Annotated in this window: 46 protein-coding genes; 45 read left to right on the top strand and 1 reads right to left on the bottom strand. The window is 34.3% G+C overall.

From position 1 onward, the window contains the following. The first annotated feature begins 66 nt into the window (after nucleotides 1-66). From LS71_RS08435 to LS71_RS08225, 45 genes are all read left to right on the top strand, one after another. A complete protein-coding gene (locus tag LS71_RS08435; RefSeq protein WP_034353994.1) occupies nucleotides 67-831 on the top strand; it encodes a hypothetical protein in 765 nt (254 codons plus the stop codon). After that, the gene (locus LS71_RS08430) at nucleotides 809-1,099 is read left to right on the top strand and encodes a TrbC/VirB2 family protein (protein ID WP_034353997.1); all 291 of its coding nucleotides are present in this window, start codon (nucleotides 809-811) and stop codon (nucleotides 1,097-1,099) included. The genes LS71_RS08435 and LS71_RS08430 overlap by 23 nt, the downstream gene beginning before the upstream one ends. Nucleotides 1,100-1,217: 118 nt before the next feature. Further along, nucleotides 1,218-1,373 (top strand): hypothetical protein, encoded by a 156-nt coding sequence (locus LS71_RS09725; protein ID WP_238700389.1) that lies wholly within the window; start codon nucleotides 1,218-1,220, stop codon nucleotides 1,371-1,373. Nucleotides 1,374-1,384: 11 nt separating this feature from the next. Further along, entirely contained in the window at nucleotides 1,385-3,733 is a 2,349-nt protein-coding gene (locus tag LS71_RS08420) for a VirB4 family type IV secretion/conjugal transfer ATPase (protein WP_034354002.1), read from the top strand. Beyond that, nucleotides 3,726-5,243 (top strand): type IV secretion system protein, encoded by a 1,518-nt coding sequence (locus LS71_RS08415; protein ID WP_034354005.1) that lies wholly within the window; start codon nucleotides 3,726-3,728, stop codon nucleotides 5,241-5,243. The genes LS71_RS08420 and LS71_RS08415 overlap by 8 nt, the downstream gene beginning before the upstream one ends. Before the next feature lie 16 nt (nucleotides 5,244-5,259). Next, entirely contained in the window at nucleotides 5,260-5,427 is a 168-nt protein-coding gene (locus tag LS71_RS09495) for a hypothetical protein (protein ID WP_194145687.1), read from the top strand. Nucleotides 5,428-5,437: 10 nt separating this feature from the next. After that, nucleotides 5,438-6,610, top strand: coding sequence for a VirB8/TrbF family protein (locus LS71_RS08410; protein WP_238700388.1), 1,173 nt, complete (start codon nucleotides 5,438-5,440; stop codon nucleotides 6,608-6,610). Nucleotides 6,611-6,619: 9 nt separating this feature from the next. Continuing rightward, nucleotides 6,620-7,024 carry a hypothetical protein gene (locus tag LS71_RS08405; protein WP_034354007.1) on the top strand — a complete coding sequence of 135 codons (405 nt, stop codon included), beginning with the start codon at nucleotides 6,620-6,622 and terminating at the stop codon, nucleotides 7,022-7,024. After that, complete coding sequence (locus LS71_RS08400) at nucleotides 7,024-7,410, top strand: hypothetical protein (RefSeq protein ID WP_034354010.1); 387 nt, start codon at nucleotides 7,024-7,026, stop codon at nucleotides 7,408-7,410. Before LS71_RS08405 ends, LS71_RS08400 begins: the two co-directional genes overlap by 1 nt. Before the next feature lie 3 nt (nucleotides 7,411-7,413). After that, the gene (locus LS71_RS08395) at nucleotides 7,414-9,003 is read left to right on the top strand and encodes a TrbG/VirB9 family P-type conjugative transfer protein (protein ID WP_052057944.1); all 1,590 of its coding nucleotides are present in this window, start codon (nucleotides 7,414-7,416) and stop codon (nucleotides 9,001-9,003) included. A gap of 89 nt (nucleotides 9,004-9,092) precedes the next feature. Further along, a complete protein-coding gene (locus LS71_RS08390; RefSeq protein ID WP_238700387.1) occupies nucleotides 9,093-10,655 on the top strand; it encodes a DNA type IV secretion system protein ComB10 in 1,563 nt (520 codons plus the stop codon). 28 nt (nucleotides 10,656-10,683) lie between these two features. After that, on the top strand, nucleotides 10,684-12,456 hold the full coding sequence (locus tag LS71_RS08385; protein WP_034354018.1) for a hypothetical protein: 1,773 nt from the start codon (nucleotides 10,684-10,686) through the stop codon (nucleotides 12,454-12,456). A gap of 32 nt (nucleotides 12,457-12,488) precedes the next feature. Beyond that, on the top strand, nucleotides 12,489-12,686 hold the full coding sequence (locus tag LS71_RS08380) for a hypothetical protein (protein ID WP_034354020.1): 198 nt from the start codon (nucleotides 12,489-12,491) through the stop codon (nucleotides 12,684-12,686). Between the two features lie 9 nt (nucleotides 12,687-12,695). After that, nucleotides 12,696-13,637, top strand: coding sequence for an ATPase, T2SS/T4P/T4SS family (locus tag LS71_RS08375; protein WP_034354023.1), 942 nt, complete (start codon nucleotides 12,696-12,698; stop codon nucleotides 13,635-13,637). A gap of 118 nt (nucleotides 13,638-13,755) precedes the next feature. Continuing rightward, complete coding sequence (locus tag LS71_RS08370) at nucleotides 13,756-14,091, top strand: hypothetical protein (protein ID WP_034354025.1); 336 nt, start codon at nucleotides 13,756-13,758, stop codon at nucleotides 14,089-14,091. After that, nucleotides 14,091-16,583 (top strand): type IV secretory system conjugative DNA transfer family protein, encoded by a 2,493-nt coding sequence (locus LS71_RS08365; RefSeq protein ID WP_034354026.1) that lies wholly within the window; start codon nucleotides 14,091-14,093, stop codon nucleotides 16,581-16,583. The genes LS71_RS08370 and LS71_RS08365 overlap by 1 nt, the downstream gene beginning before the upstream one ends. A gap of 11 nt (nucleotides 16,584-16,594) precedes the next feature. Continuing rightward, nucleotides 16,595-16,816 (top strand): hypothetical protein, encoded by a 222-nt coding sequence (locus LS71_RS08360; RefSeq protein ID WP_034354028.1) that lies wholly within the window; start codon nucleotides 16,595-16,597, stop codon nucleotides 16,814-16,816. Nucleotides 16,817-16,852: 36 nt separating this feature from the next. After that, the gene (locus LS71_RS08355) at nucleotides 16,853-18,706 is read left to right on the top strand and encodes a type IA DNA topoisomerase (protein ID WP_034354030.1); all 1,854 of its coding nucleotides are present in this window, start codon (nucleotides 16,853-16,855) and stop codon (nucleotides 18,704-18,706) included. Between the two features lie 128 nt (nucleotides 18,707-18,834). After that, nucleotides 18,835-19,179 carry a hypothetical protein gene (locus LS71_RS08350; protein ID WP_034354032.1) on the top strand — a complete coding sequence of 115 codons (345 nt, stop codon included), beginning with the start codon at nucleotides 18,835-18,837 and terminating at the stop codon, nucleotides 19,177-19,179. Between the two features lie 141 nt (nucleotides 19,180-19,320). Next, entirely contained in the window at nucleotides 19,321-19,704 is a 384-nt protein-coding gene (locus tag LS71_RS08345; RefSeq protein WP_034354033.1) for a hypothetical protein, read from the top strand. A 308-nt stretch (nucleotides 19,705-20,012) separates the two neighbouring features. After that, nucleotides 20,013-20,162, top strand: a complete 150-nt coding sequence (locus LS71_RS09490) for a hypothetical protein (RefSeq protein WP_194145686.1) — start codon at nucleotides 20,013-20,015, stop codon at nucleotides 20,160-20,162. A 103-nt stretch (nucleotides 20,163-20,265) separates the two neighbouring features. After that, the gene (locus LS71_RS08340) at nucleotides 20,266-21,195 is read left to right on the top strand and encodes an outer membrane beta-barrel protein (protein WP_034354035.1); all 930 of its coding nucleotides are present in this window, start codon (nucleotides 20,266-20,268) and stop codon (nucleotides 21,193-21,195) included. 27 nt (nucleotides 21,196-21,222) lie between these two features. Further along, the gene (locus LS71_RS08335) at nucleotides 21,223-21,546 is read left to right on the top strand and encodes a hypothetical protein (RefSeq protein ID WP_034354037.1); all 324 of its coding nucleotides are present in this window, start codon (nucleotides 21,223-21,225) and stop codon (nucleotides 21,544-21,546) included. Between the two features lie 284 nt (nucleotides 21,547-21,830). Next, nucleotides 21,831-23,087: a hypothetical protein gene (locus tag LS71_RS08330; protein WP_052057945.1), complete on the top strand. Its 1,257-nt coding sequence runs from the start codon at nucleotides 21,831-21,833 to the stop codon at nucleotides 23,085-23,087. A 171-nt stretch (nucleotides 23,088-23,258) separates the two neighbouring features. Continuing rightward, the gene (locus LS71_RS08325) at nucleotides 23,259-23,573 is read left to right on the top strand and encodes a hypothetical protein (RefSeq protein WP_034354039.1); all 315 of its coding nucleotides are present in this window, start codon (nucleotides 23,259-23,261) and stop codon (nucleotides 23,571-23,573) included. Then, the gene (locus LS71_RS08320; RefSeq protein ID WP_052057947.1) at nucleotides 23,545-23,817 is read left to right on the top strand and encodes a type II toxin-antitoxin system RelE family toxin; all 273 of its coding nucleotides are present in this window, start codon (nucleotides 23,545-23,547) and stop codon (nucleotides 23,815-23,817) included. Before LS71_RS08325 ends, LS71_RS08320 begins: the two co-directional genes overlap by 29 nt. Before the next feature lie 364 nt (nucleotides 23,818-24,181). Next, a complete protein-coding gene (locus LS71_RS08315; protein WP_034354041.1) occupies nucleotides 24,182-24,535 on the top strand; it encodes a hypothetical protein in 354 nt (117 codons plus the stop codon). Between the two features lie 50 nt (nucleotides 24,536-24,585). After that, nucleotides 24,586-24,783 carry a hypothetical protein gene (locus LS71_RS08310; RefSeq protein ID WP_034354044.1) on the top strand — a complete coding sequence of 66 codons (198 nt, stop codon included), beginning with the start codon at nucleotides 24,586-24,588 and terminating at the stop codon, nucleotides 24,781-24,783. A gap of 141 nt (nucleotides 24,784-24,924) precedes the next feature. Beyond that, on the top strand, nucleotides 24,925-26,154 hold the full coding sequence (locus LS71_RS08305) for a hypothetical protein (protein WP_138109915.1): 1,230 nt from the start codon (nucleotides 24,925-24,927) through the stop codon (nucleotides 26,152-26,154). A 10-nt stretch (nucleotides 26,155-26,164) separates the two neighbouring features. After that, nucleotides 26,165-26,683 (top strand): thermonuclease family protein, encoded by a 519-nt coding sequence (locus LS71_RS08300; protein WP_052057952.1) that lies wholly within the window; start codon nucleotides 26,165-26,167, stop codon nucleotides 26,681-26,683. Continuing rightward, entirely contained in the window at nucleotides 26,680-27,912 is a 1,233-nt protein-coding gene (locus LS71_RS08295; RefSeq protein ID WP_052057954.1) for a toprim domain-containing protein, read from the top strand. The genes LS71_RS08300 and LS71_RS08295 overlap by 4 nt, the downstream gene beginning before the upstream one ends. After that, a complete protein-coding gene (locus LS71_RS08290) occupies nucleotides 27,912-28,763 on the top strand; it encodes a hypothetical protein (protein ID WP_034354046.1) in 852 nt (283 codons plus the stop codon). Before LS71_RS08295 ends, LS71_RS08290 begins: the two co-directional genes overlap by 1 nt. Before the next feature lie 208 nt (nucleotides 28,764-28,971). Continuing rightward, nucleotides 28,972-29,166, top strand: coding sequence for a hypothetical protein (locus tag LS71_RS08285; RefSeq protein ID WP_034354049.1), 195 nt, complete (start codon nucleotides 28,972-28,974; stop codon nucleotides 29,164-29,166). A gap of 87 nt (nucleotides 29,167-29,253) precedes the next feature. Next, the gene (locus tag LS71_RS08280) at nucleotides 29,254-29,517 is read left to right on the top strand and encodes a hypothetical protein (protein ID WP_138109914.1); all 264 of its coding nucleotides are present in this window, start codon (nucleotides 29,254-29,256) and stop codon (nucleotides 29,515-29,517) included. Between the two features lie 11 nt (nucleotides 29,518-29,528). After that, the gene (locus LS71_RS08275) at nucleotides 29,529-29,735 is read left to right on the top strand and encodes a hypothetical protein (protein WP_034354054.1); all 207 of its coding nucleotides are present in this window, start codon (nucleotides 29,529-29,531) and stop codon (nucleotides 29,733-29,735) included. Between the two features lie 167 nt (nucleotides 29,736-29,902). Beyond that, entirely contained in the window at nucleotides 29,903-31,003 is a 1,101-nt protein-coding gene (locus tag LS71_RS08270) for an ArdC-like ssDNA-binding domain-containing protein (protein ID WP_034354057.1), read from the top strand. A 44-nt stretch (nucleotides 31,004-31,047) separates the two neighbouring features. Then, nucleotides 31,048-31,611: a hypothetical protein gene (locus LS71_RS08265; protein WP_034354059.1), complete on the top strand. Its 564-nt coding sequence runs from the start codon at nucleotides 31,048-31,050 to the stop codon at nucleotides 31,609-31,611. Nucleotides 31,612-31,621: 10 nt separating this feature from the next. Continuing rightward, nucleotides 31,622-32,488, top strand: a complete 867-nt coding sequence (locus tag LS71_RS08260) for a hypothetical protein (RefSeq protein ID WP_034354062.1) — start codon at nucleotides 31,622-31,624, stop codon at nucleotides 32,486-32,488. An 8-nt stretch (nucleotides 32,489-32,496) separates the two neighbouring features. Further along, nucleotides 32,497-33,459, top strand: a complete 963-nt coding sequence (locus tag LS71_RS08255) for a hypothetical protein (RefSeq protein WP_138109913.1) — start codon at nucleotides 32,497-32,499, stop codon at nucleotides 33,457-33,459. A gap of 20 nt (nucleotides 33,460-33,479) precedes the next feature. Further along, nucleotides 33,480-33,908: a single-stranded DNA-binding protein gene (locus LS71_RS08250; protein WP_052057956.1), complete on the top strand. Its 429-nt coding sequence runs from the start codon at nucleotides 33,480-33,482 to the stop codon at nucleotides 33,906-33,908. Nucleotides 33,909-34,008: 100 nt separating this feature from the next. After that, a complete protein-coding gene (locus LS71_RS08245) occupies nucleotides 34,009-35,043 on the top strand; it encodes a tyrosine-type recombinase/integrase (RefSeq protein WP_052057958.1) in 1,035 nt (344 codons plus the stop codon). A gap of 145 nt (nucleotides 35,044-35,188) precedes the next feature. Next, nucleotides 35,189-35,410: a hypothetical protein gene (locus LS71_RS08240; protein ID WP_034354069.1), complete on the top strand. Its 222-nt coding sequence runs from the start codon at nucleotides 35,189-35,191 to the stop codon at nucleotides 35,408-35,410. Nucleotides 35,411-35,419: 9 nt separating this feature from the next. After that, nucleotides 35,420-36,112: a ParA family protein gene (locus LS71_RS08235; protein ID WP_034354071.1), complete on the top strand. Its 693-nt coding sequence runs from the start codon at nucleotides 35,420-35,422 to the stop codon at nucleotides 36,110-36,112. A gap of 17 nt (nucleotides 36,113-36,129) precedes the next feature. Then, nucleotides 36,130-37,398, top strand: coding sequence for a type II toxin-antitoxin system HipA family toxin (locus LS71_RS08230; RefSeq protein ID WP_052057959.1), 1,269 nt, complete (start codon nucleotides 36,130-36,132; stop codon nucleotides 37,396-37,398). Continuing rightward, on the top strand, nucleotides 37,395-37,715 hold the full coding sequence (locus LS71_RS08225) for a hypothetical protein (RefSeq protein ID WP_052057960.1): 321 nt from the start codon (nucleotides 37,395-37,397) through the stop codon (nucleotides 37,713-37,715). The genes LS71_RS08230 and LS71_RS08225 overlap by 4 nt, the downstream gene beginning before the upstream one ends. Before the next feature lie 452 nt (nucleotides 37,716-38,167). On the opposite strand, the gene LS71_RS08220 is transcribed toward LS71_RS08225, so the two are convergent. Then, nucleotides 38,168-40,036, bottom strand: a complete 1,869-nt coding sequence (locus tag LS71_RS08220; protein WP_034354073.1) for a relaxase/mobilization nuclease domain-containing protein — start codon at nucleotides 40,034-40,036, stop codon at nucleotides 38,168-38,170. Between the last annotated feature and the right edge of the window lie 800 nt (nucleotides 40,037-40,836).

The raw sequence follows: 40,836 nt of genomic DNA, 5'->3' as shown, positions 1-40,836 counted from the left end.
TCTAGAATCTTGGATTTTTAAGCTAACTCCAAGTTTTTGTTTCTTCAGTAGGAATGGAGAAACAAAATGTCTCATCTGCCTACTAATGACAAAGACCTAGTTGCCCTTCTTAATAATCTCTCACAAGAAGAGGTAGAAGAAGAAGCTCTAATTATTCTCAAAGAATATCAAATACAGCGCGCAATACTTCCGTTCTTTGAAGCTTATAAAAATCCTAAAATCTTTCTTTTTTATATGTTCCTAGTAGGAATATATTTGCAAAAGAATAATAGCAAAATTTATTTTGAATACAAGGAAGTTTGCTATCGTTATGATGTTTGTGAAAGAACTATAAAACTATGGCTCAAAGAACTCACAGCACTCCAGCTCATTAAATATAACTTTAAAGACAAGGAATATATGTTCCTTGAGATTCTTGATTATAAAAAATCTTTAATATTTACCCAAAAGACTCATCAAAAATCTATCCACGATGTTCAACTTACACAAGATTTTCAGCAATTCCCAAATAGATTCTTTAAAGATATGCAAAGCATTGTTAATAAAATCGTTAAGCGCAATGAAAGTGTGATTTACAATATAGACAATGCACTATGGAAATTAACAAAGAGCCACCACAAATACTTTCACATCAAAGATGTGATGATTGAGTTTCAAAGTCTAGATTGTCCCAACATAAGCATTACAATTAACTATGAAGCTTTGGTTAAAGAATCGCCACCACCAATAGAACACCCATTCCACCAACAAATTATGCGCTCAAAAATCAAAAAAGCACTTCAAAAACTTACTTTTAAGGGGGATTGCAATGAAAATAGCAAAGTCGCATAATATTTTATTTGTAGTTATAGGAATATTGTTTTTATTCCCTGATTTTGCTTGTGCTGCTGATTTGCAAACAATGGTGAGCAAAATTACAAATTGGCTTTCAACAGGACTTAAAGCCATAGGCACAATCATCATCATTGCAGTTGGCATTTACTTTATGAAGAATCTTGATAGATGGAAAGAGATATTCCTCACTTGTATAGGTATTATTGCAGCAACTCTTATCATTATGAATGCTGATACCATCGCAAATACCTTCTTTAGCAATTAGGTTTAAAATTATGCTAAATGTATATCAAGTAACGACAGAAAATATCCGCGAATTAACGAAAAAAGAGAAATTTTTAAGACTCAATATCAAGTCGTGGGCTATATCAGCTATAGGAAGTTTGGCACTCAACTCTTTTTTAGGGCTATATACATTGGTGCTATTTATTGTTGCCATCACATTTTTTTACATTATCGAATTTTTTGATGACGACATTGTAGATATTGCGCTCAATACACTGCAGTTAAAAACAGGTATTGGCACTTACTATGCTTGAAAGAATAGCTGATGAATCTCACTGAAACATTCAAGCAATATATAAGCAATTTTATCTTTAGCGCAGTTCCAAATAGCTATTCAATGTGCGAAGAAAATAATATACTAGGGCTTTATGATGAAAGGTTTCTTATTACAAAAACTGAAAATTTTGTGGCAGGAATAACATTAGAAGGCATTAATTACAACACTTTTAGAGAGCAAGAAGGGCTAGATACGATGTTATCTCGCATTAATGCTCTCAATGCACTAAGTGATAGTGTAGAAGCACGTATTATTGCTAAGCGCAGACAGCTTATTTATAATCAAGAATATCATATTGACAATCCCTATGCAAAAGAGATTATCAATGCGTGGGAAAGGCGTGAGCGCGTTTATGTCAATGAATATTTCATTATCTTAGAGACTAAGAATAAGGGTGCAAAAGGTTTTTTTGAGAAGAAGAAGCTTGAGATGACCACTTCTATAAAAGAAGATGGTGCAAATAATATCACTTATACCAATAAATTAAGTGTGCTTAAGGCTACACTTGAGCGCGTAACAAAAACACTTAGCCAATATGAAGTCAAAGAAATGACTTCAGTGGAGCTTTTGCGATTCTATGCAGAATATATTAATGGCATCTATATTCCAATAAAGCCAACAGATGGGCTATTAAGCGATTCTTACATAGCTAGTGATGTAAGCTTTCATAAAGACTACTTTATCCAAAACTATAATGGCACTCAAACCTTTAATCGTTTCATCGGCATAAAAGCTTATGATTGTGAAAATATCACTAGCTTACTTACCTCAAATATTTTGCATAGCCCTATTGAGTTTGATATTTATCTTAGCATAGATTCTGTCTCAAAGGAAAAAGCCCAAAGTCTCATCAAATCAAAAATTAAGCTTGCGCCAAATATTGCTAAGGCTCAATTATATGAACTAAAGGAGCTTATAGATTCAGATAGGCTTTTTGCTCAAAACTTCTCATTTGCTATCCTTGTGAAGGCTAAGAGTAAAGAGGAGTTAAATAGCAACTCTATGGATATACTCAATCTTTTCAAAAACTATGGACTTGTAGCAGTTACAGAAACTCTTAATTTACAGCCTACATTTTTCTCAATGTTTCCAAACAAATCTTATCTTAATGCTAGAAAGCGTGTTCATACAAGTTCTACGATTAGCTCAATGATTCTGTTTGAAAAAGAATATATTGGCAAAACGCGTAATTCGTGGGGAGAAACGCCTGTAACTATTTTTAAAAATCAATCACAATCACCATTTTTGTTTAATTTTCACGCAAATGATGATGACTATGTAGTTGGGCATACAATGATTATAGGTGGGACTGGTGCAGGGAAAACAACACTGCTCTCCTTTATTATTGCCAATCTATTCAAATACAATATTGATATTCTCGCACTTGATAGACTAAATGGATTATATGCCATTACAGAGTTTCTTAATGGTGAATACAATGTCGGTGAAGATTTTTCAATGAATCCTTTTACCCTTCCTAACGACAAAGAAAATATTACCTTTTTATCATCGTGGATTTGTCAAATGGTGGGCTTAGATGTCAATGCTACAAATGAGCTAGAGGCTCAAAAAATTAAAGCCATTGAAAAAGGCGTAGAAGACCTCTATCATAATGTAATTGCCGCACAAGGATATGAAGCAAACCTAAAGGATTTTAAAGAAGGTGTGATTAAAACTAATGATGAACAAATTAGAATCCAACTTGAAAAATATCAAAATAATTCTCTTTTTAACTCCACCAAAGATTCCTTAGAGTTTGACAAAAAGCTCACCACTCTTAATATGGATTTTATTGTCAATAACGAAAAAGATGCCGCACTTGTAGCTCAATATCTATTCCAAAAGCTTACATACCGCGCTAAGAACAATGATAAAGGCACTTTTATTTTTATTGATGAATTTAAAAGCTATCTTGGCAATGAGGCTTTTAACGATAGGATTAATATTACCTTAACACAAATGCGAAAGCTTAATTCTGTGATGGCAATGGCTTTGCAAGACTTACATCAGCTTAATGGTGTCAAAAATGCTGATTCATTTTTAAGAAATTTAGCCCATATCATTATTTTTCCCACTAAAGATATTGAGGTGTTTGAAAAATATAATATCCACCTTTCTGATAATGAAATGGCTTTTTTGCTCAATACTGGACAAAATGAGCGAAAAGTGCTGCTTAAAAACCTTATTACAAATCAAAGTAATATCTTAGATGTTAATCTTGCAAAGCTTGGCAAATATCTTAAGGTCTTATCTTCAGATTCTAAAGTTGTGCAAAAAGTGAAGAAAATTAAATCTACAAACAATGCCAATTGGAGAGAGGAGTTTCTCAATGAATAAGAGCAGAATCCTCCTCATACTTATCGCCCTAAGTTTTATATGCCTACCACAAGAAATCTGGGCTGATAGTGGCTACAAAACAGGCGGAGCAGGCTTTTATAGTATTGTAATGAGCAGATTTCAGCAAATTCTTAATACTTTTATCAATGATGTTGCCACGCAGCTGTTTCAATTAATGAAAGTAAGGCAAATTACAAATTTCATAGGTGTTTTTGGCATTTCACTATGGGTAGTCAAAAAAGTGCAAGAGGGAGATTTTATCACTTGGAAAAATCTCACATCAATGATATGTTTTCTTACATTCTTATATATTATGAATAGAATTATTCAAAATCCTATGGATTTTAAGCAAGCATTTGATTCTTTTATTGACTACCCTAGCAGCATTATTATGGATTTACTTGCAAAAGGCACAGCAGGTATCTCAAGTGTAGCTGGAACAACAATGCAAAGCGGCACAGATTCTATAGATAAGGTAGTAGAGGGAACTTATATAGCCGCAAAGGATATTATGAGTTCGGCTATAAGCTCTACCAAAATAGGCTGGACAGGAAGCAACTTGGGCATATTCTTTGTTGTCGCTGCCGTCTCTATAGTCTTATTTGTCGTATGTATGATTTTTATCTGCATAGTTATCTTAGTTATCATTGTAACATACATTCAAATTGTCTTTTTGCAATCCTTATTTCCCATAATGCTTATTTGTCTCTATTTACCGCAAACGCGGGGAATGGCATTTAAGTGGCTCTCGATGATTTTTGCCCTCACAATGTATAAACCACTGCTTATGCTCGTGGCACTCTTTAACATCTCTATTATGAATGCTTTGAAAAATGAAATTCTTGCACTAACCTCCAACAATAGCGATGCGTGGAGCAATATCTTAGGAGATGTCGCACAAAACGCAGACATTATGTCAAAAGTGGTAACAGGTATCTTGGGAGTATTGATTTCAACCTATCTTGTCAAGCAGGTTCCGAACATCATACAACAAATTATGGGTGCAGGCGGCGGCATTGGTGAGGGCATAGCAGGAATGGGACAAAAAGCTATGATGGGCGTAATGGGAGCTGCTGCAGGAATGATGGGAGGTGGTGCAGCAGGATTGGCAAAAACAGCTTCACAAGCAGGGGGTGGAGGTGTAGGAGGTGCGCTTAATGCAGCTGCTGCTGTGGCTACAGGAGGAGCAACTCACGCTGCAGGCAAAGGGCTTGCAGGACTAGCCAAAGCCGCAGGAAACGAAAAAGCGGCTGCAGGAGGTGTAGCAAGAAGTATTAATGCAGGCATTAATAAAGCCACAAGTGCCGCAAGTGGTGCAATGCACAACAATCCTGCATTATCCAAAATTGCCTCGATAGGTTCAGGAGCAATTCAAGGCATAGGAGGTCTAGCAAAAGATGTTGGCACAAATGCTCTGCAGGGAGCTTCAAAGGGAGCAAAAACAGGGCTAAAAGGAAGCAATGAGATTACCAATCAAAGCTTCAAAAATAACGATAGTAGCCCCAAGTAATTTAAAGGAGTGAGCAATGAAAATGACACAAATTATCTACATAGGATTACTTTTAGCCCTCATAGCTATTAGCATTTATTTAAGTGGTTGTGCAGCTATGAAAGACGCAAAACGCTATGAGATGAAGCCATCTCCTTGTGCGTGTGACAAAAGTCTATTTATTGCTATAGATAATCTAGCCTAAAGAAGTGTGTATGGAAGAAAAGTATTTTGAAATGCCAAATCAAAAGCCCAAAGAGACTCAAGATAATGCGCAGCATACTACAATAAGTGAGAAACTCAAAAGCGGCATTAAACGCATGAATGAAGCAAAGCATATCAAGATAGATACTATTTTTCAAACCATACAAGACGCTAATGTGTTGTTACGCACAGAACAAAAAACACACGAGTTTGTTGTAAATCTCAATAAAGGACTTATTGCGCTTGCCATTGTGCAGCTTATCCTTATTATCTGCCTTTTTCCCCTAAAAGAAAAAGAGCCTTATCTTGTGGGGTTTTCTAATGCTACACAGAATTTTGTGCATATTGAAAAAGCTAATGAAAAAATCACTGCCAATCAAGCTCTAGTGCGTAGCCTAATTAGTGCCTATGTGCTAAATAGAGAAACTATTAATCGCTTTGATGATACAGAAAGATATGAGGTTGTGAGATTACAAAGCTCACAAAAGGTATGGCAGACTTTTGAAAATATCGTAGCCCAAGAAGATTCTATTTATGGTAATTCTAATCTAGAGCGTGGTGTGCGCATTGTCAATGTGGCTATCATTAAAGATGGTTATGCTCAAGTAGAGGCACAAATTGGGTTATTTGCAGTAGGAGTGCTACAAAGTCAAAAAAGATACAGAATCTCCCTCATATATCACTTTAATGAGCTTGATATTGATTTTAAATCAATTCCTAAAAATCCAACAGGTTTTGAGGTGAAAGAATATTCTGTTACTGAAATTGCCACCATCAAAGAGCTTGATGAAGCAAATAAGGTCAATCCTGATTTGGTGAAGTCAAAAATTAAGAAAAAAGAAATCAACAAGAATGATAGCAACGAGTTTTTAAGAGATGACTACCAATACAAACATAAAGATACCATAGAAGGCGATGTGCCAAAAGATGAGAGCGATAAAGAGACAAAAATAGAATTTGACTTTGAGAAAGAAGCTCAAAAATCTCCTTCACAAAAAAGAAAAGAACTCAATGATGAGATTAAAAAAATGCGCAAAGAGCAGGAGGAGAAAGAAAAAATCCTAGCTGCCCAAAGAAAACAACAAGAAGCTCTAGAGCTTGAGGAGCAAAAAGAGCGTGAATCTAAGATGAAGCAACAATCCCAACAACAAGGAGAACGCAATGAACCAAATCCATTTGAATAAGGAGTTATTATGCTAACCATTGCCATTGCAGTTATTTTTAGTGGTTTTTATCTCACCTATAAGCCATTCTTTAAAACATTAAAAGAATCAAAGTTTAAATACAAGGCATTTATAGAGCTTATTGCCCAAGATGAGAGAAAAAAAGAGTTTAAGACATTCTCTACGCACCAAATAGAAAAGATAGGCAAACTATTCGCAAAACTTTCTAGTTTTTTAGATTCTAAGATGAACAAACATAAAGAGGTAAAAAAAGAAAAGGAGAATCTTGAAACATTAGATAATGCGCAAGTGCCACAAAAAGTAGAGGCAGCACCTCAATCCACGCAAATTCAAACTGCTAACACAAACGCAGAACACACGCAGCAAGTAGCAGATTCTGCTACGCAAAATCAAATTGAACAAAAGGAGAAATAATGCACTTCGCAACCATCATAGCCGTTATTTTAAGTCTTATCGCTGGTATATCAAGCTTTTATGCGCTCAAGGAGATAAGAGAATTTGCCCAATTAGAAAAAAATTTAAAAAATACACAAGTAAAAGAAGAACAAATAAAACAGCAAAGCCAAAATATTCATACAATGATTGAAAATCAGTGGCAATGTCAATGCACACCGCCCAAGATAGAGATTGCGCCACAAGATGATATTTCTAACTATACAGATTCTGAAAATACAGAATCTGCTGCAGATAAGCAACAAGATATTCAAGAGTATGAAGAGCAAGAGACACAAGAAAGTATAAAAGAGCAGCTTGATAAAGCATTTGAGCAAAGACAAACTCAAGTAGAGCAAAAGGAATAAGCAATGAATATGCGCGGCATTTTATCTATCACACTCGTTTTTGGATTATTCTCCATAAACTATGCCCAAACACTAGAAGAGCAAGCATTTACCGATGAAGATGGCTCTGTATTTAGTGATTCTGATTTTGGCGATGAGGCTAAGAATGCGCCAAAAAATGAGCATACTGATAAAATGATATTTCTAGATGCCGTGCAAAAACACTTTTGGAATCCTAATAGAAAACTCAAAGATAATACTTTAAATATTTTACATAGAGATGGAGAAACGCATAAAATCCGCACTCGCTTTGCAATGGTAACCACCATTGTGCTTGATAATGACACCATAGCAGATGTCATTGTGGGAGACCCTAATGGATTTGAAGTCAAAGAATTAAGTAAAACTAACAATAGATGGAATCTAAATAATGTAGTAACTATAAAGCCAAAGCTTATTGGTATTGATAGCAATCTCATTATCATTGGAGAAAGCGGCACAATCTACACATTCTATCTATTTTCTACTCACTTTACAAATCGTAGAGACCCTGCATTTATGGTATTTGTAAGCAAGAATAGAAATGTTGGGCGCATTCCCATTAAAGAGCATAAGAGCGGATTATATGCCAGAGGCAATGTAGGAGCAAATGAAAATAATGGATATATTAGTGGTGGTTGGAATGAAGATGGCGATGAGCGAAAAATACCATTTGCCACCATTGAACAAGATGACGGAGAATTTATCACTATTGGCGATAAAGTCAATACACTCTATATCGATAAAACTAAGATTAAAAGAGGGTATGCGCAAAAACCACGAAGTGTGCGCAGTTGGAGAAGCTTATGGCTCAATCCACAACAAACTGAAGCTTCCATTGCAATGATGGCGGTAGATATTTTTAATGACAATGATTACACATATTTCAAATTTGATAGAGAAAATGCTCATTCTAAATTTCCTGTTATTTTCAAAGTCGTTGATGGCTATGATAATCCTGTCAATACTCGTGTGGTGGGTAATTATATTATTGCAGAAGATGTAAATGAAAAATGGACATTAAAGATAGGCGATGAATATGTGTGCGTGCAGCGCATTCAAAGACCACTTGTCATTAAAGAAAAAGAATATATCCAAATGCCAGCTGTGCAAGATTCTAGTAAAACAAATGGCGGCAATGATATGCAACCCCGAGAGCTTGAAGAGCTAATTAGAGCTAAAGAACAAAAATTAAAAGAGCTACAAAATAAGTCAAAGGAAACAAAAAAAGCAAAAAAGACAGCGCAAAATACTAAAGAGAATAAAAAAGAAGAATCTAATGTAGCAGACATATTTAAAAATATTCCCACTTCCTCACCACAAGCCCAAACAAATGCAGCACCATCTAAGCCTATACAAAATACACTTATTGCACCACAATCACAAAATGCGATACAAGAAACGACTACTGCTAATAGTGCTAATGATACACAAAAATCTAGTCCTAAAAACACCAATCAAATGCAAAACATAAAAGATATTCCAAAAGAAAAGCAAAATATTTTAATTCTACCTAAATGGTATGCGCCAAATGCGCAAACTACACCTACAAAGAATAGCACCAATGGAAAATAATGATGATAGATTTAATCAAAAGCAGAAAGTTCATTATAGCTGCATTTATTATTTTCCTTCTTTTGTTTGCGCTAATGATAGCAGCTTCTTTGATAGACGAAGATGAGGAGTGGGCAGAGATGAATACAAAATTTCCACTCGAAGATTATCTATTTTCAGAATCTAGAAAGAAACTTGAGCAGTATGAGCAAAAAATAAAAGAGCAGCAACAAGAAGCCCAAAAAATGCGCCAAATGCAAGAGGAGCTGCAAAAAATGCAAGAAGAGATGAAAAAACAGCAAGAGGAAATTAAGCGCAAAAATAAAAGAGTATTTAGGGATAAGGAAGGAAATGTTATTGAACTAGATGAAAATGGCAACCCCATTCTCTATGATAAAGATAGCAAGCGCATATATTTTGATGAGAGTGGAAAGCCCTACACACTTGATGAAAAAGAACAAAAGAACTACTTAAGCGCAGAAGATAAAATTTTTAGTAAAGCAGGTGTGGAGATTGAAAGAAACCAAGCGGGAGAATTAGTGCTTTATGAAGATGAAAAAGATAAAAATGAGCAGGAAGCCTATAAAGATGAGAATAGCCCAAAAATTGCAATAACTACTATTCCTGCTCAAAACCAAAAAGGAGATAGCTCTAGTTGGCAAGGCAATAATAAAGATTCTACAAATACCAAAAATCCTAACAAATTTAAAAATCCCAACAAAACATACAGCACAAGCACAGACCCCTCAAAACCTGTGCCACCAGAGGAGCAAAATCCTGATTTTCTTTATGATGAAAATGGATACTACATAGGAGATTCTGTAGCAAAAGAAAATCAAAAATTTATCTATGAGAATGCAGATGAAAGCCAGCGCAAAATTAATGATATTCTCGCTTCAAGATTTAACCAAGATGAACCACCCAAAAAAGACACTGAATATGGAGTTGATGAATTTAGTAATTTTGATGAAAAAGATGAAGCAAGTAACGAGCATAAACTTTTGCGCACCATTACTGCTGATAGAATGATACCAGCATTTCTTGTGCGCCCTATTTCTAGCCAAATTGCAGGTAATGTAGTAGCTCAAGTAGAAACAAATATTTATGGAGCTATGGGGAGAGCTGTGCTTATTCCTAAAGGCTCAAGAGTTATAGGATTTTATGAATCTAATAACAAAATAGGAGAATACCGACTACAAGTTGTATGGACAAGAATTATTACGCCTCACGGTGTTAATATTCTCTTAACCGAAGCAAAAAGTGCTGATGTTAAAGGATACAATGGACTTGTAGGCGAAGTTCATAGCCGTAATTTTGAACGATATGGCATACCACTCACACTCTCTACTCTTTCAAATGGACTTTTACTCTATGTAAATTCAAAAAGCTCTCAGCTTAACAATGCTCAAAGCAGTGGCAATGCCAATGCAGATTTAATGGGACTTTATGCTCAAAGTCAAATTATGAGTGGTATGCGACAAGATATAAGCGGCATTATCCAACGCATTATTCAAGAGCAAATCAAAATCCAGCCCATCATCACTATAAGAGAAGGTTCAAGGATTTTTATTGCTCCAAGCCAGGATATTTTTATCCCAGTGCCTAAAAAAGGCGAAGCAGTCGCACGCTTTTTTAGGCAGAAAAAACAACAAGAGGAGGACAGCGATGAATAAATTTCAATTTTATTTCAAAGGAGGACTGATGAAAAGGCTTTTTGCAGCTCTTATCATACTTTGTCTAGGGTTAGAACATAGTTCTGCTGCTATTTCATTGATTACTGATGATGACATAATGTTTAGAAGCAAAGAGGGTGTGCTAAATGGAAAAATTGCCTATGATAATTTTTCATTTCAAGCCATAGGCACTTACAAGGTAGATTCTAAAAAGAATGTAACCTTTGAGATTGATAGACTTATGAACAATGGTAAAATCTATACGCTTATGAGTAAGCCTAAGCTTACAAGAAAGCTTAAAGATTCTAATACAAAACTTCCTAAAGGGCAGAATCTATCTCTATCGGGTGAAAATCAAAAAGAGTTTCAAGAATTTGCCCAAATTGTTGCCAATGCCCCTAGCACAGAAGAAAAAAATGCTAAAAAAACCAATCAAAGTAAAAGTGGCACTAATGCTAGTGCCGGACAAGGCTCAAGTGTGGGCAATATTAGCGTAGGTAGTGGCGGCACAGGCTCTACTATGCCATATTTTCCACTAAGCTCAACAAATACAGCTCTAGGAGAGACCAACACAGAAACCACTTGGAGCAAGCAATTTTGTTCTGTACCTGAATATCTTACTAATTCTGTTAAGCTATCAATTATTGACAAAGATGGCAAATGTGTAGAAAAAATGGCGGTGCGCGATGATACAAAATGTGAATACCGATTGGATTTTGATAAAAATAAGGCTATTAAGCAAACTCAATATTATTACATTGACAATGAATCTAAAGTGCAGAATCTAGGTGATTGTGTGGATTTAGTTGGAGAAGAATATCAATCAGAAATGTGGCGCGATGACACACGCTGCTCATTATCAGAAACAGAGAAAGACTATGGCAATGGTGTAGGCACATTTTTTACTACTCAAGTTCTCTATCGAGGGCTTGATGGGCTAATTTATGAAGCTACAGATTGCATTGCCTATGGCAAAGTCAATGAGGAACTTATAGAATATGAGAAGAACAATACCACCAAACAGGCTCAACGCATAGTAAATCAATACTATATCGACCCTTTCACTGAAGAACAAATATTCATTAACAAAGGTGTAAAAACAGATAAAGTCTTTGACTATAAAGAAAAAAGCTGTGGCGATTGGGTAATGGACGATGCTAATCTCAAGGGTAAAAAGCGCACAGAATTATCATTTTATGATGATGTAGAGGGTAAAGAAGAGAAGGTTACAGCGTGCGATTACACCACAACAGCTGGCAAAAAGAGTGAATACACAATGGAATACACGCATTTAGAAGCACTCAATGAAGCAAAACCTACTAATGAAGAAATAACAAAAAATTTTCATCTTAATCTTTTTAGCTACAGAGAGTTTCCTGATACTTGCAAGAAAAAATGCGGTGTGTTTTCTACTTGCAGCTATGCCTGCCCATATCAAGCTCTAACTAATACAGCAGCTGCTGCTTGGACTACGACCTATACCAAATATGATGTAACCAAAAAAGATGTCTATATACGCCCAGATGGTTCAGAATATATCATTTACTATGACCCTACGGGGAAAAATGAGAGATTCTATGAATGGCGCAGAAAGGAGATTCCCGCTAGTGATAGTATCAATCTTAATGAAGAATGGCGCACATACTATGAGGTTCATAGAAAGCATTTTGAGAATGATACGACCAAAAATATAGAAAAAACCACTGAATATAAGAATTGGACTAATAATGGCACAAACTTTTGTGTAAGAGCCAATAACGCAGGTGGAAGAAATAGTAGTTGCGCTGAATACGCAAGATGATAATTTTATCTTAACACTAAAGGAGAAACACAATGGAAAATGAAATGACAAACCACACACAAGCAGAGCTTGATTTTGAGAGCATACAGGCAGATATAGCCAAAAAAAGAACAAAGCTTAAAAAAATGGAGCAGATTGACAAAGAAATTAAAGAATTGCGCACTCTTGAAGCTAAGGTTGCGTCAATAAAAATAAAAATAAAAAAACTTAACGATGAAATTAATGCCTAAAGGATACCTATGCGCTCAAAACTCTTAGAAGCCTTACTTTCAAGACTTGACAAATATCTTACAATGGAGATTAATGAGATTTGCATTAATAGAGAAAAAGAGCTTTGGGTTCAGAAAAATGGACATTATGAAAGACTTGAAGATGAAAGTCTTGATGAAAGATTTTTGCTCAATTTTTGTGAGCAGCTTGCCACTGCGCGCAACCTCTTTTTTGATATTAATGTGCCTCATCTGTCTTGCTCTATACCCAACTCACGCTTTCGTGTGAATGCTCTGCACCCAAGCATTACTGCAACAAATGAAATTAGTATTAATATTCGTGTGCCTAGTGAAGCAAAATTTCCAATAGAAAATTTTGCTTTTAGCCAACATTGCGCAGAGCTTTGGAGTTATGAGAGATTAAAAAATCTTATAAAAGAGCGTAAAAATATCCTTGTAAGCGGTGGAACAGCCACAGGCAAAACTTCATTTGCTAATTCTTTGCTTGAAGAGATTCCATTAAATGAGCGCATAGTCATTGTAGAGGATTCACCCGAGCTACACATTAAAAATCCAAATAAAGTGCAAATTGTAGTAAGCAAAACAGAATCTGCTAACTATACCTATGAGAAAGCACTCAATGATTGTATGCGTATGTCTCCTGATAGATTACTGCTTGGAGAAATTGACACACGCAATACAATGCTCTTTTTACGCCTTAATAATACAGGACATAGTGGCTCTATTTCAACTTTGCACGCCAATGGCGTAAAAGATGCCATTTATGCTATCACGATGAATGCTAAATTTGGTGGTGCAAGCAATGTATCTGATGAAGCTATTATTGATTATTTTATTGCTGCTATTGATTATGTCATTCAAATCAAACGCAAAGGCACAGCACGCATTATTGAGGATATACTTGATGTAAAAAAAGATTTAAGAAGAATCCTGCAAGAAAAGGTAGCCTAAAATGAGAAAGACAGACTACAAAAATAGTAAAACTTTTAATTCACACAGATTCCATTGTCTTCTATCCATAGAATCTTATAAAAACTTAACCAAAAAAGCACAAAAAGAAGGCAAGACAATGACAGAGGTTATTGAAAACTTTCTTTCAAGCCATAAAGAAAAAGATATACAGAAAAAATCAAATGAAATTAAAAATATTCTTAATTTCAATAAAAAGTTCTATACAGACCTTAATGCCACAATGAGCAATATTAATCAAATTGCATTGCGCTTGAATATTGCAAACCTTAGCGATGATGAGTGGGAGTTAGAGAATCTAACAAGAGATGAAAATTTTTTAATGGAAATAAAGCACGAATTAAATGAGCTAAAACAAGGTTTGGAAGAAACAAGAAAGCTCACCAATCATTTTGCCAATATTCTTTTATCTAAAACTCATACAAGGAAGAGATAATGAATAATAAAAAACTTTATCCCTTATATTTTTTAATTGCTATTATTTCTGTTCCCGCTACATTTCTTTATGCACTGCACTATATGTTTGCTATAAATGAATGGGATAAACTCATTAAATTCGCACTTATCATAGTAGATAATATACTTAATGGCTTTAAAAGACCTATGAAATTTGATGTGTATCTAGCTCTTATTCTTTCACTTATGCCACCATTATTTCTTATTATGATACTCAAAGGTAAGACCACTAAAACTACTCACGGCAAAGCAAGATGGGCGCAAAGTAAAGATATAGAGAAACAAAGATTTGTGATGAATAAATTTATCACAAATACCCTTCAGCTCCTTAATCCGCTAAATTTCACACCACAACGCTACAAAAAAGCTCTTAAAAAATTCTTTGAATTTGGCATAGTAATTGAAACGCCTATGCTTGATGTAAATTATTCAAGAGGAGGTTTTTTGCTTGGAATCCATAAAGAATTATGGACAAAGCGTAAAATTTATTTCTCTGCGCCATTGGCAGCCCTTATCGTTGCTCCGCCGGGTGCTGGTAAATCAACAGCAGTAGCCATTCCAAATTTATTAACGCTGCCTACAAGCTGTGTGGTCTTAGACATTAAAGGTGAGCTTTGCGATTTAACAGCTGGCTATCGTCAATCAGCTTTCAAAAATGAAGTATATGTCTTTAATCCTCTAGGAAACGACAACAGCCTTAAATTTAATCCGTTTGATAAAAAAATTATCTCCAAACTTGATTTCAATGGCAAAAGGCGACTTGTTGATGAGATTGCCAATACAATCTTTGTGGAAGAAAAAGGAGAAGACCACTGGGTAAGTAAAGCAAAAGAATTTTTTGTGTTTCACGCGCTCTATGAGTGCTGTGTAAAAAATGAAAGTAATTTCTTTGATATTGCTAATGCCCCGATGAAAGATTACAAACCTCTTATTCCAAAAGAAAGCCCTTATTATGAGAAAATCTATGAATTTGACCCAAAAACTAGCAAATATCTTGAGATAGATGGCATAAATCCTGAAAAAATTTTCTATCAGCAAGTTGCTGAACAAAAATATTTGGACATTAAGAATCCCAAGAATTGGGAAAGCGAAACTTATGAGCAAATTGAAGCAAACAAACAAAGTGGGCTAGAAACTCTTGATGTGATTGTAAGAAATTATGCAAGAGCGTGGGCAAATGCTGCAGATGAAGAATTTGCAAGTATTAAATCCACATTTTCAAGATTTATGGCAGTTTTTACTTCATATCAAGTGCGAGATGCTACAAGTTCAATGAGCTTTGAGTATGAAGATTTGCGCGAGAAAAATATTACACTTTATATTAAGATTGCTCAAACTGATATTGATACATTAAAAAGTCTCATTCGTGTGCTTTTAGAATCTATTGCCAAGAATCTAATGACAAGAGAAAGTAAAAACCTAAATGAGCGCATATATCTTATTCTTGATGAGTTTATACGATTTGGGAAAATGCCTTTTTTACTAGAAATGCCTGCATTGTGTAGAAGCTATAACATCGTGCCACTTTACATTACCCAAAGCTATGGGCTTATTAAAAAATATTATGGTGAAGATGATTTAAAAATTATGACTGATACAACAGGTTATCAGATTCTATTTAAAATGAATGACGCAGATTCTGCAGAACAGGTATCTAAACAAATAGGCAAATACACAAGAGAAAATAGAAGCCATAGCACAAAAGATGGAGCAATAGCATTTGGTGGGACTTCTAGTTATTCATTGGAGGGAACAGAACTTATTACCGCGCAAGATATTTTAAATATACCAAATGATGAAATTATTATCCTTGTATCTGGACATAAGGCAAAGCCTATCAAAATCAAAGCGGCATATTACTATAAAGAAAAAGCAATGCAAAAGCGGCTTAAGTGGGAATATGACCCTACTAATGCGGCATTGCTTAAAAAGCTTCACAGCAAAAAGCACAAGAATTCACATATAGAATCTAGCCAAACTTTGCAAGTAACAACGCATTCTCCAAAAATACAAGAGCAACAGCCATTAGAGCAATTAAATGAGGATAAGCAGGTACAAGTAGTTCAAGATTCTAATACCTACCAGACAGACCTAACATCTAAATCATCAAGTGAGGAAGATAAAAAAGCCCAAGAGCAATGGAATGAAATGCTTGTTGAAGACAAAATGATAAGCCAAGCCACGCAGACTATGAGTGAGAATGAAAATACCAAAACAATGAGCCAAGAAGAAATTAATGCCCAAATTCAAAAAATGCTTGAGATTAAGCGCAAAGAGTATGTTAAGAGCATAAATTCAGACATCATTAATATTGCACTTAAAAATCCGCCAAAAGACTTGCCACCAACCGAAAATAGTGAAGCAAAAGTTAGCCTAGATACTTGGAAAAAGATACAAAAAGACACAAATCCACTTATAGAAAATGCAGGATTTAGCTTGCGTTTTTCTATGGCAGATTTGAAAAACCAATAGAGGAGTTCTTAATGGCATTTGACATTATAAATCAAAACACAAAGCTGCAGAAAGAAAAACTTTTGCCATCATCTTTAGAATCTCGTATAGATTCTAAAAAATTACAAAACGATAATCAGAGTATTGAGGAATATGCTAAAGATTTTTATAAACAAATCAGGCAAGCAAATCAAAACACAATAGAACATTCTGCTCTTAAAAATTGCTGCAATTTTAAAGAATTTGACAAATAAGAGCCAAATTATTTAATCACATCAAAAGGAGAAACAATGCCACTTATCATCATAGAATCACCCAATAAGGTTGCCAAAATCAAACAGATTACGGGTTATGAGGTTATTGCTACCATAGGACATTTTATGGATTTGAAAAATATTGAGGTAGAAAAAGATTACAATGCAATCTTTGATTATACAGAATCCAAAAAATCTCTTATTATGAATGCTATCAACAAGGCTAAAGGACAAGAAGTTTATATTGCAAGCGACCCTGATAGAGAAGGATATGCGATAGGCTATATGTTTTTTCAAAAGATTAAAAATGTCGCAGATAAAGTCTATCGAGCGGAATTTCACGAAATCACCCCAAGCGGTATTCAAGCAGGGCTTAAAAATGCCAAACTCTTTGTAGAGACAAATTTTAATTACTATAAATCATTTCTTGCAAGACGAGTAAGCGACCAACTCATAGGTTTCATTCTTTCTCCGTATCTTACTCAATCACTAGCATACAATAAAATGCTAAGTGCAGGGCGTGTGCAGACCCCAACACTATCACTTATTACAAAACGAGAAGAGGAAATAAATGATTTTGCCAATCTAGACCAAGAGCAGAAAAAAGAATATGCCATCATTGCCGCAAGTTTGCTTGAAAATAAAGAAATTATATTTAAGTATATTGAGAATGATAAAGAGGTAAGATTTAGCAGTAAAGATGAAGCCCAGAAAATCATTGATGATATTATCTCATTTGATAAAGGCTTAATTACTAAAATTGAAAAAACAACCACAAAAACTAATCCTCCTAAACCCTTTACTACGAGCAAACTGCTAAAGGTTGCTAGCAAAAAGTTAGGGCTTGCTGCAAAAGATATTCAAAATCTAGCGCAGCAACTTTTTGCCAAAGGTTTAATCACCTATATACGCACAGATTCTGAATCCTTAAGTAAAGAATTTTTACAAGAGGCTCAAAACTTCTTTGCTCCAATTTACCCAGACACTTATCAATACACTGAATATAAGGCGGGTAAAAATTCTCAAGCAGAAGCCCACGAGGCTATAAGGATTACACATTGCCATAAATATGAAGACACAGAATCTATATGCGCCAAAGAGCAGCTAGATTCTAGCCATATTGCACTTTATAAAATTATTTTCAAAAATACTATTCTTTCACAAAGTAAGCCCGCTATCTATGAAAAAACAAATGTTTTTATTAATATCAAAACAACAGCATTTAAGATGAGCTTCAAAAAGCCTATTGATTTAGGATTTTTACAGCTATTTAGTGAGCCAAAAGAAAATGAGAAAGAGGAAAATGATGAACAGGAGCTAAGTGAATTTGCATACAAAGAGCGAGATTCTATACCCATCGCCCAAATAAGCATTAAAGATATTCAAAAAAATCCCCCTAAACGATATTTAGAAGCCGATTTCATAGAAGTAATGGAAAAAGCAGGTATAGGGAGACCTAGCACTTATGCTACATTCTTACCTATCCTACTTAATAAGGAATACATAGAAATATCCAAAGATAAAAAGCGTGAAATTATTCCCACAAAACTTGGAATGTCTGTAATTAATTTTTTTAAAAAAGACAAAAATCGATGGCTTCTAGATTTGCATTTCACAGCCCAAATGGAATCCGCTCTAGATGAAATAATGGAGGGCAAGAAACAATATGTGGAATATATGAAAGAAATTCATTCAAAAATGGATTTTATACCCCTCCGAGCAGAATCTAAAGAGAGAAGAGAATACCCACCTAGCAAAAAGCAGTTCAATTTTTGTAAAAATATTGCCAATACCCTAAAAATCGCGCTACCAAAAGGCATAGAGCAAGATTATAGAATCGCAAAAGCTTTCATTGATGATAATATTTCAAAAATGCCTAAAAGAAAATAGGCAAAATGCTATAAGGGATAAAAGGCTATTAAATAGCGTTATTTGCGTTATTTTAAGTCTTTGTTTGCTCTATAATTATTGCAACAAAAGGCTAAAAGCTTTTTGGAATCTACTTTAAAGGAGTTAGCGTGGTTATACTAGAATATTTTTTGAACGCTAATGGTTTTTATGAATTACCATTCCATAATGGTGATTTGGCTTCCAATGTGCTTTATATAAAGGCGGATAAAATTATTGCTATTAGACACAAAACAATGACTTTAGAACAATGTGAGACAATATGCCCCGATGCGTTTGTGGGGCTATCAAATTTTTCTAGAGAAACTTCAATAAATGAGAGTGTTATGCTCTTTGATATTCTAACAGATGGAAGAACTTTTTCTTTTTCTATGAATCACTACTACTACACGGCTTATAGTAATGTAGGTGATTGTATTAATGATTTATTAGAATATAGATTGACAGAACAATAAGGAGGCTATTATGACTATTTGCCCAAAGACTTTAGCTAAAGAATCTAATGCTCCTTCACTTGCTGACTACATTAGAACTAAGTGGTTTGATTTAGATGAGACTGAAAGGTATATTGTTAAACATTTAAAAAGGGAGATAGTATGACCAAGCATATTTCTACAAATAAGAAAATTACATTATGTTTTAGTGCAGGTATTTTTCTAATGGTGTGTTTATTGGGCTATATTGCAGGAGACTTGTGGAGGGGTTATGAAATATTTGCTCCTCTTGTTATGGAGAATACCACAGCATTAATATGGATAATGCACATTCTACTTTTTGGAAGTTTGTTGCATTATGCGCAAACAGATTCTGTATCCTCTATAGGACTTGCAATATTTGTTGTTTTGCTTATTGTAGCAATCTTTATGCTAAATACAATAAGTTACAATATAGAACAAGAAATATCTGCAATAAGAAAAATGGAGCATATTCAAATGATTTGCCACAATGGAGAATGTTTTTATATCAATAATCAAAAATAAAATACAAAATAGAAAAAATTACGCTACAATGCGCGTGGGTTGTCTTGAGTAAGATTGCTAGATTTACTAGCTCCCTTAAACACAAGACTCGCAGCAAATACCTAAAGTTTGTCTATTCTGAAGGGTTTTCAATCTGTTGTTTTTCTATATAGAAGTGTTAAATATCCTTTAAGTTGCCCTAGGCTGTTGATTTTGTTTGTTATATTTTTTTATGTTAAAGCGTTAAATGCCCCTTTAAGTTGCTAAACACGGATTTTGCAAAAACTCTTTTCACTATTACATAAGTGCTTTGCACGAAAGGAGATACTATGCAAGAACGCATACCAACACAAGAGATGGATTCTATTATCAATAATACCCTCTCAAAAAAAGAAGCTCTTGATTTAATGAGCTATGGTGTGGGCATTCAAAGCGAATATGAAGCTAATTTAGTGCTTCAAATTAGTTTTGATTCTTAAGGCAAAAAGCTTAAGAGCAGTGGCTCACTAGCACAGGATAGCAGCTTTAACTTATTTGGATTGCTTGAATTGCAGTCCTTACGCAACATTGAAAGGAAATATAATGGCAAAATTAAATCGCATAATGGCAATAGTTACAGGTGTGTTCATAGGATTGTGTAATCCAACATTTGCAGAAACAGAAATGAGTAAGCTTCAAAGAGAACTAGATGACTTAAAACAAGAAAAACAAGTCATAGAGCTTCAAGCAGAGATACAGAGATTAAAAAACCAAGAGAGTAGAGCCGCTATTACTCCTAGCAGCAATGAGCTAGCAAAAACAAATCAAAGTGATACATTTGGATTCTGTAAGGGCGAATCTGTGCATACAGGCTGTTTTATTGGACTTGATGTGCAATATACCGATACAGATTATTCCACAAGTATAGATTTTATGGAAACAAGTAATGCAGGCACAAACAATCTCTTTGGCTCAAGTCTAAAATCAATAGCAGCCTTTCCCTTAAATCTCAACATCGGTTGGCAATATTTTTTCTCACAAGATTATGGAATCCGCATAAAAGGCTATTTGGGCTATGCTAATTATAGCAGCGGAGATATTAATACAGCAATAAATGGTATGCCAGAGCTTATTAATATGAATATGAGTTTATCCTCCCACGCGCTTAATTATGGGCTAAGTGCTACATTCCTCTATAATCTTATAAATACCTATAAGCATACCTTTGGGTTTGATGTGGGATTAGGGTTTGAGGGGACAAGCTTTTTAGATAATAGTCTAAAGGTTGCAATGCTAGAAACAAGCTATAATCAAAATATCTCGTTTGCTTCACAATTTGGCTTTACTGCCACAATGGGGATTCATTACTTTTTTAAGCTCAATCATCAATTCTTTGCTTACTTTAAGTATCGTGGGTATGATGGAGCTAGGAGTAAAATCACACTTACCAACGAAGTAGGAACAATGGATATAGGCACTATCAAGGTTATTCCATCTAGCAGTTATATGCTAGGATATGCCTATAAGTTTTAATTTACATCATAATCACAAGGAGACACAATGAAGAAAAATCTAACCATAGGATTGGTTGCAGTAGTAGTAATTGCAGTAGCGGTAGTAGCAAGTTTGTATATAAACCCAGAAGGAAAGTTGGAGCGTGAGTATGAGGCGTATCGCCTAGAGCAAATTGAACTTAATTTCAAAGCAAACAAAGCCTTTCAGAGTGGAGATTATAATACATACAATGAGTTAAAATCACAGCTCAATAAGCTTGAGCAGAAAAATGAGCATTTGCACCAATATATGCGCGAACATCAGCGAAAATTTGAAGATTCTCCAGCCGTTAAGCAAAGGTGGAGCGAGCTAGAAAAAAGTAGCAAATAAAATCTACCGCTAACGAGATTTATTATATTTGAGAGAATCTCATATACTAGGGATATTTTATCCCTAGTATCATTTTTTACACTACAAAATAATTAATCACTAATCTCTGTATCCACCCATACATAGGCATTACGACCCCTATTCTTATGTGCATAAGAATAGATTAAAAATTTGTTATGATTGCCCTTAGGGGAGAGATTTGCCATAATAACACCTAAAAAGCCATATACCCCAAAAAAACTTTCCGTGAATTTCTCCCCTATTTTTCTTGATAGGAGCATACAATGAAAATCTTAAAATTTTTTATTATAAAATTTACTTTGTGCATACTCTTAGTGCCTGCAAGTAATGCTGCAGCAATGGTAGTAGAAAGCCCCACACTTCTAGCCCAAATGACTGCCCAATTCAAGCAGCTTTATGATTCCTATAAAAAATATGTCGAGATACTTGAAGCGGCAAATAAACAGATTGAGAATCTCCAAAAAGTCAATAGCTATATGCAAGAAGCCAATAAGATTGTAAATGGGCATAGTCTTAACTTTGCTAATCCTCTAGATGTGTATGAGAATGCAAAAAATCAACTTGAATCTATGAAATATAATTATGAGGCACTCAAGCGGAGTGTTAATGACTATGACATCAAATCAAAGTTAGCCAATAAAAGATTGCAAGAAAAATGCCCATTTTACGCCATTGACAAAATAGGAGCAAATGATACAACTATTACCACCAATGATACGGGTGAAGAAAGTGAAGATACTAAGTTTGCCTATGAGGTGCTTGAGGAATTTACAGATATTACAAGAAATCAGGTTAATGCTGTTAGCTCCCCTCTTCAAGGAATGGCTTTAGCAATAGTGATGTGCGATGAGATTCAAAGACAAACTATCGCTAGCACCATTAATAAATATGAGGCAGAAGCTCACAACGCCTTTATGAGAGGAGATTACGCGACATATAATAACCTAAAAGCCCAAAAGGCTAAAAAAGCTATTGAATATGAAAAGAAAATGGACAAAGAGTTCCAAGAAAAAAATAATCAATTAATGGTAAGAGCGCAAACAATGATGACTGAACTTGGTGTAACCGACCCAACTCAAGCTCAAAAAAATGGCATAGAATATTGTAGAAAAGATGGCAAGGGCGGCTGCCACCCCATTTTATTAAGTTTGGAGCAAGTAAAAGCAAGAGAAAAAGAATTGCTTGATAAGGCTGTTAAAAACTCCAATGGGGAAACCAGCCAAACATCAGCCGAAAGAGAGCAGATTATGATTGATTACTTGCGTGAGATTGCCTCTCATATTGCTTTTTTAAATAAAACAATGGTGCTGCAAGCAGAATACATAGGAAGTGAAACAGCTAGAAAAGAACAGAATCTGCTTATTGCACAAGCAGCAAGCGAAGGTGCAGGGCTTGCAAATAATCAAGCAATGTTCAAAGCAACAGAAGATAATAAAAAACCTACACAGCAACCCAATGTAGATAAATATGGTTTCCCAACATCGCAAACCAAGAAGCCAACTTCTAGCTCAGGCTTATAGGAATGGATTATGCCTATTTTGCCCATAAAAACCTTCCTGCAAATTTCCTCAAAAAGACAGGCATAATCCAAGGCGTAATGCTTCACATAATCCCCAAAACTAACAAGATTCTAAAAAAGTGGTAAAGATTTTGCTACAATACTCCTAGATATTTAAGCTAAGGAGCAAATTATGGCAACAATTAATTATGAAAAATATGCAAATATGAGTAAGCGACAGCTCTTAAATGCTCTACTAAGCGCAGAAAAAAAAGAACAAAAAATCAAAGCTGATTTGAATAGTAATAGCGAGCTAATAAAGTTTCTAAAAACGATGCTAAAAGAAAGTTTAGATTCTCCAAAATATTACACACTTGAAACATCACCAGCGTTAAAGAAGAACGATGAATGGGCAAAAGCAAATCCAGAGCTAGCAGCTCAAGCAGACAAAGAGCTTGAAGCGGAAATGAAAGGCTACTATGCAAATCATAATACCGCGCAAAGTTGATAAGTTTTTAGAAAAACAAAATAAGGGCGACCCTAAAGGTGTTAGAAAGATTAGAACATTTTTATGGAATCAATTATCCACTGCAGAAAATCCAACAACCCTCCCAAATTGCAAGAAAATGCAAGGCACAGAAAATATATGGCGTTGGCGCATAGGAGATTATCGCATAATCGCTGAAATTAAGAATCAAGAACTTGTAATACAAGTGATAAAAATTGCTCACAGACAAGAAGCGTATGACTAATGGCAAATATCGCTAGCATCAATTTTCAAAAATCAAGAACTTCACAAAGCTTCGCAAGTTAAAATTAGGAATCTATGGCTCTTACGATAAATTAGAGAAATTAAGACAAGAATGGAGCTAAAGAGTTATAGTCTTTAATGCTTTTATTGCTCCATTATGCTTTGTGCTGCTGTCATTTATACCTTACACCCATTCTTAATAGAATCATTTTTCTTACTCAAATACAGAATCTAAAAACATTTTTTATAAGGGAGAAAAAGGCTATCAAATAGCGTTATTTGCGTTATTGTAAGTGTTTATTTGCTCTATAATTATTGCAACAAAAGGCTAAGAGCTTTTTGGAATCTAGTTTAAGGAGTTTGTTGTGGGTAATTTTATAAATGTAAGGATAGATAGCGATACTTTGCTTAGTATGTTATGTAATAGGGTTGATGAGTTTGGTGGTAATATGTATGATGATGAGGAGCGAATGCTGTTTAAAAATATGTATGAACACTATGTTGATGCGGGTATATTTGAGGAGAGAAAGTTTGATGTTATGCACATTGTTGATAATGACCTTGTCAATTATTGCTCAATACTCACAGAGAGTGATAGCGAGTTTTTGAAGGTGCAGGCATTGGCTAAGCAGGGAAAAGATGATATATCTTGCCAAACCTGCTTTAGCCTTATTGAAGCAAGCAATGATGATTTTTCTAAGATTCTAGTAAGGCACTGATATGCGCAGTAGCCTTGCCTCCTGCATATATTTTACGCTAAGGATATGCAATGATTGTTAAAATAGCATTTTGCAGTAAATATGATGAGATTTTGTATGTGTTGCACGAGCAGGAGGAGAATGCCAAACAAATTGCAGAGCTTATTATGGAAAGTGAAATTGCCTTTGAATACGCAATGATTTATTATCCTCTAGGAATACATTATGTTAGGGGGAATTTTAGGGAGTGTGGCGGTAGTTTTGATTAAAAGAAATCAAAACAATATAGTCTTTCTTGAGCTACCTGTATATTTTTTATGCACATAATTTACTTCACTCTAAAATATGTGCATAAAAATGGAGTAAAAATCCGCTAATCTTGCGAGATTAATCTACAAAGGATTTTACTTATGGCAGAAGAGAAACAACGCACATTTAAGCAAAGAGCAGATTCTTTTATCACAGGAATGATAGACGATGAGGACAGGACAGACGCTAAACTTAGAAGTTTTATGGACGCACTCAAAAATAGCTTTTCATTATTTATCCCAGCTGATAATCACGCTGCTTTTATCAAAATGCTCCAAGATGAGATTGATAAGCTCAATGAGCAAAGGCAGCTAGGCTTAGAAAAAGAGCAGGTCAATGAGTATATAAATATACTCAAGACAGAAATTACAAATGAACAAAACGCTATTGAGACCCAAGATTTCTCCCAGAAGTTAGAACAAGAGATTAAAGAGATTAAAAATCCTAGCCTAGAAGAACAATTTGAGCAACATAAGGATAGCGCTATTGAGCGTTTTACAGATAAGCATATTGATGAACTCCAAGAACTCAATGTCGTTAAAACAATGAAAGCGGGCAAAAAGGGAGATACATTTCAGGTTTATAGCAATAGTGTATTTTTGAAACAAGAAGAAGAGCAAGCTTTAAAGCAAAAATTTCTTGAGGCATCTCCCAAGGGGCGTGAAAAAATATTTGATGATGTCTTAGATATGGATAAAGTCAAACAAAATATAGAACAAAGTAATAAATTTATTAATGATTTCAAAAACGAGAAAGAAAGTATTGCAGATAAGCCCTCACTTGAGGCAATCAACAATGGTAAATTAAATCCTGATACATATTTTACTGATTTAAGCACTTGGTTTGAGAATAAAAGGCTTGAGAATCTAAAAATGCCTATCTCCAAAGAAGAATTTAAAAAGGATTTTTATGAATATTGCAAGAATGGTATGAGTGAGAATGAGATGAAGATTCTAGTCATTCTTGCTAATAAAGAACCATCAAGCTTGAGTAAGGAGCATAAAGATATGCTAAGAGAGGGATTAAAGCTTAATTTGGAAAATCAAAATCTCCTTAATCAAGGATTAGATACGGCCATACGCGCGAGTATAGGAGAAAAAGTTATTAATGCTCAAGTGCCAGAATTAACAAAAACCATAAATGAATTAAGTAAGACAAATAATCTTGTGGATAAAAGATTCTGTGAAAATACTGCACCCAAACTTGCACAACATATCCTTAATGAAAACAAAAATCTTAATCCTACCAATACCATTACGCTTAAGGCTATTGCAACAAATACACCCATAGCTTCACTCTCCAAGTCAATGAGTAGCAGCTTAAAACGATAAAAGGAGTAATATGCGTATATTTCAACATCACTATCCCACACTACTCTCTATTACCATTGTAATTATTTTAGTGCTTATTCATTGCACAACTTATAATTTTGCTTACCTTTCTGCCTCACAGCGACTACAAGGCACAATTATCAAAGTAGCAGATGGTGATACGCTCACACTGCAAAATAACGAAAATCAAAAGATAAAAATTAGACTCTATGGTATTGACGCCCCAGAATCTAAACAAAGCTATGGAAAGGAAGCTAAAGACTTTCTGCTCACACTTTGTCCCTTAAAATCACAAGCTCAAGTAATGCTTAAAGACACAGATAAGTATCAGCGCATCGTGGGCATAGTTTTTTGTAATGATATAGATGTAAATGCCCAGCTAGTCAAAAATGGCTATGCGTGGGCGTATGATGGATACTCTCTAGCTTACAAGCATTATGAGATACAGGCTAAATTAGAATCTAAAGGCTTGTGGAGTGAGCCAAATCCCATAAGACCGAGTGATTTTAGAAAAGATAAAAAGCGATGAATAGCTATTCTTCAAAGCATTTTACTGATTTAACCACACTTCCATTGCACGAAATTCTAATGGCTAATGGCTACAAAATTGATAGAGATAAAAGCTCTATCAATCACCCTTGTGTAGTAAATGAAGACAAAAGTCAAAAGCTTATTATCACCAAAAAAGGAGAAAATTATCTCTATTTTAATGCCCAAGATGATACAGACAGAGGCAATATCATTTCATTTGCAAGGATTCGTGGCATAAATCTTAAAGAGCTTATCGCCAATTATGATAAAAATATATCACTAAGCAATAACAAAGATTATCAATTTTTCAAGCAAGCAAAAGACCTAGACTCTGCTTATTATGCCAAGCAATTTAATCAGTTTGCACCTTGTGATATCAAAAATAATCTTCTCTTAAAGCGTAGAGGATTTGATTTGGTATATCTTAGTGATTATCAAAACATCTTAAAACAAGATGAGCATAATAATCTCATCATTCCCCACTTTAAATTTATGAAAATACAAAATAGTAATGTCCCAAATGGAGAAATAAAGGGAGTATTTATCTGTGGTTATACTAAACGCTTTAATCTCCCACTTACTAAAAATAAAGACGGCACGCCAAGAGATAAGCCACTTAATCATATCACTATGGGTAATAGAGGCATAGAATGCCTAAACCTTCAAAAGGACACAACAGCTATTAAGCAAGTTGTGCTTACAGAATCTATGATAGATTCACTCTCATTTATGCAAATTAAAAATCTTAATCCCAAAGAAACACTTTTATTATCCACAGCAGGCTCTTATAGCGATGAGCAACAAGCAACACTTAAAGCCATACTTGATACGCTTCCAAAAGCAAGGATTTATCTTGCCTTTGATAATGATGAAAAGGGTTTAGCATATAGTAGAAAGATAGAGAGCTTCATCAAAGAAGAAAATACCAAAAAATACGGCAGAGAAGTTCCGCTATCAAGCATTCCTATTATCTACACACCTTTTAGCAAAGATTGCAATGATGATTTAGCACTTTATAACATCACTAAACTTCCAAACCTTAATAGAAACGACCTTAATGACTGGGTAGAATGTAAAATGCTCTCATACAAGCGTATAAAAGATAGCAATACAAAAGCTCTGCTTCTTAATAGCATACGCAAAGTTGATAGCTTAAAGCCCATTAGTGAGGAGAATAGAAACTTTTTTAATGCAATGAGCAAACATAAGGCTACAAGGAATCTCTAATGCCTATTAGACCAATTGTAACTAGAGTGCTTAACATTTTTTTTAAAAAAGACAAGCAAGAATCTCATCACAATAACCAATCTTCACCCCAAAACCAACAAGATTCTAAAAGAAGTGGCAAAGATTTTGCTACAATACTCCTAGATATTCAATCTAAGGAGCAAGCAAATGACAAAGCAAATACACACTCCTCACCCCAACGCTCATCTTCCCATACCCAGCGAGGAGGAGATGGAGAAAATCATTCAAATTATTTGCAATCAACACAATCCACATATCCTAGCCAAAATGGAGGAGGCTACTCCTCCACATATAATGGAAGCCTTACAGGCATACGCAAAGAAGAGAGCAGACGAAGCACAGAAGAAGGCAGACGAGGAAGAAAGGCTACTACAAGAGGAGTTGCAGAAACTACAAATGATGTTATGCAAACTCTACTCATAGCCAATAAATATAGAGATAAAGATAGGAGTAAGCCTTATGCCTATACTATTTTTAATCCTACTCAAGAAAATTTTATTAATGACACGCTAAGGAGTGATATATTCTTTAATGCCTCTATTGCTCCACTACGCTTTGCAGATAAAATACAAGATATTGAGCATAATATCAACGAGCTAGGTATTAAACAAACTCTGCAATCGCATATCACGCTAAACTATACGCGTATCCTTAAATCTCAAGAGCAATCCCATAAGCATACCATTCAATCTTTATATGATGATTTAGTGCATTTAAATCCCAATATAGCTCTTAATTATTTAAAACAAACACCCAAACACCTGCAACCAAAGCCCATTAAAGCTCACGCCCATATTATTAATAATCATAAACATACACCTAAACGATAACTTTCTTAAATACTGCTCTCATTTATACTTTGCCCCATTCTTAATAGAATCATTTTTCTTACTCAAATATAGAATCTAAAACATTTTTTATAAGGGAGAAAAAGGCTATCAAATAGCGTTATTTGCGTTATTTTAAGTCTTTGTTTGCTCTATAATTATTGCAACAAAAGGCAAAGAGCTTTTTGGAATCTATTTTAAGGAGTTTGTTGTGGGTGAGTTGGATACGCAAAGAGAATCTGCGTTAATGTGGCTTAAGAGTTTAGATGTGCGTGATTTTATTAAGGAAATTACCCTTAATGATTATTGGCTTGATATGTTTGAGAATCCAGAGAGTTATTTTACTTGGGCAAGTAGTGAGGAGCAAGCCAATTGGTATAGAGAATGCCACAGAGATAATGAATGACATTAGAGAAAGGAGCAAACAATGAAAATTAAAATTAATAGAAAGCAGCTTGATAGGCTTGCAAGAGAGTTTTTATAATCTCAAGTGGTGGATACAGAGGTCTATTTGCTTAGAGGCATTAAGGCTTCTAGAGAGTTTCGTGTTTTTGTGGCAGAGTATGCTAGCAAACAAGCCCCCTTTTTGTTTGATGTGAATGATAAAATGCTTCTTAAGACAACAAATGGTTATGATAAAACAAGGAGTGATTACAAGGCTAAATTTATCCTCCCAGCATTAAGTGATTATGTAGAAGATGATTTTGAGATTAAAAAAGAATTTTTAGATTCCTTTGGCAATCTCAAAACATCTTAAGGAGGGATTTTATGTTGAAGATATTTAAGCGAGCCAAATACGGCAACAAAAGGGCAGAGTATATAAGGGGTTTGAATGCCTCTTATCATAGTGCTTATTTTTGGGTAAATCCCTGTGGAGAGATTTGCCAAAGACGCAAGAGTGCCGATTTAGTGGCAGAGATAGACACAAAAGCCTTTTATCAAGTCTATAAGGTTGTAGATTTGGTAGCACGATAGCGCACAAATTTTAGTTACTTTTTACTCCCTTACACAATGCAATCCCGCCTCATTCTTATGTGCATAATTTGTTTTGCTCAAAAATATGTGCATAAGAATAGATAAAGTTTTTTATAGAATGCCTGTCAATCATCTCAATGATAATCTAATCTCCAAAGGAGCTAAATATGGAAGAGCAGCAACCTAAAAAAACATTTGCAGATTATAAAGAGGCATTTGCCACTTCCATAATTGCAGAAATTGCACAAGGCATTAAAACAGGTAAAGCCCCATTTTTTAAAGATATAAGTGCTAAGGAGCTACAAGAGAATCGTGCCTATAATGCTCTAAATGGCGTTCCACTTGATGGTATGAACTCTCTTAAAGCAGATTTAAAATGCGCCCAGTTTGAATACAATAAAAATGTATGGATAAGCCTTGAAGATGCTCAAAAAATGGCACAAAAAGGGAAAGAGGGCTATGAAAAAACAAAAGAAGAAATTGACACTATTAAAGCACAATTTAGAGCAGAAATGGAGGCTATAAAAGAGGCAAGGGCAAAGGGTATTGAGCCAGAGACACAAACAAATTGGAGAAATAAAACTATCTCTATACAATATATCCAAATTAAAAAAGCTGAATTTGTCTATAAAAAAGATGCTAATGGCAATAAGATTCCCTTGCTAGATTCTAATAATAATCAAAGAATAGGGGCAAATGGGCAGCCACTCTATGAATACGAACTTGATATGACTAAGCCTTATGTTGATTCTCAAGGTAAAACACAATATCAGGCCAAAGTGGAGTTTGTAAGCATTGAACCAAGATTTAGGACGGAGATTCTGTATAACATCGATGAATTTAAAACCATTGATTTAAGCAAAATTAAACCGCTTAATGAAACAATCCAAAGAAAACATCAGTTTAAACACGCGCAGGAATGGGAAAAGCAAAATAATGGCAATACCTTGCTTGTTCTAAATGATATTGAGAAAAAGCTAAAACCCCAAACAGCAGACCAAATTAAAGCGTATATGAAAGCACAGAATAATGGCACAGATTACAATGTACCCACTCGACTTAATGCAATACAGCGCGAGGAAGTAGCGCAAATCACAAAAGATTTGATTGCCAAATATGAGCAAGATAAGGCAGATATTGCGCTTTATGCAAGCACAGACAACGAGCATAAAAAAACAAATACCCAGACTATGGGCAAACAAGAAAAAACTGCAAAGTTTGCCAAGAGTAAGCAGCCTGAAACAAAAAAGCAAAGTAGAAGTCGCTAAAGAGTTAAGCAGAGCATTCTTTAAAGATAAAAGAAAGGAATAATATGACCATACTACTTAATAAAGCACAAACACAAGAAGCGATAATGCTCATTAATCGCCTCAAACATCTCTATGAGGAGCGCAGCGAAATAGATGTGCAAAAACTTGATAGAGATTCTATCCTCAAAGAAGAAATGGCTAAGGCGTGCAACATTGTGGATAAAAATGGACAACCACAGCCAAGCAAAGTGAAATTACCTCTAGTAATGGCACTTTTTGATGAGCTGTATTTGGACAAAACAAATAAAAAAGAAGATGAGTATGCCACAATGGAAACTTACCGCTTAGCTCTAGAGGAGCGTATCAGTAAAGAGATAATCAATAGCTCACTTGCCGTCATTGAATCCTTAAATGAAAATAATGCTTATATTAAAGAGGTTATCAAAGAGGCAAAATCCCTTGATAAAGAGACACTTGAGGCTATTAAATATCTTGCCAAAGTGCATTACAAAAAAAGATTAGATAGCAAAATGGCAGAACTAGGAATTGATATAAAACCTCCTAAAGATAATGCTGCACTTATAGAGCTAGCTCAAGCACTCAATGAGTTTATAAACAAACAATAAAGGAGATGTTATGGAAGTAATAAGAATACAAGAGAATATCTACGAGAAAACTATTCCTCTAGGTAAAATCGACTATCAAAATACAGGCAGAAAAAATAATGCAGCCGAGCTTCATATAGAATTAAGACGATATAGCAATGGAGATATTGGATTAAGTTTTAGTGGTAATGTGTGGAATCATATTCAGAGCGATATAGTTGCAGGTGGGCAATGTCAAGATACACTCAAAGCCTATGGGCTAATTGATGATAAGCTCTATCAAACTTGGGAAAAATATCATCTTAACACAATGCACGCAGGCTCACCAAAACAAGAAACCTTTCTCAAACAAAACGGCATAAAGGATTTCAAAGAAGCCTGTGAGGCTTTAAAAAAGGCTAATCTTTATGAAGATAATGGATACAGATATGGGTCAGGTTGGCTCACTGAAAAGTTGCCCAAAGAAGTTCTAGATTATGTTCAATCAATTAAGTGCGCGTGGGATATAAAACCTTTATCCAATAACAACACGCCGCTTATAGATAAACAGGCAGAAATACGAGAGTATGTGTGTAAAGAAATCCTAAATAATGCTCATCTCCCCATAGAGAATTTCAAAGCCTATGATAGAGATTCTATGATTATTAGCGGCATTCAAAGCAAAGATAATGCAGAAAAAATCTGTGATACACTCAAGCAAGGTGAATACAAAACAACTCTCGTTGATGTTGGAGAGACAAAAAACCAATACAAAATCATCATAGCGGAAAATGCAAAAGCTCTTAATAAGGCACTAGATTATTACAAGCTTCACTATGCTCAAAGCAAGGTAGTTGAGCATAATTCAAATATAAATAAGCCTCAAGCACAAGAAAAAACATCACGACTTAAAAGATAGGAGCATTTATGAAACTTTGCAATACGAATAATCCAGATGAAATGGTGGATATATACCTAGAGGAAGATTTAAGTAGAGTTATAGATTTTTATCATAAAGGCTTATATGTTGAATCTGTAAGAAAGGACTTTATAGACAAAACTGAAGCTTTTTTAGACTACAAACAGAGTATAGAAAATTATAAATATGGTGGTTATGAAGAGGGAGGCTTAAATCAAATTGCCACTATAAGACCAAAGGAAATAGAAATTAATCAAGAGAAAAAATTTGATATATATCTTCATCACGCATTGATAGCAGCCAAAAAGACTATAAATTTAGATTTTGACCCAAACCATTACAGGGAAGATATTGAGATTTATACTATTCACAAAAGCTATGAAGCACTTAATTTGCAAGATGGCTCTGTATTAGAACCAAAATTTATGATTTTAAAAACAAATAAAAACAATCCTAATGAAATAGATTCCATAAAATTTGTAGGACAAGGCGTTGATGATAAAGGCAAGAGCAGCTCATTTTACACACAAGATGTTAGTTGTAATCAAGTATATAGCGTATTATGGAGAGATACAGATGGTGCAAAACACACTATTATCCCCAGTCAAGTAGAGCCGCTTGAAAAAATAGGCAATATTAATGAACTCAATGCACTCGTAACTAAAATATCTATGAGAGCAAATTTTAATAAGCTCACTTATGAAGAAATCTATAAGAATGCAAACTTTACAAAAACTATCCTAGCCATAAATAACCATTCGCCTTTGGAATATAAAGAAAAAGACTTGGAGTATCTAAACAATCCAAATGAACTCCACAGGAAAACAAAAATAGCATTAAAAAGGCTAGATTATATGGAAAATCAAATAAGAGCGCATATCAATAAAAGAATCCTAAATAAGGAGGAACACACAATATGTAATGATAAAGCTAAGCAAATACAGCAAAAGTCAAAACATAAAAGACGATAAAATAAAAATAAGGAGTAATTATGAATAGTGTCAATATTAGTGGAAACCTCATTGCCAACGCAGAGCTTAAATATATAGGTGATAATCAAACACCTTGCGTAAATTTCACCATTGCCTTTAATAAAGTTTTTAAAAATGAGCGTGGTAATATTGAAAAAGCAGCTTCATTTTTTAATGTAGTATTCTTTGGGAATTATGCCAAAAGTATCCATAGCTCATTGAACAAAGGCACATTGGTGTTTGTCAGCGGCACACTTAATCAAAATAGATGGGAAAACAATAATCAAAAATATGCAAAAATCTACATTATTGGCAAACAAATTAATATCATTAAAGAGAGAAGAAAACCCCTAGATTCTAATACAGATGACCCCTCTGCAGAATCTACACAACCCACAGAATCTAAGGAGCATTTTGAAGCAGATTCTAAAGAAGATTTACCCCTTTAGTATTTAAGGGACAAAGCGCTCTAAAGCGCGTTATTGAGCGTTGTAGCCACCTGTTTTAAAGTATAATTGATGAAACATTTTACTTACTTAAGGAGCTACAATGCACAAACAATCTTTACTTACTCCACAAGAGGTTATTGCCCTACTTATTGAGTTTATCATCTATAAAGCCAAAACCTACTCACACAATACAGAATCTAGAGAAATGCGCGTTAAAGCATATTTAGAATTGAAGTATTTGTGCTATAAGTCATTTTCAAAGTTTGATGATATTAAAAAGCAAATTAGATTACTGGGCAAATATGGTATTGTGAGTATTTTAAAGCTTATCCCTCTCATTGATACACTTGAGTATTTTATCGCGCGTCATAATGGTGTATTAAATACGCTCTTTGAAGAACAAGAGGTGATTGATTACTTTTTCTCCCTTACAAAATACTATCAAGCAAGCACAATCAAATCCCGCATATCTCATTTTGGTTCATTTTGCAAGTTTTTAGATAAAAAGGGCATTGCTGTAAATCAATTTGAAAGATTAGGAACGCGCTACCATAAGGAGAAAAAATTGCCTGATTTTCTCAATGAGAGGCAATTTAACACATTTTTAGAGACTATCCACAACTTTAAGCCCAAAACTCTTGGGCAAAAAAGGCTTAAAATTATTATACTCCTTGCTTCTTATACAGGCATAAGAACGCGTGAAGTCCATCATATCAAGCTTAATGATATACAAGAGGATAGTGATAAATACATCATTAAGATTCAAGGCAAAGGCAGTAAGCAACGCTATGTTTCTGCGAAAAAAATCCACATACAGGAGGCTTTGAATGATTTTTTACAAACTAAAAAGCTACAAGGCATTAAGAGCATCTTTCTTACCCAGCTAAAATCTTCACGCTTTCCTACTTATTGTGCTATCAATCTCAAACCATTTTTGGAGCAATGCAATCTTTATGGGCAGAGGAGACATCATTTGCACATATTGCGACATTCTTTTGGAAGTTATGTGTATGAAAAATCAAAAGATATTTTGCTCACTCAACAGGCTTTAGGACACGCATCTTTAACTAGCACAGAAATATATATGCACTTAAACCAAGAAGCCCATAGTCGTATTGCTAATTTATTTGCATAATTATATTGTATTTTATTTATATTAATTTTTATAAGCATAATTTATTGTAATATATTTAAATTTACTTATGTTTATTTACAATAAAATACAATAATATTAACTTATATAATATAAAATTATGTAATTAAAAATAAAGGAAGACACAATGATTGACATTGATTTGTTGAATGATAAAGCCGACATTAGCGGAGACTCTAACATCATTGAAAATGAAGTGCTTTTTGCTATAAGTGCCTATTACCATAAGAAAGGGCAACAACGCGCAAAGCCATATTCTAATGATGAGATTATAAAAGAACTCCATCAAAAGTTAGCTTTTGCTATGGGTTTTATGGAATTATCTCATTTGAAACTTAATGCCAAATAGGAGGATAATATGGTAATCACCATTGCAAATGAAAAGGGTGGGAGCGGTAAAAGCACTATCGCTATTAATCTAGCCATTAAGCTTTTATCCTTTCACCAGCATATACTCGTTATGGATACAGACCCACAAAGAAGTATAGAAGCCTTCACTAATATTCGTGAGGAAAAGTTTGCCCAGTGTGAGAATGTAAAGCATTTTACGCATAATAATCTTTATGGCAACATCGCGCAAAGCTTAAAGCAAAGCATTCCTTTGTATGAGCATATTATCATTGATACGCGTGGTGCAGATAGTGTAGAATCTAGGAAAGCTATGTTATATGCAGATTTATTGATTATCCCCACCACACCATCGCAACTTGATTATGATGTGCTAACAAATATGTTTGAGCGTGTTAAAGAGATTAAAGATGTTAATGAACATTTACAGATTGCTATTGTAATGAATAAGCTCCCTACTAATCTTTTTTTGACCAAAGAGATTGTAGAATTTCAAAACGCCATTAATGAAGCAAATAAAGAGTTAGGAAGCGATGATTTTAAGCTCTTAGAGCATAATCTCTTTGATAGGATTGCCTACAAAAGGGCTATAGGTGAAGGGCTAGGCATTACAGAGTATAGCGATATGAAAGCAAAAGATGAATTTGGCGCATTCTTTGAGGAATGCTTAGGACAATATCTTAAAGCACACAAAAGCGCATAAGAGCAAGCGGGGTAATTATGGCTTATCAGCATATAGAAGTTTATGATGAAGCACATCTAGTTGGAGAATTAGTTATTCATTCAGAGACTTATTTTACTTTTCAATATACCAAAGATTGGAATAAGCGCAATGCTCTTGCATTTGCTATAGATTCACAACTTCCACTAGAGAACACCACACAAGATACGCTCTATACTAATAATAATCTATGGGGCTGCTTTGCAGATTTGCTCCCCGATAGGTGGGGACGCAAGCTCCAAAGCCGACATATGGGGCGTGCATTAAGTGATATAGATTATATGCTAGGAGTAAGTGATTATTATAGAATCGGTAGCCTGCGCTTAAAACTTAATGATGAGTTTATAGCCAAAGAATCTAATATCCCTCAACTTATTCACATTAATGAAATTATGCAATCTTCACTCAATCTCGAAAAAGAGGAATATAGTGATAGAGATTTAGCATATTTGTTGGGCTGTGGCTCTTCACTAGGAGGAGCTAGACCTAAAGCGTGCCTTGCTGATAAAGACAAGCTCTATATTGCAAAGTTTCCATCAGTAAATGATGAATACTCTGTAATTTTGTGGGAAAAAACAATGCTTGATATAGCTAAAATTGCCCATATCGAAGTGCCAAATACTAAACTTATTGACACCAAGTTTAATAGGCAAGCCTTGCTTGTAGAGCGATTTGATAGGACTAATGGCACACATCAAAGGATTCCATTCCAATCAGCAATGAGCTTGCTTAATGTGAGTGAGCGTGCAGGAGCAGACCAGAAATGCTATATTGATGTTGCAGACAAACTTTCCACGCCCGATAAACAAAGGTTTTTTAGAAGAATGGTATTTAATACACTTTTTGGTAACACTGATGACCATTTGCGTAATCACGCACTGCTTTATGATAGAGAATCTAAACAATGGAATCTTGCCCCAGCCTATGACTTAAATCCCAATCCAATAGACTATGACAGGCAGTATCACGCTCTAAAATTTACTCCCAATACAGATAAACCAAGTTTGAGCTTGTGCAAAGACATTATGGAGCATTTTGCAGTGGATATACATTTATTTAGTGAAATCGTATCTGATTGCATTAAAGCAGGAGAGCAATATAAAAAGATTGCTGCACAAAATGGCATAAAGAGTGCTGAAATCAAATTTATGGCAGGTAATTTTGAGCATAAAGACATAGAGTATGCTAAAAGCATACTGCACAACTCTCATTTAGCTTCTTTAAAACCTAAAACCACCCATAAACCAAAACTAAGGACAAAGCGATGAACTACAATCTCAAAGATAAAAAGAACAAAATTGAGCAAATTACCGCGCTAGAAACGAATGCTCTTCAAGATAAGTCAAGCAGCGAAAAGCCCTCTAAAACCACCAAAGCTCCCAGCGACAAAAAGAATCTCACACTTTATGTAAGTGAGGGATTGATTAAAGAGATTGATGATTTCTTAAGTGAATATGGCAATGCAAAGGAAACACGCAATTATTTCTTTGAGGAATCTTTACGACATTATTTAACATATCGCAAATCTCAACTTGAAGCAGAATTGGAAGAAAAGCTTAAAAAGCTCAAGAAAAATAGAATCTAGCCATATTAATCACAAAAACCACTCAAAAATCAATGAAAGATGCTTTTTAATAAAGACATTGCATTTTTATTAAAATCGATTTAAGATAGGTTTTTGTTCATTTATTTCACAAAAACTCATAATTCCCCCAATATAAGTAATCTTAAACTTAATGATAAGCCATACTCTCACTATACACGACTATGCACGATAGAATCTAAAGTTTATCTTTCAATGCATATATTTTTTTATTTGCTCTTTTAAGTATTGTTTTTATTTAAATTGCTTTTATTCTTATTTTCTAAATATTTTAATATTTTAAGATTCTTAAACACTTAGAATCTTTTAGAGATTCTAAAACTTATAGTAATCTTAATATTACTTCACTTTTTCCCTTATATTTTAAATTATTATATGTGGAAATTAATTTCCAAGCAAACAAACCACGCACTACAAGCAAATAACCATTCATATCAAAACCTTTTAGAATCTTTGCGAGATGATAAAACTTGAAATGAAAAAGGGGGAGATTGCCTAGATTTAGATTCTGTATCTTGCTTATGTTTAGATGATTGATTATGCTCTAACTTGAGGGCAGAATCCATAGCTTGAATATGCTGTATTGCTTCTTGAGATAAAGGCGGAGCAGATTTAATCTTTTGGGGAACTAATTTATGCTTTATAAGAGATTTAGCACATAAGGCATATTCTTTATCTAAATATTGATATTGCCTTAAAAGCTTAATAAAGCTTTTAAGTTCGTGTATTTTATGAGAATCTACAGATATAGATTCTATATCTAAATCTTTATTAAGCTTATAATATGCCTCAAGTTGCTCTTTTAGGGAGTGAATATGTTCTTTAAGAACTGCAAATCTTGCCTTTAATTTTTCTCCATACTCCAATGCCAATAAATCTAAATCCTCCAAATGCTTATGCTTATTTACATTATCTCTTTTATCCTCAAAGTTTAAGCTTTTTAGAATGCTTTGATATTTATAAATGCTGTAAAGATTCTTAGAAATACTAAAGGTATTTTCTTTAAGATTAGAGTGAGAGAGCAGCGCAATAATATCTTGTGAAAAGGAGGGCAAATGCTTATTGAGTAATAGCTCACTAGCACTCACTTCATTTTTTAGGGCGATAAAAGTTTTAGCTAGATTGGCAGGGATATAAGCTTCATATCCTTTAAGAGAATTCAGCAAGGTTTGCTTTTTGCGTAAATGCGTGTAATCTTTGGTGAAATGATTAAACTTATCTTGCCAATTAAGCAAATGCCGCAAAGATTGAGAAAGCTTAGAGAGTATTTGCTTATTATGCTGGAAATTTTTGCGTAGATTCTGTAATGCTTTTTTTAAATCTTGCTCTTTAGCAAGAAGATGGGTGGGAGTTTTACCACTAGCAAGCAAGGCTTTAATTTTCTTAGAAACATTATGTAAATAAATGCTTTGATTTTTAATCTCTATTCCTAAAGATTTTTGCTTGGCACTAAGATGGGTATGCCTTGTATTTACTGAAGCTACCATATCCTTGTAAGTATCATTAAAAAAAGACATATCCTTTGCTAGATTATATGATGAAAGATTTCTATTTACAGAATCCTTACGCCCAATATTGTTTAATGCTGCCATTTTTTTATGGATAAGATTCTCCCTAATATCTTTATTGAAAGGCTCATCAATATAATTAAGCTTACCTCTTGAAATAGTATAGAGATTGTGTCTAAAATCTTCCTTCATTTCATTAAACATATCCGCTATGGTTTTGCCCTTAAAGTGCAATTTTTTCTTAGTAAAAATATTTGTTTTATTAATAATAGCGTGAATATGAGGCTGCTTTTGATGAGTATGAGGCACAATAACCCATTTATAATCGCCAAAGTGAGTGAGTAAAGTTTGTCTAACAGCATACTCTAGCATACCCATAACTTGAGGAGATTTGATTTCATTTAGGGAAAATACAAAATGAAATGCTTCATTCAAATCTTTATTTTTATCAAAGTCTTGCTCCCACTCTTTAAATATATCATTTAAAGCCACCTGTTCATCTAATTCATTCCTAGCATAACCCAAATCACCATTACGAATTACATACGCGAGCGCATTTTTTAAGTGTCCCCTCTTCATAGAACCAATATTTTTGATAACTATACGCTTTTGATGAGGAGAGATAGCTTGATAAAGCGGAGCAGAAATCTTAATATTATGTGTAAAGTTTGCACAGAATTTACCCCTAATATGAATATGATTCTGGCGAACTTTTTGAGAGTGAATTTTTGTGTATTCAAAGAGAGTATCATCAGTATATTTCTCAAGAGGAATATCAATAATAGCTTCTTGCATAATCAAATCCTTTTTTGTTCAGATTTACAATCCAAAAAGCCATATAACTACCAACAAAACCTACGGAGCATTATACAGCAAAATTATCCCACATTTAAGACCCAATTTTTCAAATTTCCAAAAAATGTGCAGGATAACGCTTTCTATGCACATAGAAAGCGATGAAGTACCGCTACACACGGAGTTTAAGTAGTCAAAAATGATAAATCATTTTTTTAGGGGTAACAAGATAAAAATTGCTGCTCTAAAATTTATTGAGTAAGACACTAAAAAATAGATTCTATATTTGCTTTCAATAAATTCTTGATGTATCAAACTTAGAGACAAAATTCAATCAACTTAGGGCAAAATAAATAAACTTAGAATCCGAATTTCCAAAACTTAGAATCCTTTTACAAATTAACTTAAAGCAACACAAAAAAACTTAGAACAAAACCAGATAGCTTCAAAGCAAAACTTATTAAACTTAGAACATTGACTTATGAATGAGTAAATCACTCTATAGATATTTCTTAAAATATACACGAGTATTTTTGAGTTTAGAGAGATAATCCTATTGGTTAAGGGGGAAATGCTTTATGAATGAACACTTATGGGAGAAGTTGTTAGCCCTTAAAGCATAATCATCTCTCGCTTAGGGCTAGTTTTTAGTGGAGACTTAGTGTAATACAATTTTTGAAATTATATCTAAGATTTTTTTTGGATTAAACCAAATTTTATGTTTTGTAGATTACAATCCGCTCCAAATTTTTATCTGCTGACCGAAACTTAAACTCCACTTAAAGTTTCAAGATTCTAGA

The organism is Helicobacter jaachi, from assembly GCF_000763135.2.
Lineage (GTDB): Bacteria > Campylobacterota > Campylobacteria > Campylobacterales > Helicobacteraceae > Helicobacter_C > Helicobacter_C jaachi.
This window is presented reverse-complemented; position numbering and strand designations above follow the sequence as displayed.

Bases quoted from the DNA above. Each gene is read 5' to 3' on its own strand.
- LS71_RS08435 (WP_034353994.1), top strand. From the start codon at position 67: ATGTCTCATCTGCCTACTAATGACAAAGACCTAGTTGCCCTTCTTAAT.
- LS71_RS08430 (WP_034353997.1), top strand. From the start codon at position 809: ATGAAAATAGCAAAGTCGCATAATATTTTATTTGTAGTTATAGGAATA.
- LS71_RS08420 (WP_034354002.1), top strand. From the start codon at position 1,385: ATGAATCTCACTGAAACATTCAAGCAATATATAAGCAATTTTATCTTT.
- LS71_RS08415 (WP_034354005.1), top strand. From the start codon at position 3,726: ATGAATAAGAGCAGAATCCTCCTCATACTTATCGCCCTAAGTTTTATA.
- LS71_RS09495 (WP_194145687.1), top strand. From the start codon at position 5,260: ATGAAAATGACACAAATTATCTACATAGGATTACTTTTAGCCCTCATA.
- LS71_RS08410 (WP_238700388.1), top strand. From the start codon at position 5,438: ATGGAAGAAAAGTATTTTGAAATGCCAAATCAAAAGCCCAAAGAGACT.
- LS71_RS08405 (WP_034354007.1), top strand. From the start codon at position 6,620: ATGCTAACCATTGCCATTGCAGTTATTTTTAGTGGTTTTTATCTCACC.
- LS71_RS08400 (WP_034354010.1), top strand. From the start codon at position 7,024: ATGCACTTCGCAACCATCATAGCCGTTATTTTAAGTCTTATCGCTGGT.
- LS71_RS08395 (WP_052057944.1), top strand. From the start codon at position 7,414: ATGAATATGCGCGGCATTTTATCTATCACACTCGTTTTTGGATTATTC.
- LS71_RS08385 (WP_034354018.1), top strand. From the start codon at position 10,684: ATGAAAAGGCTTTTTGCAGCTCTTATCATACTTTGTCTAGGGTTAGAA.
- LS71_RS08380 (WP_034354020.1), top strand. From the start codon at position 12,489: ATGGAAAATGAAATGACAAACCACACACAAGCAGAGCTTGATTTTGAG.
- LS71_RS08375 (WP_034354023.1), top strand. From the start codon at position 12,696: ATGCGCTCAAAACTCTTAGAAGCCTTACTTTCAAGACTTGACAAATAT.
- LS71_RS08370 (WP_034354025.1), top strand. From the start codon at position 13,756: ATGACAGAGGTTATTGAAAACTTTCTTTCAAGCCATAAAGAAAAAGAT.
- LS71_RS08365 (WP_034354026.1), top strand. From the start codon at position 14,091: ATGAATAATAAAAAACTTTATCCCTTATATTTTTTAATTGCTATTATT.
- LS71_RS08360 (WP_034354028.1), top strand. From the start codon at position 16,595: ATGGCATTTGACATTATAAATCAAAACACAAAGCTGCAGAAAGAAAAA.
- LS71_RS08355 (WP_034354030.1), top strand. From the start codon at position 16,853: ATGCCACTTATCATCATAGAATCACCCAATAAGGTTGCCAAAATCAAA.
- LS71_RS08345 (WP_034354033.1), top strand. From the start codon at position 19,321: ATGACCAAGCATATTTCTACAAATAAGAAAATTACATTATGTTTTAGT.
- LS71_RS09490 (WP_194145686.1), top strand. From the start codon at position 20,013: ATGCAAGAACGCATACCAACACAAGAGATGGATTCTATTATCAATAAT.
- LS71_RS08340 (WP_034354035.1), top strand. From the start codon at position 20,266: ATGGCAAAATTAAATCGCATAATGGCAATAGTTACAGGTGTGTTCATA.
- LS71_RS08335 (WP_034354037.1), top strand. From the start codon at position 21,223: ATGAAGAAAAATCTAACCATAGGATTGGTTGCAGTAGTAGTAATTGCA.
- LS71_RS08330 (WP_052057945.1), top strand. From the start codon at position 21,831: ATGAAAATCTTAAAATTTTTTATTATAAAATTTACTTTGTGCATACTC.
- LS71_RS08325 (WP_034354039.1), top strand. From the start codon at position 23,259: ATGGCAACAATTAATTATGAAAAATATGCAAATATGAGTAAGCGACAG.
- LS71_RS08320 (WP_052057947.1), top strand. From the start codon at position 23,545: ATGCAAATCATAATACCGCGCAAAGTTGATAAGTTTTTAGAAAAACAA.
- LS71_RS08310 (WP_034354044.1), top strand. From the start codon at position 24,586: ATGATTGTTAAAATAGCATTTTGCAGTAAATATGATGAGATTTTGTAT.
- LS71_RS08305 (WP_138109915.1), top strand. From the start codon at position 24,925: ATGGCAGAAGAGAAACAACGCACATTTAAGCAAAGAGCAGATTCTTTT.
- LS71_RS08300 (WP_052057952.1), top strand. From the start codon at position 26,165: ATGCGTATATTTCAACATCACTATCCCACACTACTCTCTATTACCATT.
- LS71_RS08295 (WP_052057954.1), top strand. From the start codon at position 26,680: ATGAATAGCTATTCTTCAAAGCATTTTACTGATTTAACCACACTTCCA.
- LS71_RS08290 (WP_034354046.1), top strand. From the start codon at position 27,912: ATGCCTATTAGACCAATTGTAACTAGAGTGCTTAACATTTTTTTTAAA.
- LS71_RS08275 (WP_034354054.1), top strand. From the start codon at position 29,529: ATGTTGAAGATATTTAAGCGAGCCAAATACGGCAACAAAAGGGCAGAG.
- LS71_RS08270 (WP_034354057.1), top strand. From the start codon at position 29,903: ATGGAAGAGCAGCAACCTAAAAAAACATTTGCAGATTATAAAGAGGCA.
- LS71_RS08265 (WP_034354059.1), top strand. From the start codon at position 31,048: ATGACCATACTACTTAATAAAGCACAAACACAAGAAGCGATAATGCTC.
- LS71_RS08260 (WP_034354062.1), top strand. From the start codon at position 31,622: ATGGAAGTAATAAGAATACAAGAGAATATCTACGAGAAAACTATTCCT.
- LS71_RS08255 (WP_138109913.1), top strand. From the start codon at position 32,497: ATGAAACTTTGCAATACGAATAATCCAGATGAAATGGTGGATATATAC.
- LS71_RS08250 (WP_052057956.1), top strand. From the start codon at position 33,480: ATGAATAGTGTCAATATTAGTGGAAACCTCATTGCCAACGCAGAGCTT.
- LS71_RS08245 (WP_052057958.1), top strand. From the start codon at position 34,009: ATGCACAAACAATCTTTACTTACTCCACAAGAGGTTATTGCCCTACTT.
- LS71_RS08240 (WP_034354069.1), top strand. From the start codon at position 35,189: ATGATTGACATTGATTTGTTGAATGATAAAGCCGACATTAGCGGAGAC.
- LS71_RS08235 (WP_034354071.1), top strand. From the start codon at position 35,420: ATGGTAATCACCATTGCAAATGAAAAGGGTGGGAGCGGTAAAAGCACT.
- LS71_RS08230 (WP_052057959.1), top strand. From the start codon at position 36,130: ATGGCTTATCAGCATATAGAAGTTTATGATGAAGCACATCTAGTTGGA.
- LS71_RS08225 (WP_052057960.1), top strand. From the start codon at position 37,395: ATGAACTACAATCTCAAAGATAAAAAGAACAAAATTGAGCAAATTACC.
- LS71_RS08220 (WP_034354073.1), bottom strand. From the start codon at position 40,036: ATGCAAGAAGCTATTATTGATATTCCTCTTGAGAAATATACTGATGAT.